The 57671-nt window shown below is 45.5% G+C and carries 48 protein-coding genes (1 of these 48 only partly in view); 27 read left to right on the plus strand and 21 right to left on the minus strand.

All coding sequences use genetic code 11. From position 1 onward, the window contains the following. Positions 1–546: 546 nt before the first annotated feature. Both GJS45_RS08550 and GJS45_RS08555 read right to left on the minus strand, forming a co-directional pair. On the minus strand, positions 547–1281 hold the full coding sequence (locus GJS45_RS08550; protein WP_162341055.1) for a ZIP family metal transporter: 735 nt from the start codon (positions 1279–1281) through the stop codon (positions 547–549). A gap of 13 nt (positions 1282–1294) precedes the next feature. Then, positions 1295–2362 carry an FAD:protein FMN transferase gene (locus tag GJS45_RS08555; RefSeq protein WP_162341056.1) on the minus strand — a complete coding sequence of 356 codons (1068 nt, stop codon included), beginning with the start codon at positions 2360–2362 and terminating at the stop codon, positions 1295–1297. A gap of 157 nt (positions 2363–2519) precedes the next feature. On the opposite strand from GJS45_RS08555, the gene ruvB reads away from it, so the two are divergent. The 4 genes from ruvB to GJS45_RS08575 all read left to right on the plus strand — a co-directional run bounded on the left by ruvB (position 2520) and on the right by GJS45_RS08575 (position 9181). Beyond that, complete coding sequence (gene ruvB, locus GJS45_RS08560; protein WP_162341057.1) at positions 2520–3557, plus strand: Holliday junction branch migration DNA helicase RuvB; 1038 nt, start codon at positions 2520–2522, stop codon at positions 3555–3557. A gap of 35 nt (positions 3558–3592) precedes the next feature. Further along, on the plus strand, positions 3593–4525 hold the full coding sequence (queG, locus tag GJS45_RS08565) for a tRNA epoxyqueuosine(34) reductase QueG (protein WP_162341058.1): 933 nt from the start codon (positions 3593–3595) through the stop codon (positions 4523–4525). Between the two features lie 287 nt (positions 4526–4812). Next, a complete protein-coding gene (locus GJS45_RS08570; RefSeq protein ID WP_162341059.1) occupies positions 4813–7782 on the plus strand; it encodes a SusC/RagA family TonB-linked outer membrane protein in 2970 nt (989 codons plus the stop codon). Between the two features lie 19 nt (positions 7783–7801). After that, complete coding sequence (locus GJS45_RS08575) at positions 7802–9181, plus strand: RagB/SusD family nutrient uptake outer membrane protein (RefSeq protein ID WP_162341060.1); 1380 nt, start codon at positions 7802–7804, stop codon at positions 9179–9181. Between the two features lie 278 nt (positions 9182–9459). Here GJS45_RS08575 and GJS45_RS08580 read toward each other — a convergent pair whose 3' ends face one another. Genes GJS45_RS08580 through gltX form a run of 3 tightly spaced genes read right to left on the minus strand, consistent with a single transcriptional unit; the run spans position 9460 to position 11919 of the window. Further along, positions 9460–10098: a porin family protein gene (locus GJS45_RS08580; protein WP_162341061.1), complete on the minus strand. Its 639-nt coding sequence runs from the start codon at positions 10096–10098 to the stop codon at positions 9460–9462. A 33-nt stretch (positions 10099–10131) separates the two neighbouring features. Continuing rightward, positions 10132–10335, minus strand: coding sequence for a hypothetical protein (locus GJS45_RS08585; RefSeq protein ID WP_162341062.1), 204 nt, complete (start codon positions 10333–10335; stop codon positions 10132–10134). A gap of 48 nt (positions 10336–10383) precedes the next feature. After that, positions 10384–11919: a glutamate--tRNA ligase gene (gene gltX / locus GJS45_RS08590; protein ID WP_162341063.1), complete on the minus strand. Its 1536-nt coding sequence runs from the start codon at positions 11917–11919 to the stop codon at positions 10384–10386. A 132-nt stretch (positions 11920–12051) separates the two neighbouring features. Between gltX and GJS45_RS08595 the strand changes: the two genes are divergently transcribed. The 3 genes from GJS45_RS08595 (at position 12052) to GJS45_RS08605 (ending at position 13772) form a co-directional block, all read left to right on the plus strand. Continuing rightward, positions 12052–12654, plus strand: a complete 603-nt coding sequence (locus tag GJS45_RS08595; RefSeq protein WP_162341064.1) for a hypothetical protein — start codon at positions 12052–12054, stop codon at positions 12652–12654. 158 nt (positions 12655–12812) lie between these two features. Further along, positions 12813–13268 carry a hypothetical protein gene (locus GJS45_RS08600; protein ID WP_162341065.1) on the plus strand — a complete coding sequence of 152 codons (456 nt, stop codon included), beginning with the start codon at positions 12813–12815 and terminating at the stop codon, positions 13266–13268. 60 nt (positions 13269–13328) lie between these two features. Beyond that, complete coding sequence (locus GJS45_RS08605) at positions 13329–13772, plus strand: hypothetical protein (protein WP_162341066.1); 444 nt, start codon at positions 13329–13331, stop codon at positions 13770–13772. Positions 13773–13868: 96 nt separating this feature from the next. Here the strand turns inward: GJS45_RS08605 and GJS45_RS08610 are convergent, their stop codons facing one another. Continuing rightward, positions 13869–14177: a hypothetical protein gene (locus GJS45_RS08610; protein ID WP_162341067.1), complete on the minus strand. Its 309-nt coding sequence runs from the start codon at positions 14175–14177 to the stop codon at positions 13869–13871. 314 nt (positions 14178–14491) lie between these two features. Between GJS45_RS08610 and polA the strand changes: the two genes are divergently transcribed. Then, positions 14492–17296, plus strand: coding sequence for a DNA polymerase I (gene polA, locus GJS45_RS08615; protein ID WP_162341068.1), 2805 nt, complete (start codon positions 14492–14494; stop codon positions 17294–17296). Between the two features lie 40 nt (positions 17297–17336). Beyond that, positions 17337–18713: a DNA repair protein RadA gene (radA, locus tag GJS45_RS08620; RefSeq protein WP_162341069.1), complete on the plus strand. Its 1377-nt coding sequence runs from the start codon at positions 17337–17339 to the stop codon at positions 18711–18713. 6 nt (positions 18714–18719) lie between these two features. Here the strand turns inward: radA and GJS45_RS08625 are convergent, their stop codons facing one another. Together GJS45_RS08625 and GJS45_RS08630 are read right to left on the minus strand one after the other, a co-directional pair. Further along, positions 18720–19451 carry a class I SAM-dependent methyltransferase gene (locus tag GJS45_RS08625; RefSeq protein WP_162341070.1) on the minus strand — a complete coding sequence of 244 codons (732 nt, stop codon included), beginning with the start codon at positions 19449–19451 and terminating at the stop codon, positions 18720–18722. Between the two features lie 136 nt (positions 19452–19587). Beyond that, positions 19588–21066 carry a M14 family metallopeptidase gene (locus GJS45_RS08630; protein ID WP_162341071.1) on the minus strand — a complete coding sequence of 493 codons (1479 nt, stop codon included), beginning with the start codon at positions 21064–21066 and terminating at the stop codon, positions 19588–19590. A gap of 118 nt (positions 21067–21184) precedes the next feature. On the opposite strand from GJS45_RS08630, the gene GJS45_RS08635 reads away from it, so the two are divergent. From GJS45_RS08635 to GJS45_RS08645, 3 genes are all read left to right on the plus strand, one after another. Beyond that, on the plus strand, positions 21185–22201 hold the full coding sequence (locus GJS45_RS08635; RefSeq protein WP_162341072.1) for a dipeptide epimerase: 1017 nt from the start codon (positions 21185–21187) through the stop codon (positions 22199–22201). A gap of 14 nt (positions 22202–22215) precedes the next feature. Beyond that, positions 22216–23274, plus strand: coding sequence for an aminotransferase class I/II-fold pyridoxal phosphate-dependent enzyme (locus GJS45_RS08640; RefSeq protein WP_162341073.1), 1059 nt, complete (start codon positions 22216–22218; stop codon positions 23272–23274). 204 nt (positions 23275–23478) lie between these two features. Next, positions 23479–24225, plus strand: coding sequence for a hypothetical protein (locus tag GJS45_RS08645; RefSeq protein WP_162341074.1), 747 nt, complete (start codon positions 23479–23481; stop codon positions 24223–24225). Positions 24226–24240: 15 nt separating this feature from the next. Here GJS45_RS08645 and GJS45_RS08650 read toward each other — a convergent pair whose 3' ends face one another. After that, entirely contained in the window at positions 24241–26034 is a 1794-nt protein-coding gene (locus GJS45_RS08650) for an ABC transporter ATP-binding protein (RefSeq protein WP_162341075.1), read from the minus strand. A gap of 375 nt (positions 26035–26409) precedes the next feature. Between GJS45_RS08650 and nusB the strand changes: the two genes are divergently transcribed. The 6 genes from nusB to coaE are packed head-to-tail and all read left to right on the plus strand — an operon-like array spanning position 26410 to position 30369. Then, entirely contained in the window at positions 26410–27594 is a 1185-nt protein-coding gene (gene nusB, locus GJS45_RS08655) for a transcription antitermination factor NusB (protein WP_162341076.1), read from the plus strand. Positions 27595–27602: 8 nt separating this feature from the next. Beyond that, positions 27603–27911 carry a YtxH domain-containing protein gene (locus GJS45_RS08660; RefSeq protein WP_162341077.1) on the plus strand — a complete coding sequence of 103 codons (309 nt, stop codon included), beginning with the start codon at positions 27603–27605 and terminating at the stop codon, positions 27909–27911. 13 nt (positions 27912–27924) lie between these two features. Continuing rightward, positions 27925–28473, plus strand: coding sequence for a DUF1573 domain-containing protein (locus GJS45_RS08665; protein ID WP_162341078.1), 549 nt, complete (start codon positions 27925–27927; stop codon positions 28471–28473). 2 nt (positions 28474–28475) lie between these two features. Further along, positions 28476–28796 (plus strand): preprotein translocase subunit YajC, encoded by a 321-nt coding sequence (gene yajC / locus GJS45_RS08670; protein WP_162341079.1) that lies wholly within the window; start codon positions 28476–28478, stop codon positions 28794–28796. Between the two features lie 12 nt (positions 28797–28808). Then, a complete protein-coding gene (locus GJS45_RS08675; RefSeq protein WP_162341080.1) occupies positions 28809–29774 on the plus strand; it encodes a YbbR-like domain-containing protein in 966 nt (321 codons plus the stop codon). After that, positions 29767–30369 (plus strand): dephospho-CoA kinase, encoded by a 603-nt coding sequence (coaE, locus tag GJS45_RS08680; RefSeq protein ID WP_162341081.1) that lies wholly within the window; start codon positions 29767–29769, stop codon positions 30367–30369. Before GJS45_RS08675 ends, coaE begins: the two co-directional genes overlap by 8 nt. Positions 30370–30387: 18 nt before the next feature. Here coaE and GJS45_RS08685 read toward each other — a convergent pair whose 3' ends face one another. Next, positions 30388–30633: a hypothetical protein gene (locus GJS45_RS08685; RefSeq protein WP_162341082.1), complete on the minus strand. Its 246-nt coding sequence runs from the start codon at positions 30631–30633 to the stop codon at positions 30388–30390. Positions 30634–30842: 209 nt separating this feature from the next. On the opposite strand from GJS45_RS08685, the gene GJS45_RS08690 reads away from it, so the two are divergent. The 3 genes from GJS45_RS08690 to atpC all read left to right on the plus strand — a co-directional run bounded on the left by GJS45_RS08690 (position 30843) and on the right by atpC (position 33314). Further along, positions 30843–31325 carry a C40 family peptidase gene (locus GJS45_RS08690; RefSeq protein WP_162341083.1) on the plus strand — a complete coding sequence of 161 codons (483 nt, stop codon included), beginning with the start codon at positions 30843–30845 and terminating at the stop codon, positions 31323–31325. Positions 31326–31509: 184 nt separating this feature from the next. Then, on the plus strand, positions 31510–33012 hold the full coding sequence (gene atpD / locus GJS45_RS08695) for a F0F1 ATP synthase subunit beta (protein WP_162341084.1): 1503 nt from the start codon (positions 31510–31512) through the stop codon (positions 33010–33012). Between the two features lie 56 nt (positions 33013–33068). Next, on the plus strand, positions 33069–33314 hold the full coding sequence (atpC, locus tag GJS45_RS08700; RefSeq protein ID WP_162341085.1) for an ATP synthase F1 subunit epsilon: 246 nt from the start codon (positions 33069–33071) through the stop codon (positions 33312–33314). Positions 33315–33368: 54 nt separating this feature from the next. Here atpC and GJS45_RS08705 read toward each other — a convergent pair whose 3' ends face one another. The 6 genes from GJS45_RS08705 to GJS45_RS08730 all read right to left on the minus strand — a co-directional run bounded on the left by GJS45_RS08705 (position 33369) and on the right by GJS45_RS08730 (position 41948). Then, on the minus strand, positions 33369–34178 hold the full coding sequence (locus tag GJS45_RS08705) for an N-acetylmuramic acid 6-phosphate etherase (protein ID WP_162341086.1): 810 nt from the start codon (positions 34176–34178) through the stop codon (positions 33369–33371). 289 nt (positions 34179–34467) lie between these two features. Beyond that, positions 34468–36711 (minus strand): hypothetical protein, encoded by a 2244-nt coding sequence (locus GJS45_RS08710; RefSeq protein ID WP_162341087.1) that lies wholly within the window; start codon positions 36709–36711, stop codon positions 34468–34470. 302 nt (positions 36712–37013) lie between these two features. Continuing rightward, positions 37014–38201, minus strand: coding sequence for a sialidase family protein (locus GJS45_RS08715; RefSeq protein ID WP_162341088.1), 1188 nt, complete (start codon positions 38199–38201; stop codon positions 37014–37016). After that, complete coding sequence (locus GJS45_RS08720) at positions 38198–39247, minus strand: polysaccharide deacetylase family protein (RefSeq protein WP_162341089.1); 1050 nt, start codon at positions 39245–39247, stop codon at positions 38198–38200. The genes GJS45_RS08715 and GJS45_RS08720 overlap by 4 nt, the downstream gene beginning before the upstream one ends. A gap of 10 nt (positions 39248–39257) precedes the next feature. Continuing rightward, positions 39258–40364, minus strand: coding sequence for a sialidase family protein (locus GJS45_RS08725; RefSeq protein WP_235954685.1), 1107 nt, complete (start codon positions 40362–40364; stop codon positions 39258–39260). A 183-nt stretch (positions 40365–40547) separates the two neighbouring features. After that, on the minus strand, positions 40548–41948 hold the full coding sequence (locus GJS45_RS08730) for an alkaline phosphatase (protein ID WP_162341090.1): 1401 nt from the start codon (positions 41946–41948) through the stop codon (positions 40548–40550). Between the two features lie 380 nt (positions 41949–42328). Here GJS45_RS08730 and GJS45_RS08735 point away from each other — a divergent pair, with 380 nt between their 5' ends. The 4 genes from GJS45_RS08735 to GJS45_RS08750 all read left to right on the plus strand — a co-directional run bounded on the left by GJS45_RS08735 (position 42329) and on the right by GJS45_RS08750 (position 47231). After that, positions 42329–43186: an ROK family protein gene (locus GJS45_RS08735; protein ID WP_162341091.1), complete on the plus strand. Its 858-nt coding sequence runs from the start codon at positions 42329–42331 to the stop codon at positions 43184–43186. A 146-nt stretch (positions 43187–43332) separates the two neighbouring features. Continuing rightward, entirely contained in the window at positions 43333–44580 is a 1248-nt protein-coding gene (locus tag GJS45_RS08740; RefSeq protein WP_162341092.1) for an MFS transporter, read from the plus strand. Between the two features lie 3 nt (positions 44581–44583). Next, positions 44584–45747 carry a DNA-binding transcriptional regulator gene (locus GJS45_RS08745; protein ID WP_162341093.1) on the plus strand — a complete coding sequence of 388 codons (1164 nt, stop codon included), beginning with the start codon at positions 44584–44586 and terminating at the stop codon, positions 45745–45747. Between the two features lie 188 nt (positions 45748–45935). Further along, entirely contained in the window at positions 45936–47231 is a 1296-nt protein-coding gene (locus GJS45_RS08750; protein WP_162341094.1) for a hypothetical protein, read from the plus strand. Between the two features lie 70 nt (positions 47232–47301). Here GJS45_RS08750 and GJS45_RS08755 read toward each other — a convergent pair whose 3' ends face one another. The 5 genes from GJS45_RS08755 to GJS45_RS08775 all read right to left on the minus strand — a co-directional run bounded on the left by GJS45_RS08755 (position 47302) and on the right by GJS45_RS08775 (position 53545). Further along, positions 47302–47568 carry a hypothetical protein gene (locus GJS45_RS08755; RefSeq protein WP_162341095.1) on the minus strand — a complete coding sequence of 89 codons (267 nt, stop codon included), beginning with the start codon at positions 47566–47568 and terminating at the stop codon, positions 47302–47304. Further along, positions 47565–47828 carry a hypothetical protein gene (locus tag GJS45_RS08760; RefSeq protein ID WP_162341096.1) on the minus strand — a complete coding sequence of 88 codons (264 nt, stop codon included), beginning with the start codon at positions 47826–47828 and terminating at the stop codon, positions 47565–47567. The genes GJS45_RS08755 and GJS45_RS08760 overlap by 4 nt, the downstream gene beginning before the upstream one ends. Positions 47829–48009: 181 nt before the next feature. Then, positions 48010–49704 (minus strand): SusD/RagB family nutrient-binding outer membrane lipoprotein, encoded by a 1695-nt coding sequence (locus GJS45_RS08765; protein WP_162341097.1) that lies wholly within the window; start codon positions 49702–49704, stop codon positions 48010–48012. A 20-nt stretch (positions 49705–49724) separates the two neighbouring features. After that, entirely contained in the window at positions 49725–53108 is a 3384-nt protein-coding gene (locus GJS45_RS08770; protein ID WP_235954686.1) for a SusC/RagA family TonB-linked outer membrane protein, read from the minus strand. 149 nt (positions 53109–53257) lie between these two features. After that, positions 53258–53545 carry a hypothetical protein gene (locus GJS45_RS08775; protein ID WP_162341099.1) on the minus strand — a complete coding sequence of 96 codons (288 nt, stop codon included), beginning with the start codon at positions 53543–53545 and terminating at the stop codon, positions 53258–53260. Between the two features lie 132 nt (positions 53546–53677). Between GJS45_RS08775 and GJS45_RS08780 the strand changes: the two genes are divergently transcribed. Beyond that, entirely contained in the window at positions 53678–55453 is a 1776-nt protein-coding gene (locus tag GJS45_RS08780) for a purple acid phosphatase family protein (RefSeq protein WP_162341100.1), read from the plus strand. A gap of 281 nt (positions 55454–55734) precedes the next feature. Continuing rightward, a protein-coding gene (dnaE, locus tag GJS45_RS08785; RefSeq protein WP_162341101.1) for a DNA polymerase III subunit alpha crosses the window boundary here: on the plus strand, positions 55735–57671 show its 5' end (the start). Its footprint extends 2350 nt past the window's final position; the window shows 1937 of its 4287 coding nt (coding positions 1–1937); its start codon is at positions 55735–55737; its stop codon lies beyond the right edge, outside the window.

Raw genomic sequence — 57671 nt, forward strand, 5'->3', positions numbered from 1 at the left:
ACAATGTTTTTTCAAGATTTTTTGGATATTTTTAATGCATTTAATTGACAGCCAATCGCTTACTTTTTTTGAACGCATTTTTTAACAGGACAAAAGACAAATATACCTATATTAAAATTTTCGATATATATTTTAATGTATTTCAAAATAAAGAAAAAATTTTGTACACTTTTTCAGTAATTTATATGTTTAATCATTCGGATTATTCCTTTTCCGTTGCTAAGTTTCGGATGTTAAAGAAATGGGAAACGGATCAGCGAGGAAAGAGGAAGTTGGAAATCCGTCGTGTTAGTTGGTTATTTTTTAATGTAGGGTTTGTCCGGGGTCTTATGGAAACATAAGGCTCCGGCATTTTTTTTTCAGTAAAGGTATTTGACCGACTGATAGTAAGTTTGGGGGCGGATTCAGTTATTCCGTTAGACATCTCTCAATCAAAGATACTATTGGAATGAAACCACTTCTCCTTATTTACCTGCTGTCAGGACTGCACTTCATATTTTTACCCCACGAAATACTTACTCAGGAAATCGCAGCGGGTCGCGTATATCAAATAATAAACTCCGTCAAAATAGCCAATCCGGAAGCCATTAAGATAATCAGCAGCTTGTGCAGCTGAAAGCGGTGTTGTGGAGAGCTTTCAAAAAAGATGATCGTCGAAATATGCAGGAACCCGCCAGCTACCAGGCCGAATAAAATGTTTAAGGTTCCCCTCCCGATAAGCTCTTGGTCGTATAGCAAATCGGTGGAAATCATTCCCAGTGGGGAAGCCAGGGAAAAGAGCACCAATAGCAGCAAAACTCCCGGTTTATTCATCCGGGTCATCAATACAGCCACCAATGCAAACGCTTCCGGCATCTTGTGAAGGATGATCCCAATCAACAAGGTCTCGCTGCCGTGATGATGCCCTGCCAGCATGGGTTGCTTGGAAAGAAGGGTCCCTTCCAGAAAGGCGTGTAAAAACAAGCCGATCATCAAGGTCCAAACGCTGTTACTCCCACTTTGACCCCCATGGTCGTGGATGTGGCCGTGCTCAATTCCCGAAGACATAAAGTCCAACACCTGCTGAAGCAGAAATCCCAGAAGAATATACAAGCCCATGTAATAGGCAGAATCCTGATCTGCAAAAAGTTCGGGAAGGATATGTAGAATGGTAATGGCAAAAAGATAGGCCCCGGCAAAAATCAACCCCAGTTTGAAACTCTTTTCCTTCCATCCCGGGATAAGTAAGGCTAGCAATCCCGCACCAAATGCAGCGATAAATAGAAAAAGAAAATGAAGCATAATAAATACCGGGTTATTTGGATTCTTCTTCCTGGACAGTGGTAAGAAAAGGAACCAGTCCCTTGCTCACATAGGATTGCACCTGTCCCTGCTCATCGTTAAAGATAAGAAAGATTTCCAGGCCTTCCTCTGATTCCTGAATTTCCTTGGCCCTCTCCAATCCTAGAACCATAAATGCCGTGGCAAATGCATCAGCGGTCATGCAATCCGCTGCGAGCACCGTGGCACTTAACAAGCGATGTTCTACCGGATAGCCGGTAAAAGGACTAATGGTATGCGAATATTTCACGGTATCTTTGATATAAAAATTACGGTAATTTCCCGAGGTAGCCATACCCTTATTATCCAATGCAATGATGGAATACAAATCATTGGCAAGACCCTCTTCGGTAGGTCTCGTGACGCCCACTTTCCACAGTTCTCCGTTTTCGTTTACCCCCCTGCTTACCAATTCTCCTCCTATTTCTACCAGGTAATTATGGATTCCCCGGCTTTCAAGAAATTTTCCCACCAGGTCCACCCCATAGCCTTTGGCGATGGCACTCAGGTCCAGGTAGCTGTCCGGATTGGATTTCTTAATTCCACTTTGATCAAACAGCAATTGATCAAAGCCTACCCGTTCTAAAAGCTGTCGGACTTCCACACTGTCTTTCAAGGAGGCTCCTTCCGGACCAAATCCCCAAACATTAACCAAAGGTCCGATGGTCGGGTCAAAAGCCCCAGAAGTGGCTTCATACACCTGCCCACTGGCCGCTAACACCGGGTACAGGTAAGGGGATTCGAATTCCAACGAATCATTCCGGTTAAACCTGCTTAATTCCGAATCGGGAATATAGGTAGACAGGGATTGATTGATATCAACCAGTAACGAATCGATTTCCTCCTGAAGATCCCTTCTGCCCGGGTCCAGGTAAACCACCCGGTAGCTGGTACCCATGGTAGGGCCTGTGAGTACCAATTTTTGATCATCCGATTCTTCAATGGCCGGTGCATTTTGGTTTTGCCTGTAGAGATACACCATAAATACCACCAACAATAACAAAATGCTGTAAATGATATTTTTCTTGGCAGATTTTCGCATAAAACGATGTCTGTTTTAATTTTCCGAAAGTTAATTTTTATTTTCCAAATGCCCTTCGTTTTTACCTATTATCCTTTGGTTGGGGAGGCAGGTAAAGCCAAATGGTAACTGAAAACCGGACCAATTTTTTTATATTTGTAATTCTTAGCTAGTGAATATGAGAGAAGATTATCTGCGTGGTGACGAAGAAAGCCTGGGATCGGGAGACAAAGAAATAGAAAAGGCTTTAAGACCACTGAGTTTTGAGGATTTTACCGGTCAGAAAAAAACCGTTGAAAATATAAAGGTTTTCGTTTTGGCCGCCAAAAGACGGGGAGAATCCCTCGATCACGTGCTGCTTCACGGGCCTCCCGGTCTGGGGAAAACGACCTTGAGTCATATCATTGCCAATGAGCTGGAATCCAGCCTAAAAATCACCTCCGGTCCGGTGCTGGACAAGCCATCTGACCTGGCAGGTCTTTTAACAAATCTAGAAGAAGGAGATGTCCTCTTTATTGATGAAATTCACCGGCTCAATCCCGTTGTAGAAGAATACCTGTATTCCGCCATGGAGGATTTCCGGATTGATATCATGCTGGACTCCGGGCCCAACGCCCGCTCCGTACAAATTAGCTTGAATCCCTTCACGCTGGTCGGAGCCACCACCCGCTCCGGCCTGCTTACCTCTCCCTTACGGGCCCGGTTTGGGATCAACGCAAGGTTGGAGTATTACGATGCAGAATTGCTTCGAACCATCGTCAAGCGTTCTGCCTCCATCCTGGGCACTCCATTGGATGAAGAAGCTGCTTTTGAGATTGCCAGGCGAAGCAGAGGCACGCCGAGAATTGCCAACAACCTGTTGCGCCGAACCCGGGATTTCGCAGAAATAAAAGGGGATGGAAGGATCAGCCTGGACATCGCAAAAATGGCACTCAACGCACTGGATGTAGATGTAAACGGACTGGATGAAATGGATAACCGCATCCTGATGACCATCATTAAAAAGTTTAATGGTGGACCGGTAGGCATCTCTACCATTGCCACCGCTTGTGGAGAGGAGGCCGAAACGATAGAGGAAGTTTACGAACCATTTTTGATTCAGGAAGGGTACCTTAAAAGAACCAGCCGGGGAAGGATGGCCACTGAACTGGCCTACGGACATTTAAAAATCAAGCCTGATTTTGGTGGTCAATCCGGTAGTCTTTTTGATTTGTAGTCGTTACCCTGCTCCTCATTCGATACCCATAATTTATGGATGCCAGAGAAAAAAACAGTCAGTTAATCAAAGAAACAGCCCAAAAGCTGGGATTCGACTTTTGTGGTATCGCCAGGTCCGCCTTTTTAGAAGAGGAAGCAGCAAAATTAGAATCCTGGTTAGACAACAACTACCAGGGCAAAATGGCCTATATGGCCAATCATTTTGACAAAAGACTGGATCCGGGCAAACTTGTGGATAACGCCAAGTCGGTCATCAGTCTGATATACAATTATTACCCCCCAAAGAAGCTGCCGGAAGGAACAGAAGACATCAAAATCGCCAAATATGCTTATGGAAAAGATTACCACTTTGTCATTAAAGACAAACTCAAAAGGTTTCTTCAAATCCTAAAGGAAGAAATCGGAGACATCAATGGCAGGGCTTTTGTCGATAGTGCGCCGGTCATGGAAAGGCAGTGGGCTCAAAAGGCAGGATTAGGCTGGACCGGAAAAAACAGTTTACTTTTAAATCAGCACATGGGCAGTTTCTTTTTTCTGGCAGAGCTGATCATTGACCTACCCCTTCACTACGACGCACCCATTGCCCACGATTATTGTGGCACTTGTACGCGCTGCATTGATGCCTGCCCTACGGATGCCATCCTGCAGGCCAACCTGGTGGATGCCTCCAAATGCATCTCCTACCTGACCATCGAGCTCAAGGAAGAAATTCCGGAGGAATTCAAGGGAAAAATGGAAAACTGGGCCTTTGGCTGCGATATCTGTCAGGACGTGTGCCCCTGGAATCGTTTTTCAAAACCGCATCAAGAACCCGAATTTTTACCCCAGCCGGAGTTGGAATCGCTGGATTGGGAAGAAATGACCAAAGAAACGTTTGATCGGGTTTTTAAAAAGTCGGCGTTGAAACGCAGCAAATGGGAAGGACTGCGCAGAAATATCAAGTTTATTCAGGTAAATCAGGAATGATGGGTCAGCTCCTCGGTTTTGGTAGGTACTGCTATTTATCAGCCCAACTTCCGCTAAGAATAGTTAACTTTTAAAATTTCTGGCTAATTTCCCACCATTTTTTTCAAAAAAGCAAAACATTTTAAGTTTGCCGGTGCTTTTATTATATTAAAAACTATCTAACTAATTAATTCCAAAATAAAATCAATATTTTTGCCTCATTGTGATTTATTACTAACTATCATTTCGATTATTTAGTTAATTTATCACCATTAATTGTTAATTAACCTCAATCTAAATTTAGTTCTATGTCAAACCTTTACCGATTTTCATTGGTCATGTTTTTGTCCCTACTCAGTATGGGATGGACGCATGCACAGTACAGCGTATCGGGTATCATTACCGACGAACGCACTGGAGACCCCATGATAGGGGCAAGTATACTGGTTCGCAACACCACAAAGGGAACCGTAACCGACCTGGATGGCAGGTTTAATCTGAATTTCGATGACAATGCATCGGCTACCCTCGTTATCTCCTCCTTGGGATACCTTAGCCAAAACATTGATGTTGGGCCCAATACCAACACTACCCTTAGCGTAGCCCTTCAGGAAGATGCTACCAATCTGGAAGAAGTAGTGGTGACAGGATTGGCCTCTTCCGTCAAGCGGTCCAACCTGGCCAATGCGGTGTCATCCGTTTCTTCCCGGGAGTTAACCGGAACGACTACTATACAAACCACCGATGGGGCTCTTTATGGTAAAATTGCCGGAGCAAACATCCGTTCCAATGGAGGGGCTCCGGGAGGAGGTTTATCCATTCAGTTACGTGGAATTTCAAGCCTTACCGGCGCGTCACAACCACTTATTATACTGGATGGTGTCTATATCAATAACTCCTTCCAACGAACCGGGCGTGCTACCGTCACCGGTGCAGGCAATGAGAGTCAGGATGATGGATCCAACAGACTTGCTGATCTCAACCCGGCAGATATTGAAACCATTGAAGTCCTTAAAGGACCGTCCGCTGCCGCTATTTATGGTACCCGTGCCAATGCAGGGGTGATCATCATCACCACCAAGCGTGGAGCTGAGGGCAAAACCAAAGTATCCCTTTCCCAGGATATCGGTTTTGCACAACCATTACGCCTTTTGGGAACAGACGACTGGAGTGAAGAAAAAATCAATGCCTTTTTCCCGGAAGACAGAAGGCCTCTAGAATTACAGCGCTTCAGAGAAGGAACCAGGATTGATTATGAAGATTATTTCTATAACAACACGGCCTTACTCAGTAATACCCGGCTGACGGTGTCCGGCGGTAGTGAGAAAACGAAGTTTTATGTTTCCGGAAATATTAATTCAGAAGACGGAACAGTGAAAAATACCGGTTTTGATCGCTTTTCGCTGAGAGCCAACCTGGACCATAATATCACGGATAAGATCAAATTGGGCATATCCTCCAACTATATCAAATCCACATCAGATAGGGGATTTACAGGTAACCAAAACAATTCCGGCGCAAGTATAGGATATAGCATGGCTTATATTCCAAACTACTTTGACATCAGGCCTGACGAAAACGGTGTCTACCCCACCAATCCTTACTTTAGCGAAAATCCTGCGGCGGTTACCGATCATGCGGAGAACACATCCGACGTACAGCGTTTTGTTCAGGCTTTTACCCTGGACATTGACTTGTTCAGCAATAGCAATAGCTTCCTGAAAGCCAATGTGGCCGGGGGGTTAGATTTTCTTCAAAACTCCACATTGATTTACCTGCCGGAATTTCTTCAATACCAACGCGGGCAGGCCAATCCTGGAGACGTGTTTTGGGGAAAGCAAGAAAGCTTTAATACCAATTTCCAGGCGGCATTGGTCTATAACTTTAATCTGGGGAAAGTTAACATGAACTCACAGGCTGGTATGGTTAGACTGGACTTTAGCAACAGTTCCTTATTTAACAGGGGACGGGGTCTGGTACCGGGCCAAACCAACCTGCAGCAAGCCTCTGTACAGGAAATTGCCGAACAATATACTAGTGAGGTTCAGGAAGCGGGTATTTTCCTCCAGCAAGAAGCAAATTTTGAAGATAAAATCATCGGTACGGTGGGTGTTCGTTGGGATAAGTCTACGCTGAATGGAGATCCCAATCAATATTATAGCTTTCCGAGGGCTTCCTTAGCGTTAAATCTAGCAAATTTTGATTTTTGGAATTCCGGTTTTATGAATCAATTGAAACCCAGGATCGCCTACGGTGAAACGGCGGGACCGGTTGAATTCGGAAATACCTTTTCCAGGCTTGAAGGAGCCAATATTGGGGGTTTATTAGGTTCTGTGGTGGGACTTCAGATAGGTAACACACAGATTCGGCCGGAAACAGCTACTGAACTAGAGTTTGGGGTAGATTTTGGATTCCTAAACAACCGATTTGCCTTAGAGGCAACCTATTACATTAAAAATACCCAAAACAATATCCAGGACCTAAACCTGGCACCCTCCACCGGCGTAAATACCGTCCCCAGCAACGAAGCGGAGTTGCAAAACAAAGGATTGGAATTAAGTCTCTCAGGGACGGTAGTCGACCAGGCAAACTTCAACTGGTTTACGCGAATTATGTATTGGCAAAACCGGGTGAATATGACCCGCCTCGGTATTCCGCAGTATAACCTGGGAGCCTTTGGTACCGGTTTGGGCACCTTCTATTATGCAGAGGATTTTGCACCAACCACCATTATTGGTACGCCTGCCGATTCGGATCACCCAAGTGGATTTACGGTTTGGGGAAATGCCCAGCCCAAATTCAACACTTCCTTTTATAATACCATGCGCATCTACAACAACCTGGAATTGTCATTCCTGGTAGAATGGCGGCAAGGCGGGGATAATATCAACCTGACATCTTTCCTTTCCGATTCCGGAGGAACTACCAACGGATGGTTTGAAGATGATAACAATGACGGTGTACCAAACGGAAGGCAACGCCCACCTGCCCCTTACAACAATGCGGGAAGATGGGTACAGGATGCCTCTTTTGTAAAAGTTCGAGAGATAGGATTGTTTTACACCCTTCCCAAAGCCTCTGTAAGCAATGCCTTTGGTAATGCACTGGAAGGCGTTCGTTTAGGTATGTCCGTAAACAATGCCTTTCTATTCAGCGATTACGATGGCTACGATCCCGAAACGTCCACTTTTGGTGCACGATCGGTAGATAATAATGTCGATATCGCCCCCTACCCAACACCGAGAAGGATTTTCTTTCACGTAAATCTTGATTTTTAATCCTAAACCAATGAAGACAATGAGCACACTAAAGAAATATATAGGATTAAGCGTGATTGCAGGACTACTCATGGTTAGCTGCAACCCGTTGGAACTGGATCAAATAGATGATCCCAACAATCCCTCTGTGGGAAGTGTCAGTGAAAATGCCTCTCGTTCCCAAATTCAGTTTTTGATCACAGGATTGGAGTCCAGGCACAGGGATTACGTCGAAAATGTATCCCGGGCATGGAACACCTTTGGGAGAGAAATCTGGTATCTGAACGGATCAGACCCTCGTTTCCAGACGGATTGGCTCGGCCAGGCAGGTAGGGAACCCGACCGGGTTTATTTTGGATTTGGCTCCACCGGTGGAGGTTCATGGGCCGATCCCTACCAGGCAATCCGCCAGGCCAACGTGCTGATCTCCGCCGCTGAAAACACCGGCAACCTGAGTGCGGAGGAGCAAGCGGCAATCTCCGGTTTCGCCCGCATGATTCAGGGGTATCAGTTTATGATTCCAGCGAATTTTGTCTACGAAAACGGCATCCGGATTGACGTGGAAGACCCGCTTAATCCAGGTCCTTACGTTTCCTACGAAGCCGGAATGGAGCACTCCCGTTCCTTGCTCGAAACCGCAGACGAATTACTGCAGACAGCCGGTTCCGGTGATTTTCCTTTTACCTTAACCCCGGGATTTGCCGGATTTACATCGTTGGAGAGAATCCGGGAAATTAATAATGCCATCTTAGCCAGAACCAATACCTACCTGGAAGACTGGGAAGGTGTATTAACTGCCTTGGATAATTCATTTATGGATTTGGAGGGGGACCTGCAGGCAGGTCCTGCTCATCCGTATACTGGTGCTCCGGACTTATTTAACCCCTTGTTTTACATTCGGGATGCCGCCATAAATACCATCGTGGTGGTGCATCCTTCCGTTTTGGAAGATGCTACCGAAGGGGATGCAAGGGTGGCTGAGAAATTTTTTGAACGGGAAGAACCGGTAATCATTACAACCGATGCGACCCCACTGGTGGGTACCCACCAGGACAACCGATGGCCAAGTAACACCACCCCCATTCCCTTTATCCGGAATGAAGAGTTGATTTTGCTAAAGGCAGAGGCACATGCACAGTTAGGTGAGACAGATCTTGCGGTGCAAGCAATCAATGTAATCCGGAATGCAGCAGAAATTGGAGATTACACCGGAGCTACTGATCAGGCCAGCCTTATCGACGAGATTTTGTACCAGCGGAGGTACTCCTTATGGGCTGAACCCTGGGGACACCGTTGGATCGATGCCCGCCGGTACGGGCGCCTGGATGAAATCGATACTTCATTTGACCAGGGATCTATTTTTCTTCAATTTCCTCATCCACAAGCGGAAGTAAACTGGGATATCTATGCGGAAGATTGATCTGTTTTAGATTTCATTATATAAAAAAGTCATTCCCGAGTCAGGGAATGACTTTTTTAATTTACGGGACCCGGATAATAATATGAATAGCTGCTGTCTAGAAATCTTTCGGTTGGGTTAGCCAAACGCATGGAAAGTAGGTTATTTATTGATCCGTTCAAGACGAATTCCCCAAATACCAAAAGGAAAAATTATTGAATTTATAGGCAAACCTGTTTTTCGGATGGTTGATGTAAAAAAGTAATTTCAGGCGAGAGGTGGCAGATTTAACAAATAACTTATTCGAGTACCCTGAAAAGGTAGGAAATAGTGAATTCCAATTGGGTAAAATTGATGTCAAATATCCGTTCCTGGGATTCAGGCCTACCAAATTCATACGAATAGCGCGCCTCTCCCTGAAGGGTATGCTTTCCAAACAACTTTGAAATTCCCACACCAGCCGTCAAGCCATACATCAATTTTCGAGGTTCGTCAGTCGGCTGACCATAGGTTGGAATAACGAGTTCTCCTTCCACGACCCGTTTCACATCCCTCACATCCAGGAGGTATCCCACATGCGGGCCGAGTTTGATATGAAACCTTCCCGAATTGCCCAGGTAAAAATTAGATAGTATCGGAATTTTAATATAATCAAACTGGGTTTCATTTCCCGTGTTGATCGTATCTGTTGCTGCATAACCGGTAGTTAGAAACTGAAACTCTATCTGTGCTCCTGCATTTTTCTCAAAAAATTGTTCAATCACCAGGGAATAAGTTGGCGCAGCCAAGCCCGTGACGCTGCGGGGAAAACTTCCCAGGGTAACCCGGTAGGACGCACTCGACTCCGTAAATCCCCCACGGATCCCCACACTGGTCTGCGCTAAAAGATCACTGGAAGCCAAAAAAATAATTACCAAAAGAGGCCAACCGATTTTCATATGAAAAAAGAAGAAGTTATGAATTATCCGCGATTATTTGTCATCCTTTTTCTTGGGCTTTTTACCTTCTTCCCGGTCTCTTAATTTCTTATCATCTACGTTTTTATTAAGAAACTCGTTGATCTTATCGATGGAGAAAGAACTGGAAATTTCTCCAAATGAATTTATATTCATGTTAAAGCCTTCCAACTCCTCGTTTACTTTTGGTATGTCCTTTTTTTTCGTCTTCTTAGCCATGGCTGTTTCTTCTTTAAAATACGACCGCTGTTCCTACCGTTGGCACAGTCACTGGTTCCCTAGGGTATGTAACGCAAAATCAATTCTTTTGATCAATTCCTCCCTGCCCAATATCTCAAAAATCTGCATCAAATCCGGTCCTGCTCCGACTCCAGTGACCGCAAGCCTTACAGCTTGCATCACCTTGCCCAATTTAATATCTTCCGATGCCGCCGCCGCTGCCAGCATGGATTTCGCTGATTCTGCGGACAAGGGTTCTGTTTCATCCTGCAAATGATTTCTGAATGCCTTTAAAACGGCAATGGCATCCTGATTCCATCTTTTTTCGGCCACCTGCTGATCAAACGTATCAGGGGCCACTAACATGAACTTCCCTTCATTCCATAAATCGGAAGGAAAAGTGGCCCTTTCCTTCATCACTGATGCGATTTTTTCGGCCTTTTCGGTAGACAGCGTCATACGTTCCTTTTCAAGATCTGCCAGCAGATAAGCTGCCAACTCCCGATCGGATTTATGCCTGAGATACTGCTCATTATACCACTTGGCTTTATTTATATCAAATTTAGTGCCTGACTTGCCGATTCGTTCGATGGAGAAGGCCGCTATCAATTCTTCCAGGGTAAAAAGCTCCCGCTGGTCTCCCGGGTTCCAACCCAAAAACGCGATAAAATTCAGAAAGGCCTCCGGCAAGTAACCCGCTTCTTTGAAGCCTGCCACCATATCACCAGATTGCGGATCTTTCCATTCAAGTGGAAAAATGGGGAATCCATGCTTTTCGGCATCTCTTTTGGACAATTTCCCGTTGCCATCCGGCTTCAGCAATAGCGGCAAATGGGCAAATTCGGGCATACTGTCTTCCCAGCCCAAATACCGGTACAACAAAACATGTAACGGTGCCGAGGGTAACCATTCTTCCCCGCGGATCACATGGGTAATGCCCATCAAGTGATCGTCTACAATATTGGCTAAGTGGTAAGTGGGCATGCCGTCAGATTTCATCAAAACCTTATCATCCAGCGAATTGGAATGCACCAATACCCATCCCCTAACCATGTCATTTAACCTTACTTCTTCTTTTCGGGGTATTTTAATTCGTATGACGTAGGGCTCTCCGGAGTCAAGACGTGCCTTCACTTCGTCTGCAGGTAAAGTGAGGGAGTTCTTCATCTGCGTACGGGTGATGGAATTATACTGAGGAGACACCACCCTCGCGGCCGTTAGCCTTTGTCGCATGGCTTCGAGCTCCTCGGAGGTATCAAAAGCATAATAGGCATGTCCTTTTTCAAGCAGGTACTGCGCGTATTCCATGTACATGGTCTTGCGCTCGGATTGTCGGTAGGGTCCGCAATCCCCGGGAGTCCAGGGGCTTTCATCCGGACTGATACCGATCCAGTCCAGGGAATTTTTTATGTAATCCTCTGCGCCAGGTACGTATCGGTTTTGGTCTGTATCCTCAATTCGTAACAAGAACTTTCCACCATTTTTACGGGCAAAAAGGTAGTTATACAAAGCAGTTCTCACACCTCCAATATGCAATGCTCCGGTAGGGGATGGAGCAAATCTTACGCGTACTTCTTTACTCATAGACAGCCTTCAATTTCTTTTAAGAGGGCAAAGATAGGCAATTAATAAAGAATTTAGGCCCAAATCCACGGAAGACTTAGCCCTTTTTCAGATAAACCATCCCGCTAAAAATTTGGTTACCTTTAATACCAGATGCCAACACCTACATCAAATAAAGATCAATTGAGCCAGGAAATGTACCGCCTCCTGAAAATATTCGGAACCGCCTCCCTGGGACTGGTTTTGCTCCTCTCTTTTTTTAATGAGTACCGGGCCAGCAACTCCGGAGAAGATCCTGAGTTTGCCATCACTGATGCAGGATTACTTTTCTTTAAGAATATTCGAAGAATCGATTATGAGGTGAAACAACTTCCAACCGTGGATCGCTATATTCATGAGGACTTTGATTCGGACAGCCTTAAATCAGGTCTGCAAATAGAAATTATTGTTCAGAAAAACCGGAATACGGCAGTCCCATTTCTGATTCTAAAAGGTAGCCTGGCCGGAAAATCCCCCCTCCTGCTACAAAACCTGGACGAGCATGAAGAGCCGAAAGACTCGCTCGAATTGCGGCAAGGAAACCGATATACCCATTTGGAAAACGCAACGAAATTGAGAGACTGGCTACGTACGGATCTAAACAGCATCCGGGCAAAAGCGGAGGAAGGATGGGTGAAACTATTTGAAGACGAAAAGGAGCGAAAAGCATTTCTGCAAACTTTCCAGGATTTCGAAAAGATTACTTCCCACAACTAAGCACTCATTGCGGCTCCTTTTTACAAGGAGAAGCAAGGAACACCGGGAAGCTGCTCCAAGTACAAAATTATTGAAAATATCAAAATTAACCTTAAATTGACTGCTACAGGACCGTCCCATTCCTTTATAAACGTAGGGAAAACCCAAAAAACCTTGTTATGGAACTAAAGAGAATTGATACGATTTGGCACTTTTTTGCTACTCAAAATCAGTTGTTTCTGAAAAAAGAAGTTAACCATGAAGTTTGTTATTCCTTTATAAAAAACAAAATCAAGCTCAGGCATGCCTTTAACCCCCGGTTTACCAGTCAGTCAAGGCTTACATTGGGGCCGGATTCCTTTGAAATGGCAGTAGAAAGCCAATCCGCCGTCAAAAAAAAGTTTGGGTTTCATCGTCCTCCTGTAAAGGTGCATCAACAACTTTTCTTCCCAAAGGAGTTACTTAAACTTACCGGGAGTTTCAGCATTACCGTCGAAAAGGATCGTTTTCGAAATATCCGGGTCACACTGGAACCTTTCGTGCCAAAGACCATAAAAAAAACATTCCATCCCGTCAATTTCATTAGTGAAATGCTTTGGGGATTTCGGTATTTTTCCGAAACCATAAAAAATTAATAACGGTGGGAAAACGCCGTAAAAATCTGTTACCTTTTAAACGATTACTAACGATCATTTATGAAGACCGCTTCCAGTCAACCAGAATTTCCCATGTTTACCATGCCCCACCGGGGATTGCTCTTGCTCTCCGGCATTTACGCGATCCTTTGGGGTGCTTTTTTCAGATGGTTTGGCCCCACCGTATTGAACTGGCTGGCCATGGACAACAGCCTGGACGGCTGGTCCGGAACCCTTTTCTATGGCAGCTTGGGAATGGTGGCAGGCTTACTGATATTTTTATCCGCTTTTTACCCCATTAGCTGGATCTACCTGATGGGGCTGGGGATACTGGGAAAGTTCATTTCCCTGATAAGTTTTCTCCTGCTTTATATGGGTAATATGGAATGGAACAAACGCCTTGGTTTTCACCTGCTCTTCAACGAGGCACTTTGGCTGGTTCCCCTGGCATTTATTTTCTGGCGGGCGTTACAAGTTAAAAAATATTTAAAGTCTCAACCCTAGGCTTCAGGTTTGAGAAGGGGATTTAAGTGAGAGTTAAATGTTAATAAAATAAGTAAACACCCCCCATTTCTTTTCAGAAACCGGAGGTATTGCTGATCAGGTTAAAAGGATCAGTAAAAGGAGAATGACGATCAGTGCGCCTGCAGAGATATAAACCCCACCGCCCAGTGCTTTGGCTTCTTTATTGATATCTCTGAGTTCGTTTCGGATTTCCTTACGTTCTTCCTTGTCCATGGCCCTGAGGTCCATGTCCTTAATTTCCTGCACCCGCTCGTCCAATTGTTCTAAACGAGCCTGCTCTTCCGGACTGGGTTCTTTATCTGCCGACCCATCGTTTGCCATGGCTGCAGGTGCTATGGCAGTCAACAACATCAGCATGGATAAAAAGTATGCGATCTTTTTCATAAGGATTACTATTTACGGTGAAACATTAGATTTATTAATGATGTCAAAAAGGCACGTTTCATTCGAAACTTGATTTTTTATACTATATCAATAACCTTACCAAAAAAATGGAAAGGGAACCAGTGGCTTGAACTTTCCGTTTTTCATAGCGGCTCACCTGATTCGGTTTCAGGTATATTCATAGCGAGCACTAGTTGGGTAAATTCTTATTTTTTTCCATCCGAAGCATTGCCCAAAATTCACTAACTTGTGCTGAATTTGATTAAAATTATCTCCGAATCAATCCTGTAAAAACCTCAATAATCGGACAACAAATGGCTAAAGGCAACAAAAAGCTTTTTCTTCTGGATGCAATGGCACTGATCTACCGGGCGCATTTTGCTTTCAGCAAAAACCCCAGAATCAATAGCAAAGGACTAAATACCGGTGTCATGCTGGGTTTTACCAACACCCTGCTGGAAGTTCTGGAAAAAGAAAAACCCAGCCACATTGCCGTGGTTTTCGACACCCATGCGCCCACTTTCCGGCACCAGCAGTTTGAGGCGTATAAAGCCAACCGGCAGGAACAACCGGAAGACATTGCCGTAGCGATTCCCTGGGTCAAACAAATCGTTCAGGCCTTCAATATCCCCACCTTGGAATTGGACGGGTTCGAGGCAGATGACATTATCGGCACCCTGGCCAAAAAAGCTGAAAGGACCAGCTTTACGGTCTATATGATGACTCCTGATAAAGATTACGGTCAACTGGTAGAGGACCATATTTACCTGTATAAACCCGCTTTTATGGGGAATGCCGTAGATATCATGGGCCCGAAAGAAATCTGCGAAAAATGGGACATCGAAAATGTGGACCAGGTGCGGGATATCCTGGGGCTGATGGGAGATGCGGTGGATAACATCCCCGGTATTCCCGGAATCGGGGCCAAAACCGCCGTCAAACTGTTAAAACAATTTGGTTCGGTAGAGGAGCTGATCAAAAACACGGATCAATTGAAAGGAAAGCAAAAGGAAAACGTCGAAAACTTTGCGGAACAGGGGCTGTTATCCAAGGAATTAGCTACGATTATCCAGGATGTCCCTGTGGAATTCGATGAGAAAGCCCTTACCTATGAACCTCCCAATGAGGAAAAACTCAAAGCCCTTTTTGCTGAAATGGAGTTCAGGACGTTGACCAAGCGCGTTTTCGGAGAAGCGATCAAAAAACCAAGTATTAAAGTAAACGAACAATTAGGCTTGTTTACCGGAAAAGAAGCCGTTGAAAGCGAGGTGGATTCCGAACCGCCATTAGCCATTCCGGAACACCTGCAGACCATTTTCACACGCAGCCATAATTACCATCAGGTATCGGGAGAGGAGGCCGTTGGCGAACTGGTTCGGTACCTGCTCCTGCAAAAGGAGATCTGTTTTGATACCGAAACCACCTCCATCAATCCCAATGAGGCAGCGTTGGTAGGGATCTCTTTTGCCTACCTTCCCGGAGAGGCATATTACATCCCCTTTCCCGAGGATGAAAATACGGTAACGAACTACCTGAACCTATTGAAGCCGGTCTTTTCATCCGAAGACATTCTCAAAATCGGTCAAAATATCAAGTACGATATACTGGTACTGATGAATTACGGTGTCAGCGTAGCCGGTAAACTATACGACACCATGCTGGCCCATTACCTGATCGAGCCGGAGGGTAAGCACTCCATGGATTGGATGGCCGAGCAATACCTTCGCTACAAGCCGGTTTCTATCGAAAGTTTAATCGGCAAAAAGGGTAAAAACCAGGGCAATATGCGGGATGTTGATCCCGAAGTAGTAGTGGATTATGCCGCCGAGGATGCAGACATCACCTTATTACTGAAAAAAGAACTGGACCCGATTATCAAGGAAAATAAATTGGAAAAACTGCTCCATGAAGTAGAAAGCCCTCTGATCGAAGTGCTGGCAGCCATGGAATTTGAAGGGGTAAAAATCGATACAGAAAGCCTCAGGGAAATGTCAGGCGAGCTGGAAACGGAAAGCAAGGTCATCGAAAAAAAGGTATACGAGCTGGCTGGCGAGCAATTTAACCTCAGCTCTCCCAAGCAACTGGGGGAAATTTTATTTGTGAAATTGCAACTAGACCCCAAAGCCAAAAAGACGAAAACGGGGCAATATGCCACCGGAGAAGAAGTGCTCAGTAAGTTGGCCATAGAACACGAAATCGCACAGGCCATTCTGGACTTTCGGCAGCTGGTCAAACTCAAGTCTACCTATGTAGATGCCCTTCCCAGCCTGATAAATCCCAAAACCGGCCGAATCCATACCACCTACAATCAGTTTGTAGCGGCAACAGGCAGGCTCTCTTCTATTAACCCAAACCTGCAAAATATCCCCATCCGAACGGAAAGGGGAAGGGAAATCCGGAAGGCATTTGTGCCCAGGGATAAGGACCACCTGATCCTGGCGGCGGATTACAGCCAGATTGAGTTGCGAATCATGGCTGCTTTTTCCGAAGACGAATCCATGATTGGCGCTTTTAAGGAGGGCAGGGATATCCATGCCACTACTGCGGCTAAGATTTTCCAGGTGCCACTGGATCAGGTGACCGGAGACATGCGAAGGAAAGCCAAAACAGCGAATTTTGGAATCATCTATGGCATTTCTCCCTTCGGCTTATCGCAGCGGCTAAAAATCCCCCGGTCAGAAGCAAAGGAAATTATTGATGCCTACTTTAAAGAGTTCCCGGCCGTAAAAGCCTATATGGATCAAAGTATCGAAAAAGCCCGAAAAAATGAATTTGTAGAAACCATATTGGGCAGAAGGCGCTATTTACGCGACATCAACAGCCGAAATGCCACCATGCGAGGCTTTGCCGAACGAAACGCGATCAATGCCCCTATTCAGGGGTCTGCTGCTGACATGATCAAAGTGGCCATGATTCAGGTGTACGAATGGATGATCAGCCAAAACCTTAAATCCAAAATGATCCTTCAGGTCCACGATGAATTGGTTTTTGATGCCCATAAGGACGAGGTCACACTTCTGGAAAATGAGATACCAAAACTTATGTCCGGTGCGATACCATTAGCCGTTCCATTGGAAGTAGAAGTAGGAAAGGGTACCCATTGGCTGGAAGCCCATTGAACCATTCATTCACAATTAACTATTTCCAAACCAAGACCGCATGGCCAAAATAAAAACCGCCTTTTTTTGTCAAAATTGTGGAGTAGAAAGCTCCAAATGGGTAGGAAAATGTCCTTCCTGTGGGGAATGGAATACCTATGTGGAAGAGGTGATCCAAAAGGAGGTAAATCAAAAAGGGAGCTGGCAATCCGGCAAAACTTCACCCAAAAAAAGCAATCAGCCCAAACGTCTAACTGAAATTGACTACGAAGCCCAAACCCGCCTGGTCACCCGGGATCCTGAATTGGACAGGGTGCTGGGGGGAGGCATTGTACCGGGTTCGCTCGTACTAATAGGTGGCGAACCGGGCATAGGCAAATCCACCCTGATGCTTCAGATAGCACTAATGCTGGCCTCAACGAAAGTACTGTATGTATCCGGAGAAGAGAGTGATAACCAAATCAAAATGCGCAGCGAACGCATGGCGTATCAGTCCGACAATTGTTTCGTCCTTTCGGAAACCAATACCCAGCAAATATTTCAGCAGGTAGAACTATTAAAACCCGAGCTGCTGATCATCGATTCCATCCAGACACTGCACAGTCAATACGTGGAATCCGCCGCAGGATCGGTCAGCCAGGTCCGGGAATGCACAGCAGAACTCATGAAATTTGCCAAACAAACCGGAGTACCGGTTTTTCTGATCGGCCATATTACCAAAGACGGAGCCATCGCCGGACCAAAAATTCTGGAACACATGGTGGATACGGTTTTGCAGTTTGAAGGGGACCGGCACCTGAGTTACCGTATCTTGCGAACCTCCAAAAACCGTTTCGGTTCTACCAACGAGTTGGGAATTTACGAGATGCATGCTTCCGGACTCAAAGCAGTGACTAACCCTTCAGAAATTCTGATGACCCAGCGGGAAGAGCAGCTCAACGGAGTCGCCATCGGGGCCATGCTGGAAGGAAACCGACCGCTTTTGATCGAGATTCAATCCCTTGTCAGTCCGGCTACCTACGGCACCCCACAGCGAAGCAGTACCGGCCACGATGCCAAAAGGCTGAACATGCTCCTGGCTGTCCTTGAGAAAAGAGGGGGAATGCGATTGGGACAACAGGACGTGTTTCTCAATGTGGCCGGTGGCTTGCGAGTAGATGACCCGGGCCTGGACCTCTCTGTATGCGCCTCGCTGATTTCCTCATACGAAGACACTCCCGTTGACCCAGGAATTTGTTTTGCGGGTGAAATTGGCCTTGGAGGCGAAATACGTGCGGTCAACCGTATCGAAAGCCGCATAGCCGAAGCGGAAAAAATGGGCTTCAAAAAGATCATGTTGTCCCGATACGGACTCAAATCCCTGGATACCGATAAATTTAACCTGGAACTAGTGCCGGTCACCCGACTGGAAGAAATGTACCGCCACCTCTTTGTGTGACAGAAATTAACCGGCCAAATTATCCAGCGGCTTTTTACCCCCAAAGGCAGCAAAACAGCAGTTTTTATGCAACACCTCCAGGTGCGAGAAACCCACTTTTTTCATCAGGTCCAATTGAAAAGGCAATGACCGGGGACTGTCCTCTTTTTCAATGTAGTCAAATACCTTCTTCCTGTATCCCAGTCCTCCTATAGACTCCAGGTACCGGGCATACCTGTTCCACATCATTTCCTGTACGGCGGGATCGTCATGAGACACCAGATCAGAAACCCAAAATGATCCTCCCGGTGCCAGCAGTTTGAAAATCTTTTCAAATACATGTTCCCAGTCGGAGACCTCCCTGAGATGATGTAAAACGGCAGCTGCTACGATGATGTCGTACTTATTTTCAGTCAGTTGGGCATCCCGGATATCCGATTGAATGGTATCGACTGTCCCGGTGGTGGCCCAGCTTACCCGGTCGTAAGCTTTAGCCAGCATGGGCTGGCTTAAATCCAGCAAATCACAATCCACCTGGGGAAGGAATTGGAGGATTTTTAGGGACAAATTTCCTGCCCCGGAACCAATATCCAACATGGCCTTTGCCTGCGGGTTGGAAACCACCACCGCATTGGCGATCAATTCCATAGACAAAGGCGCATCCATGGTGGCTTCCTGGCCGGTATCCAGATTGGAAAAACGGTCCACATCCTTATCAAATCTTTTTCGTATGTCTTCAATGGAAGATTTATTCTGCATGGGGTTTAGGGTGTTTTACAGTAAAATAAATTTGATTTTAATCATTTTTCCGTACAATTACAATAAACATCCATTGATACCTATCAAGATCCAATCTGTAACCTCCCCAATAAAAGGTAGACGACAAGCGGATCCGCTATTGCACACGTTGCTTAAATGATTTATTTCCTGGACCTTGCAAATCTATCAGGTTTCCATTCACCACTGCATACAAATATTCCCCGTCTTTTTCAAGAAGGAAATTGGGAGCATTGGACAGCGATGGTTCCAGGTCCGGTAGCTGCTTCCCAGTCACTATCAGAATGGGCAAATCATGCACCATTCCTTTGTTCGTTTCCGAAGTCTTAATCGCCAAATACCCTTCCCGGAGCAAATCCAGAACCTCTTCCCTGCTTAAATCAGCTAATGCTGTTTCCTGCTCCCAAATCTTTCCTTTCGTTACGGTCATTCCCTCAGCATACAGCTCTTCATAACCATAATATATCGACAAATCACCCCAATCCGCTACTTCTCCTTGCTCGTACCTTATTCCCTCCTGATAGCGTACACGCCTGCGAATCCCGATATCGGTCACATAACGATACCCATTGATTTCCGAACGAACGTTTTTAATAAGCAAATCCATCAAACGGGAAGCATTGTCGGGAATGGCTTGGTAAGCAGATGCTTCCAACTCACCATAAATCCCGGTCGCAATTTCATATAATGCGTTCAGGATAATCATAAAATTCAGCTTTCGGATGTACTGCTTTTCCGGATCATTGGGATAGGCTCCGGATTCAATCAATATGGTACTGGTTCCCCACTTTTGAAAATTGTCTCCAAAAGCTCTGGGTTCAAAGGTGTCGTTGTATTTTCCTACATTACCAGGTATTTCTTCCTGCAATATCCGATTCATACCGACGATTACTTTCATCGCTTTTTCCCTACCTTCATTTACCTCGCGTGCTTCATTATAAGCAGGAGCCAGGACCGAGATCGTCGCCGGATTGGAAGTTCCGGAGGCGTTGTAGTAAGCATTTTGATCGTGCAGGTTAAAGCCAAATTCGGGTTCGAAATCATCCCGTGCCGCTTTCAAAATGATGGCCTCCGGGCTACTTTGCCGGATGGCATCCCGGTTCAGGTCGATGTGCAGGGCATTTCTTCGCTGAAAGCGTTCCGCTCCATCCGGGTTGACCATGGGAATAAAACGAATGGTCAATTTTTCCTGAAGGATCTTCCGAATAGCCACAAAGTCATCTTCCCCGGAGCCTTCCAAAAAATTAAACAAATCAAATAGGGCCATGGTAGCCGTGCTCTCGTCTCCATGCATTTGAGACCAAAGCAGGACCCGGGTTGGGCCAGTTCCGTAGGTAAGCGCATTGAGAGGTCTTCCCTCCACCGATTTTCCAAGTACCTGCTGCTCAAAAACAGTGGACCTGGATTCGATCAAGGGGGCAATCTTATCGTAGCCAAAACGACGTTCCGTAAGTTGAGATTCTTTGAAGTGCGTATATGCCTTTTCCAGTAAAGAAGTCTCCAAAGGTTCCGGGTTCTGGGCATTCGCATGGGTATGGCACCATACCAATGCGCCGAAAAGAAATCCCCTCAGAAGGGAGGTAGTGGTTAATTTCATATTCAAAGGTAGTTTTGATGTAAATATGGCTATTTTTAATTAAAATATAAGGGAAGTATTTACAAGGATGCCGTCGATATCCTACCTTTAGCCTTTGAAAAAACCTCATGCCATTTTTATGAAGCTCGAACTACTTCCACATAAGTTACCATTAAAGCACACCTTCACGATCGCCCATCAAAGCCGGGACGTTCAGGACACCCTGATTGTAAAGCTACAGGGAGCGGATGGGCTTTATGGCCTGGGAGAATCTACTACCAATCCCTATTACGGGGTAACCCTTGAAAACATGCAGGCTTGCTTGACCAAAGTAGCGGATGAGGTATTATCGGGATTAGCGCCTATGCACCCGGAAAAGCTGTGGTTCATCACCCAGCCGTATTTTAAAGACAATCCCTTTGCCCAATGCGCCTTGGATATCGCCGCCTGGGACCTGTATGCTAAAATGCAGGATAAAAAATTATACGAGCTACTGGATTTAAACCCGGCAAGCATTCCGGTCACCAACTTCACCATTGGCATCGCCCCCATCCCCAAGATGATCGAAAAAATGAAAGAAGTGGACTGGCCCATATACAAGATAAAATTGGGGACGGATCATGACCTGGACATCATCAAAACCCTGCGCGAACACACCGACGCGGTGTTCCGGATTGATGCCAATTGTGCCTGGACCGCCGATCAGGCCATTGCTTATTCCGGGGAACTGGCCAAACTCAATGTAGAATTTATGGAACAACCCCTGGCAAGAGAGGACGATGAAGGCATGAAAAAAGTCTTTCAATTCAGCGAACTACCGGTCATCGCAGATGAAAGTTGTATTTCGGAGCAAGACGTAGAAAGGTGCCATGGCCTTTTCCATGGGATTAATGTAAAGCTCGTCAAGGCAGGGGGCATCACGCCTGGCCTGCGTATGATTCGGCAAGCCAAGTCCCTGGGCATGAAAACCATGGTGGGCTGCATGACCGAATCTTCGGTGGGAATCGCAGCCATCGCCCACATAGCTCCCTTGCTGGACTACGTGGACATGGACGGAGCCATGCTTCTGTCCCAAGATATCGCTGATGGCGTGAAGATCTGCCCCGATAAGGTGCATTTTCCAGACCGGCCGGGAACAGGTGCGATCCTGATATAAAGTTCGTTGTCAAAATGAGTCATACTTATCCTACTTCTCAACTTGGAAGAACCGTTACCCATCAGGGCAAAGACTACCTGCATTTTAGTGGTACCTCCTATTTGGGAATGGGGACCCTACCTGAGTTTAAGGAGCTTCTGATCCAGGGTATCCTTAAATATGGCCCCAATCACGGTTCCAGCCGGAACAGCAATGTGCAATTGTCCCTATATGAGGCATTTGAAGCCCAATTTGCGGCAGGTTCCGGTGCCGCTGAAGCGGCAGTCCTGAGTAGCGGATACATGGCAGGGCAACTTGCCGTTAACACCCTTAGACCACTTGCAGACCTAACCTGGACGGCTCCCGATACCCATCCGGCCATCACCTTAGAAAGCCAGCAGCCTATTGGCCTTACTCACAAACAATGGCAAAAAAAGTGCATTGCCAAGTCTCATGAACTAATGGGTCAAAAAATCCTTCTACTTTCCAATGCCGTTAACCCCCTTATTCCTGAAATTCATGATTTCGAATGGACCAAAAAGCTATCTCCTGCCAACAAATACTACCTGCTAATTGATGACAGCCATGCGTTTGGCCTGTTGGGAAAAGGTATTTTTGGTACCTATACGCAATGGAAGTGCCTTCCGGTCGAAGTAATGGTCGCAGGCTCGCTAGGCAAGGCACTGGCACTTCCGGCGGGCATCATCCTTGGAAACCCTTCGCTGATTCGTCGGGTCCGGGAAAACCCCATTTACCGCACCTCCTCTCCTCCTGCACCCGCATTTTTAAGTGCATTTTTGGACGGGCAGGATTATTACCTCAAGCAGCAGCAAAAGCTGAAGGATAATTTGCAGTACATCGCATCCGCACTAGAGGGAGTGGAGCGGTTTAAATTTCTGCCTCCCTATCCGGTTATTTCCTTTGAACCGGAGTCCTGGGTGGAACAATTACACCAAAAAGGGTTTATTCTATCTTCCTTTCCTTACCCACTGCCAGATAGCCCAGCAGTAAACCGAATTGTACTTTCTGCCTGGCACGAGCGGAAAGACCTGGAAGCATTGATTCAGACGTTAAAAATGCTTTCTGATAGCTGAAGCTGAATAAGTAGTTTCCAGCCTACTTAGCCGGATTTTTCTACCGTTTTGGTTACCCTTCCTACACAACAGGATTGTTTTTCCAGGTATTGGCTGGGCCTTGGGATAGAATGAAATTCTGCCTCGTAAAAATGTACCCCGATCTTGGATAGGCACAATACTTGTTCCTACTTCATTAAGTAAAATCCTAAAAAACACCTATTAATGGTTCGATTATTCGTTTTACCCTTGACCATGGTTCTATTTTTAATGGGCAGCCATTCCCGGGCTCAGGTCACAATAGATGTCGAGTCCGGACTGGCCTTTCCCGGATATAACGATGTACGAATTCCCAATAAAATGGGAACTTTATTTAGTTTTCAGGAAGATTTCGAAACGGAAGGGCCCGTCATCCCATTAAGAATACGATTGGGCTATCGCTTCAATGAAAAGAACCATCTGTTTGCCCTTTATGCCCCTCTTGGGATCAATTATAATGGGAATGCCGCCAATGATATCAACTTCCAATCCAGTGTTTTTAGACAGGGGGAGGCTTTGGATGGCTATTATCAATTCAACAGCTACAGACTGACCTACCGGAGAGAAATTATTAGTTCAGGAAATTGGCTTGTTGGCGTTGGTTTTACAGCCAAAATCCGGGATGCGCGGGTCCGTCTCGCCAATGATCAGGGATTACGTGACAAAAAAGACGACCTCGGCTTTGTACCCCTGTTGCATCTGTATACCTCCTATGATTTTGGAGGAGAAAAGTTAATTTACTTCGAAGGAGACGGACTGGCAGGAGGGCCGGGAAGAGCATTTGACCTGTTTCTAGGGACCCGATTACCTGTTACGGATCGGATGGACATTAAAGCCGGTTATCGTTTTCTGGAAGGAGGGGCCAATGTGAATGAAGTGTATAACTTTACGTTGGTTCAATTTGCTGTAGCTGGTCTTTATATTCAATTATAGCCATTTTAAAGGCGCTCATTCCACCTCTCCCGCCTGTTGGGTTTGCTTCTCGTAGAGCTCGGCATAGGTGCCTTTGGCCAGCATCAGGTCCTCATGGGTTCCTTTTTCTACCATCTTTCCATCGTTTAGCACGATGATCTGGTCGGCCAGTTTTGCGGAGGAGACCCGGTGGGAGATGATGATAGAGGTCCTGCCTTTCATGATTTTTTCGAGGGCATTCAGGATGGCATTTTCCGTTTTGGTGTCCACCGCAGACAAGCAATCGTCCAGCAATAAAATTCTCGGTGACTTGGCAATGGCCCTTGCGATGGAGACCCGTTGCTTTTGCCCACCGGAAAGGGTGATTCCTCTTTCCCCCAGCCGGGTATCAAAGCCTTTTGGAAAGTCTACAATGTTTTGGTAGACGTCCGCATCTTTGGCTGCCTTTTCGATCTGTTCGACATTCAATTCTTTTCCGAGCCCAAAACCAATATTGTTGGTGATGCTATCACTGAAAAGAAACACGTCCTGAGGCACATAACCAATTTGTTCTCGAAGGTTGGCGATGTCGTAGGAGCGAATATCCAGGTCATCAATTAATATGCGACCTTCCGAGGCATCATACATCCGCATCAATAGGTTGGCGATGGTAGATTTTCCGGAACCGGTAGTCCCGATAATGGCCAGAGACTGCCCGGAGCCAATTTCAAAGCTCACCTTATCAAGTGCCCGTATTCCTGAATCCGGATAGACAAAGGAAAGGTTTTCCACCTTGATGCTTCCTTCTATGTCCCGAACGATATTTTCGGTACTGAGGATATCGTTTTTCTGGTCCAGAAATTCATTGATACGGGCCTGGGAAGCCGCTGCCCGCTGTACGATGCTGGTCACCCAGCCCAGGGAAGTGACCGGCCAGGTAAGCATATTGACATATAAAATAAACTCTGCAATGACACCATAGCCTATGCCACCTTCAATTACCTGAATTCCTCCCACATAGACGGTAATAATGGTACTCATGCCGATCAGTGCTAAAATCAGCGGAAAGAACAAGGATTGCACCCGGGTGAGGGAGATCGATTTTTCTTTGTAATGCTCGCTGGCCTTATCAAATTGCCGGGCACTGTCTGTTTCCCGGACAAAGGATTTGATCACCCGAATGCCGGAGAAAGCTTCCTGCACAAAAGTACTCAGGCCCGAAAGGCTCCGCTGAATTTTTTCCGATCGTTCATTGATCATGTTATTGACCAAATAAATACTAACCGACAGAATGGGAAGGGGAATCAGCGAGTACAGCGTCAGGGGGACGTTGACGGTTAACATGTAGCCGATAACCAGTGGAAATAAAATCAACAAGTTAATTCCGTACATCAGGGCAGGCCCCAGATACATCCTGACTTTGGAGACATCTTCGGTAATTCGGGCCATCAGATCCCCGGTACTGTTTTGCCGAAAAAAAGCCAGCGGCAATTGCTGATAGTGCTGGTAGATTTCGTTTTTCAGATCGTATTCGATCAGCCGGGACATGGCAATAATCGTCTGCCGGATTAAAAATAGAAACAAACCACGCAACAGCGCCATTGCCAGGATCAACAGTCCGAAAATGAGTATGTACTTTAAAAAAACCGTTCGGGCCAATTCCGTGACAACCGATCCCTCTTCATACACCTGATAATAAGAAAAACTTTCCACCACATAATCGATGGCGATTCGAACCAGTTGGGCGGGAATAATTACAAAAATATTGGAAATAAGCGTAAAAACTATTCCTAGAAAAAGGTACAGCTTGTATTTGTATAAATATTTATTTAATCTCCAAAGAGGTTTCACAAAATAAAAAGCGTTAGATTTCGTATTTTCTTTTATAATACATCTTAAATTGCAAAGGCAAAGCGGTCAACCCCTAAGAAAGGTTTGTTTCCAATCGGCACTGCCAGCGCGGACCCAAATATAACACAATCCAAACGGCAAAGTTCAATGGGAGGGATCAAAACATAAGAAAAGGGGTTCTATCTGTCCTTTAGACGCAGATAAACCAAAATAGGTCCCTGTAAGCAGAAAAACTATTTCTATCATTGAAAAAATCGATATATTTGCCCTTTGCAGGGACATTTACTAATTTGCAGAAATTTTCGCCTAAGCAGGTAAACCTGTATTTTCGGTAAATTTCCGGGTTTCACCCATCACGTTCTTTAATTTTAATAAATGTTAAACAGAAGGATCCTTAGAGTAAAAGCATTTCAAACCTTATATGCCTACCAACAGTGCAAGTTTAGCAATGCTAATCTGGCACAAGATTACATCAGGGAGGCGTTCCTTCCGGATCTCAACACCATGGAGGTTCAGGACAAGGGGCAACTCAAAAGAGATGCGGAACGGTGTGTGCAGCTTTTTCTATCTCATCTGCAAAAAGACACGCCATTGGGATCAGGGGAATCGGATGAAAAAATAAGGCATACCGCAATCAAAGCGGTGGATCTTTACCATAAATACAATCAAAAAGACAAGGAATTTTTGAAAAGTAACATGCTGACAGCAGTGGAAAACATCCCCGGATTGTATATCTATGCCATCCATATTTTGTTGGAGTTTGGAGCGCATGTAACCAATGAGAAGACTAAAAAAAGAAAATACGATGCCCAGCCGGCATTACAGCCAGCATCATTTTATAATTTGGGTGCCAATAAGGCCTTGCAACTAATCGACTCCAACCATTCCTTCCGTCGTGAATGTAGTCGATTTCAGGTGGATAGTAGGGAGCTGGAACTGGAAATTAAAGAATGGTTTAGGGAATTGGTTAAGCCAAATGAGGACTATCAAATGTACATTACCATTGATAATCCCAGTTTTGAACAAGACAAAGAAATCCTCCAATCCCTGTTGAAAAAAGTACTGTTCAAAAGTGAGGCTGTCATTAGTTTTTTTCAGGAGAAGGACATCAATTGGGCGGAGAATAAATCCATTGTCAGAAGTCTGGCATCAAAAGTGATAAAGAACTTATCCGGAGCAGAAGAGCGTACGGATGAGATTCTTCCGGAGCTGGCTTTAAACTGGGAGGAGGACAAGGAATTCTTCCAAAATATATTTAACTTGACCATAGCTTCGGAAGACGAGTTTAGTGGTATGATAGCCAAAAAAACTAAAAATTGGGATGTAGAAAGGATCGCCTTAACGGACCGGGTTATCCTGATAATGGCATTGACGGAAATGGTTAATTTTCCAAGTATTCCGACGAAAGTTTCGATAAATGAATACATCGATATTTCCAAAACCTACAGCACGCCCAAAAGCAAGCAATTTGTTAACGGTTTGTTGGATACTTTATCAAAAGAATTAACCGAAAGTGGAAAAATCCGTAAAAGTGGTAGAGGACTTATTGATAATAAATAACACAAATAATGAGTAAGAAAAGTAATTCACTATTCGTTTTTGCTTTAGGAGCAGGGCTGGGAGCAGTTCTAGGAGTGCTATTTGCACCTGATTCTGGCAATAACACCCGAGATAAGCTCTCCTATCGTCTGGGAAAGTACAGCAATGAATTGGAGGATCTGATCGAGGATTTGATGGAAGGCAAAAATTTACCTGACAATCTGGCCAAATCAGAAGGAGATAAAGTGATCACAGAAGCCAAATCCAAAGCAGAGAACCTACTCAGTGATGTGAACAAGCTTATTGATCAGATTAACAAGGAAAACAACAATAATTAAATTAGTTAATTTTATGAACTATTCAAAAATCACGGTTTGGATGCTGGGAGTTTCCCTGGTGCTGACCGGCGCGTGCAGTCAGGGAGGTGAAGATAAGGATGACCGGATCGAAGCACTGGAGCAAAAAATTTCTCAATTGGAGCAAAATCAGGTGGTCACGCCTAATAATGCACAAAATGTACAGGCGGCCGACCCATCTTCCATCGGAGCTTTTGCATTTGAGGAGGAAGTATTTGATTTCGGAACCATTCAGGAAGGGGAAGTAATAGAGCACCTGTTTACATTTGAAAATTCCGGACAAGCACCATTAGTCATTTCAAACATCCAGGCTTCCTGCGGTTGCACCAGCCCGGAATGGACCAAAACACCAATCAAACCCGGAGAAGAGGGTTTTGTAAAGGTCGTTTTCAATTCTACCGGAAAGTCAGGCGTTCAAAGCCCCACCGTAACCATTCAGGCGAATACCTCTCCTAACGTAACCCGGTTGCGTTTAAAGGGTAGCGTCAATAGAAAATCTGCATCTGCATCACCCGGGCCTTCAGCAGGTCCTGTTAAACGTTAAAAATGTATCACTCGCTATTGCTTCAAGTAGACGGTGGTGCCGGAAGCGGCATCATGGGCCAGGTATTTCTCTTCGGAAGTATCATTCTGATCATGTATTTTTTCATGATCCGTCCCCAACAGAAAAAACAAAAAGAAACCACCAAATTTATCTCCGAAATTAAAAAAGGAGATCTTGTGGTCACCGTGGGTGGGATTCATGGCAAGGTCTTTTCAGTAGAAGGGGATTTGGTATTCGTGGAATTAGACAAGGGAATGAAACTAAAGGTGGAAAAATCCGCCCTTTCGCTCGATTACACCAAAAAATTAAATAATGCCAAATAATTCACTCTACAATTGAGTACACTTGGTAACTATTTTAGGAAACTTAAACCTGAAAAAACATCAAATCTGAAAGTGGTAGTCCTCTGTGTGTTCACGGCTACCACCTTTTGGCTTTTGAATGCCCTGAACAAGGACAACTACACGACCTCAGTAAACCAGCCATTGCAGCTAAACTACGACCAGGAGGAATTCATGGCTGTCGGTAACGTGCCGGGAGAGGTGCGCATTCAAATCAATGGAAACGGCTGGGATTTACTTAAAAGACATTTTAAGATCAGTGTCACGCCCCTGGAGGTATTCGTAGAAGATCCTTCTCAAAAACCTTTTCTCCTAACCTCCGATATAGAGCGACAAATGGCCGAGCACCTGGCATCCTCCAACCTGGTGGACATCGTGCAGGACACCCTCTTCTTTTCAATCGACCGGATTGTATCTAAAAAAATTCAAATCGTACCGGATACAACCTCCACTACGCTAGCGGAAAATCATGACTATGCGGCTGGTATCACACTGGACCCAGAAATGGTCACTGTTACAGGCCCTATCTCAGTGATCGAACAACTGGACGGCAAGCTGTATCTGGATATACCTGACGATAATATCCGGGAGGATTATTCCAAACTCCTTCCTTTAAAATTGGATAAAGAAAAACAAGAATACCTTAGCCTTGATGAAGAAACATCTCAGGTTACTTTTGAGGTCATAGCCTTCATAGAAAATACGGTCAATCTGGATATACAGAAGCTTTACTTTCCAGGTAATGTGACCATTGATAGCACTATTACCGAAATTCAAGCTCAATTTTTAGTTCAGGAAGATAAAATGGAAACGTTGCAAAATCTGGAACTTACCGCCATTTTAAACTACAACAACCGCAACCGTGAGGACAGCACTATAGCAGCTTCCTTGAACAAATCTCCGGCATACATTAAAGAAGTCACCTTCGAACCCGAAAACTTCAAGTTAATTTATGAGTAGGAAACAGCCCATGTTACTCGGCATCACCGGGGGAATAGGTGCTGGAAAATCACTAATTTCAAAGCTTTTTGCCTTGCTCAAGGTACCTGTCTACAATGCAGACGACCGCGCAAAGTGGCTCATGGAACACGAAAGTGATTTAAAAGAGAAAATCATGGCCGAATTTGGCAAGGATGCCTACCTGCCGGATGGCAAGCCAAACAGAGCTTACCTGGCGGAAAAGGTTTTTTCAAACGCCAACGAAACCCAAAAAATCAACCGCATCGTCCATCCTGCCGTGAATCGGGATTTTAAAACCTGGGTCGATTTCCAGCATTCTCCCTATGTTTTAAAGGAAGCAGCATTACTGTTTGAAACCGGTTCTTACCGGGAGTTGGACTACACGATCCATGTAAGTGCCCCCAGGGAATTGCGCATTTCCAGGATCCGTAAGCGAGACCCCCACAGAAGTACTGAGCAAATCAAAGCCATAATGGAAAAACAATGGGAGGACGATAAAAAAAACAAACTGGCAACCTTCCTACTCTCCAACGACGAAAAAGAAATGCTGATCCCGAAGGTACTTGAAATTCATCACCGCCTTACTGCCCGCTAAAGCCGTTTACCGGTAGGGTCAAATCTCCTGAAGCCGGATTTGATCCAGGTAAAATTTCATCCGTGTATGGCTTTGGTTCAAAAATTCAACCTTATCTATGCGATCGTATTTGTGGTTGTAAAAAACCTCCACATACTCTCTCCCTAGCAAATACAGGTTTACCTTATAGGCATAGTAGCGGATAGCCACGACAAAGGTGCCCTCGGTATATAGCTTTTGTATTTTCTTTGGAAGGGGAAGCCTTCTGAAATCTTCTTTACTCATGGTACGCATTATAGGGCTCCTGTTTTTAGGCAGTAAATACCCTGTGTATTTAGGTTGTTGTGATCGCTTTGAAAGATTAAAAGTAACCAATTATTGCAGAAATCACATGGGTATCCAAACTAATTTCGCCCTCGTTTACCATCAAATGATGCCTGGTTTTTGCTTGTTCGGGACAGATTTTATATCATTGAGCAAATTTTGATTCTTTTATGCAACAGCGAATGAATAGTGCCGGGTGGAGTTTTTTTGTACTGGGGCTGTTTTTACTTCTTTCCAGTGCTTGTTCTTCCTCCCGAAAAATCCGTCAGCAGCACATTGACCAAGTGGTAGCAACAGCAAAATCATTCCAGGGCACTCCCTATCGTTATGGAGGAATCAGCCGAACCGGGATGGATTGTTCTGCCCTGGTGTACCTGTCGTTCCGCAGCGTTGGGCTCAATTTGCCCAGGATATCCGAGGATCAAAGCAGAGTAGGAAAACGCGTATCCAAACGAAAGCTACGAAAAGGAGATGTGGTCTTTTTTGCTACTGGCAGAATGCGACGAAAAGTAACCCATGCGGGTATTATTACTGAAAAAAGACGGGGAACCACGTATTTTATTCATGCCTCCACCTCACTTGGCGTTACGGAAGACAATATTCAGTCCCGGTATTGGTCCAGGCGCTGGGTTCGAGCCAGAAGAATGTTTTAATTAGCCGCTCAAAAAACGGGTACGCCCAAAATGACAGGATTTTTTTGTATTAAAAATCTAGTACCATAAAAATGAAGGGCAAAGTGGATTAATTTTTAAAACATCCTTTGGTATTCAGCAATATTAACTAATTTTGCACTCGAATTAAAAAAAGTATTGTTCCTATTCATCTTAAAATATAACAATGGCGAATACTGGTAAGATAACTCAGGTAATTGGTCCTGTTGTGGATGTTTCCTTTGAGGGAAGTAAACTGCCAAATATCCTTGATGCACTTGAAATCACAAAAGAAAACGGCCAAACGGTAATTCTCGAGGTACAACAGCACCTTGGGGAAGATCGGGTACGAACCATCGCCATGGATTCTTCGGAAGGTATGGTGAGGGGAATGGAGGTAAGAGACCTTGGTGCTCCCATCTCTGTACCCATCGGAGACAGCATCAAAGGAAGGTTATTTAATGTGGTGGGAGAAGCCATTGACGGATTAACTCAACCCGAACACACCAAACGTCTACCCATACATCGGTCAGCACCGAAATTTGAAGATTTGACCACCTCTGCAGAGGTTCTTTATACAGGAATAAAGGTAATCGACCTGATCGAGCCCTATGCCAAAGGAGGGAAAATCGGGCTTTTTGGAGGAGCTGGTGTTGGAAAAACAGTATTGATCCAGGAGTTGATCAACAATATCGCCAAAGCCTATTCAGGCCTTTCCGTATTTGCAGGAGTCGGTGAGCGTACCCGTGAAGGAAACGATCTGCTGCGTGAAATGATTGAATCCGGGATTGTGACCTATGGAGATGATTTTGTTAAATCCCTGGAAGAAGAAGGAGGTTGGGACCTGGCGAAAGTGGACCTCGAAAAACTTAAGGAATCAAAAGCTACCTTTGTGTTTGGTCAGATGAACGAACCTCCAGGTGCTCGGGCGAGAGTAGCCTTAACAGGACTGACCCTTGCAGAATATTACCGGGATGGTGAAGGTGAAGGTGCCGGAAAAGACATCCTATTCTTTATCGATAATATATTCCGTTTTACCCAGGCTGGATCCGAAGTTTCGGCCCTTTTGGGAAGGATGCCTTCCGCTGTAGGTTACCAGCCCACCTTGGCGACCGAAATGGGAGCCATGCAGGAACGAATTACCTCTACTAAGAACGGTTCCATTACTTCTGTACAGGCGGTTTATGTACCTGCGGATGACTTGACTGACCCCGCGCCAGCTACGACCTTCGCTCACCTGGATGCAACCACGGTACTTTCCAGAAAAATCGCAGAATTAGGAATTTATCCTGCGGTTGATCCTCTGGATTCCACTTCCCGAATTTTGGAACCTGGTGTTCTGGGAGATGAGCATTACGACTGTGCTACCCGCGTTAAAGAGATACTTCAGCGCTATAAAGAACTCCAGGATATCATTGCCATCTTGGGTATGGAAGAACTTTCAGAAGAGGACAAGTTGGTCGTGCACCGTGCAAGAAGGGTGCAACGTTTCCTTTCTCAGCCTTTCCACGTAGCCGAACAGTTTACCGGCCTAAAAGGTGTATTGGTAGATATCAAGGATACCATCAAAGGATTTAACATGATCATGGATGGAGAACTGGATCATTTACCGGAAGCAGCTTTTAACCTGGTAGGAAGCATTGAAGATGCCATCGCCAAAGGCGAAAAAATGTTGGCGGAAGTTAAATAATTCATTGCCGTTCTGAAACGTAAAACTTCTTGTTTTACTTCACCTTATCTTTAAGCATGCATTTAGAAATCATTACCCCGGATAAAAAAATATTTGAAGGAGAAGTTTCGGAAGCTACCTTTCCAGGAGCGAATGGTTCTTTTCAAATATTGAAAAACCACGCCGCCATCGTTTCTGCCTTGGAAAAGGGAGCCGTGTCCTATACCAGCAATGAAGGCAAAAAATCCCTGATTGTGGACGGAGGAGTGGTGGAAGTAAATGACAATAAAATAATTGTTTTAGCGGAAAAAGTGATCTCCTGATCCTTCCCTATAAAAATTACAGAGGGAGCCTTATTTGATTATGGCTCCCTTTTTTTATGTATTTAATGTATCCAAGGCTTTTTTCACCGATCCTTTCTCCATCAATAAGGCTTTAGCCTCTTCGTAATCTTCCAATCCCGCTCGCTCCATAAGCATTTTCACTGCCCGGTCGGTTATTTTATCATTGATGAGCTGAACATTGACCATTTTGTTATCCTCTACTCTTCCGAGCCGTATCATGCAGGTGGTAGAGATCATGTCAAACACCATTTTTTGCATGGTACCGCACTTCATTCGCGTACTGCCGGACACAAATTCCGGCCCGGTGATGACTTCTACCGGAAAGTCGGCCGCTCCGGCGATTGGTGATTCCGGATTGCTGACCAGGCAGCCGGTGGTGATCCCCTTGGATTGACAGGCTTGTAGGGCTGCCAATACGAACGGCGTGGTGCCACTGGCTGAAATACCCAGCACCAGGTCCTTCTCGGAAACATCATGGCTTTCAAGAGCTTTCCAGCCAGCTTCACGGTTATCCTCTTCTTCCTCCCGGGCTTCTACCAAGTGAGCCACTCCTCCGGCGAGTATTACATTTACCACTCCTTTGGGAATCCCGTAGGTAGTCGGCAATTCGATGGCATCCAACACCGATAATCTTCCACCACTTCCGGCACCCAGGTAAAATAGCCTTCCCCCCTGCTCCAGCTTTTCCACAATTCCTTCAATCAGTTGATTGATCTGAGGAAGTGCCGCCTCTATGGCCAATGCGACTTTCTTATCTTCTTTATTAATGTTGGCCGTTAGTTCCGTGACGGACATCTTTTCCAGATGTCGGTACAGGGAAGGCTGCTCCGTTATTTTTGTCATGCTGCTTAAATTTCGCAAATAATTGATAAAACATTAAACTAAATAATTGGACGATCCCCGCTGTTTTTCTTCCTCTTGGGTCCCGATTCTGGTTTCAAGAGGGCAAAATCCGTTTCCAGGCGCTGCTTGAAAAGGGCTAAATCAGAGCTGTGAACTACCAGATTTACCCCTTCTTTCATCCAAAACTGCTGCCGTTGAGCAGTCGAAGAGAAATGAATACCAACGGCCAAGCTGTATTGTTTACAACGGTTTCTCCTGACTGGATTTTGGTAAGAAAACTCATGCGTGATTAAGGTAATAAGGGTTCGCTAATTACATCCAGGTATCTTCCCATCCAGTAAGGAAGCAGCCAGATATCTCCCGCACTGTTTTCCTGCCTTCCGTCTCTTCCACCATCTAATCCAAAACGGTTGGCATTATGCTTGCGAATCTGCAATTCGTCCGGAGGCAGCACCTCCTGGGTCGTTTGCCTGCGGAAGTTTTCCTCCAGAAGGACGATATCGTTTCTATGGCTATTTTTTATGGTCCAATTGATCAGGTCCAGGGGATATTCCTGCAGGTACCAAATGGCCTCTTCCAGATCGAAGTTTTCCGGCGAAACCAGTGCCGTGAAGATATTCCAAAGGCCATCTCTTTCCGGCCGCTCGGCTTCCCAATGGTCCACAATGGCTTTTTGGTACATGTCCTTTAACTCATCTGTAAACGCATACCGGTACAAGCCCCAATATCCCAGGAAATACATTTCATCGTCTGAGTGGTTCCAGGATTCGGAAAGCATGGCTGCCCACTCATCGCTGCCTTCTTTCGCTCGGCCTATTTCCTCCATGGGGCGCATCAGATTTTCCAGATACCCGTGGTTTTCCATAAGGTCATAGGCTCTTTCTTTGTAAATATCCCTTCCGGTAAAGTGGTAGGCTGTCTGCAACATGGCCACTATATTGGATGAATTCAATTTTCGATCTCCTACCATCGTTGGAAAACCATTGACATATTCCGGATTCCACCTTCCCCAGGTAGTGGGTTCTCCATCATAATCAATCAGGTACCAATCGTTTTCAACGATATGCTGCATTAATTCGTCCAGTAGACGAATCGCCTTGGCCCGAACGGCTTCATTATCTACCAACTCCGCAATTACCCCAAATACAAATACGTGTCCGATGGCTTCATCACTGCTGGTCGTGGCTTTCCAGTCCCATTCCGGATCGGAAGCATGTTGCCAGCGCTCAGGGTCTGACAGCTGCTCGATGTAGCCGCTTCTCTCGAAAGATCGGGAAGGAAAACCCGGTACCGGATTAATCGTATAGAGCCGCTCCATGGCATCCAGAGACTCGCGCACATTTTGCAAGGCTTCGGCATCTCCTGTCACCGCATACCGGAACGCTTCACCACCCAAATACATGGAGGTCCACAGACCGTCGTTATCCGAGTCGCCTAATCTGCCTGTATCTACATTGCCCTTTTCCATCCCTACCAGTGTGGCATTGAAACCATGACGAATATGCCGGTCTCTTACCTGATGATCGAAGTATGCAGCCTTTTCTGCGAGCGTCTGATAGGTAAATACCAATTTGCCCAGGCCCTGTTCGGTTAACAACAAAACTTCGTTTTCACCTTTTTGACTGACGTGGATGACCTCCTCACCCGGAACCCACCGTTCGCCGTAATAATAGTTGAACCCTCCATCTTCTTTCTGCATGAAGGCTCCCCTATCAGAACCAAACCAAAGCAACCCGTTAATTTCCGAAATGCTGGTCAATTTGGGAGAAGGTAAGGCTTCATTTTTGGTACCCCACATTTGGTCTTTCCCCAGGTCCCATTCAAAAAACCCATTGTCTGTGCCGATAGCCAGCCGGTCCTTTCCCTGACGAAATGCAAAGCAGGTAAAGCCCTCTCCGGTGGTAAGGGTTGATCGTTTCTGTTCCGATGGTGAGAATACACTTACCGAATTTGTGCTCAAAACGTAAAAAACGTTTCTTTCTGAGTCAAATGTAATATCCAACACAGGAGAACTAGTGGCCTTGGCCTTCCAGATTACTCCCTTAGGGCTTACTAAATGAAGGTCGCTACCATCGGAAACCAGGAAAGTAAACCCTTTACCGGACTCAAAAAGAGTTGCCCCGGGGAGCTCGTGAGGCAAATAAACACTTCCTGCCCAGGCATTGCTAAAAACAGCTTCATCATCCAAATAAACGAATTGTCCTTCCAGGCTGAGCATATCGCGGATAATTTTATCTTCCATGGGGAGGTAACTCCTGTCGGAAATCAGTGTGCCCGGATATAGGAAAGCACCGGCATGGGTTCTCACTAATCCTGATGCCTCCAACACTTGAATGGTTCCATTTCTATCCGCAAATGCTTTCTTTAAAACCATGTCCTCGCTTGCAGCATATTTGACACTGTATTCTTGCACAAAAGGCTTATCCAGATGAACTTTCTTACTGGAAGCTGGTAAATTCTGGGCCTTTATTCCTAACGTGCTGGTTAATGTCAGTACTAATAGTACGAAGTATCTTAATGGGAAATATCTCATTGGTAATGTATCATTTATTTGATTGATTTTTTGTCGGATCTATAGCGCGTTTTAGGGGAATATCAACATCAGCCTGTGCAATCGAGCGGCTCTTCCAATTGTTCTAATTCCCAACAACCGTTAGTAATCAGAAAAGGTGTTTTTGGGTTAATCCGTTTAAAAATAAATTTGTCCGCCCTACCCAATGGGCAGGAGCGGACAAAACTTACCTAACCTAACTACTAAAGTCAAACCAATTTCAACCTTTTCAGGTAATCGATCTGCTCATCTGTAATACAAGCAAACGCACAGGAAGTACTACCTTAAAAAAAATTATTTGGATCAATTTTTACATATTTTATGGATTTCCCTCCATCTGCCAAATGGTAAGAATACGTTACATGCACCATACCATCCGTATCTTGAATCAAAGAAGGGTAAGAAAAGCCACCGAAGTCTTTTTTCTCATCTTCCAGGTACATTTTACCCCGCCAGGTTCTCCCTTCATCATCAGAAACGTACATAGACAGTTTGTACCTGCCATCATCCACATCATTTCCTAAAAAGAGCCAAAGGCCGTTATCCAATGCCAATAATTCCACACTGGCGGTATTGGGAATGGTGGACTTTTCACTGGCGGTCCAGGTCAGCCCTTCGTCAGTAGAATAACTGCGGTGCAACCTATTGGGAGCATCCCCACTATCCCGCATGATAGCCATAATTTCACCGTTTTCCCGCTGCGCTAAAGCGGGCTGAATAGGACCCCTTCCTACAATGGGATTACTGGCAACCCAGGTCTTTCCATCGTCATCCGATAGGGCTACCAATGAAAAGTTAAACCCGTCTGAATAAAGCGGTAACAACAACCTGCCCGACTGCAGAACCAGGGGCTTGATTCGGGTCATCCATCCGATACTGGTTTTTTTGCTATCCTTGCTCGCCTCAATAATCATCTCATCGTACAAAGGCGCATATTCCGCCCAGCCAGAAGTATTGGGAGGCAACTCTTTAAATTTTTGAACTACTTCCTGATGAAATTCTTCGCCTGGCTTGAGAAGTATATTGTCCTGCCAATCCCACATCGGGGCACCGGCATTATCAAATGCCGTACTGGTTCGTAGCCTTAGGATGCTCTGCTCCCAACGATTGGCTTGTACGGCTATCCACACTAAAAATAGCTTTCCCTCCTGATTTAGAAACAATACCGGGTTGCAATCGGGCAAACCGGGAGTATCTGCCATCAAAAAAGGAGCTCCCCATTCCGAATCCCGCTTTCTTAAGCGGGCACCCATAATCCGCACATCATCTGCTGTTCGCTCCCCGGAGCCTTCAAACCAGGCGGTAAGCAGGTCACCATTCGGAAGCGCCACAATGCTGCTTCCATGCACATGTTGTCCTTGTAGAGGAAAAATCAACTGTTCCTGTTCGACAACTTTTTCTTTTGGAATGTATTGGCCATAACCAGAAATACCCAAAAGCATCGCTACCAGACCCGTTAAGAGTATTTTCATTCTGCTCGTTTTCTTCGTTGCATTACTTCTTGCCAGGTAGTAAGGATAATTCCTTCTTCTTCAATAAATTGTTGTAAATCCGGATCCGTCATGGCCAACATGTCTGCATACCGGGACCCGCCGGAGGAGCTAATCCGGTCAAAAACTTTACGGTCTCCGTTGCTGTGGACAATGATCATCATCAACCCTGGTTCCATTTGGGTTAATACCGATTTAAATTGGGCTACCTTGTAATCTCCCCAAGCCTCATCACCAGGCTCACCATCAGGCTTCCAGTTACCACTTACCGTATGCAAATCATCCAATACCGGTAAACCAGAATTCCAGATTTGCTTACCCACTTCCGGAGCTTGATCCGCTAATGGGTTTTTCGGCAATTCCATTCCTTCTTTATAGCTCCCCTCTTTTTTCAGCTGTTTGATCAGGTTATTGTTCATGGAACGCATTAGAAGTTTGTTGTTTCCACCCGGAAACATGACGGGAATTCCGTAATCAACCCCAACTTTAATGTACCGCTCCAAAAAAGGTTGGTGGTAGAAAAGTGTTCCCATGTGGCTGTCCAAATGAGTTGGTTTTAGTCCCATATCCAGTGCCCGGTCTATCTGGGCTCGGATTTCCCGTTCCACTTCGTCGGGACTTGCATTCCGTATTACCTCTTCCACAGAGGGCCAAAGCGCCCCTTCTTCATCCACCAGGCCGGGAACAGCCTCTTTTCCCGAGAGGGGGTGCCAGCGATAATCCTTCCACTCGGAGGTCAAGGTCAGGTGAATACCGGCGTCCATGGGCTCCTGGAGCGCATGCTTCACAAAACTTGCTGCCCAGGGACAAGGCATCATAATACTACAGGAGGTAGCCACCCCCGACTCGATGGACTTGATCGTCCCTTCATTGGACTCATAGGACATGCCTGCATCGTCCACATGGAAAATTACCACTTTTTTTCCGGCAGGAAACCCCAGCTTTTCAGCATAAGTGGCTTCTTCCTGTCCTTTTACCATTTGGGCCGCTAGCACTACCAGGCAGCCTATAATCCAAAATACCTTCATATCCATTCCGTTAAATTCCTTCCAATTTCCCTTTCCAAAAAGCCACTCGCTGCCGGTTCCAGGTATAACAAGCAACTAAATGACCCTCTTCGTAAAACATCGCCGGGTAGGACAACTCATCCTCATCCCCTTCTCCCTTTTCAATATCAAATTTCGGGCCCCATGTATACCCGTTGTCCAGAGATACCGATACGGATATCGGATATCGCGCTCCCCAGTTCTCTGAAACCGGATTATAGATAACTGCGATTTTCTCGCCGCCCAAATGAGCGACATCAATACCACTATTATTGTTTGGCAGTGAGATTTCTTCTACAGGCGACCAGGTCTTGCCGTAATCTTCTGAATCCGCCCGGCAGATATTTCCAGAACTACTCCGCATCAGCATGTGTACATGTCCCGGTTTCGATTCCCATAAAGCTGGTTGAATCACGCCTTCGCCATTTATCTCGTTCCGATCCATTTCCAATTTATCCGTCGCCTCCCAGGTCTTTCCCTCGTCCGCTGACCGGTCCACAAATACTGTCCAAACTTTGTTCTTCTCATCAGAAGCTGGGGCCAGCCAGGTTCCATCTGAAAGTACCAGCATGTGGTTTCTTACCGGGCCCCGTCCCCCTTTATCCCCAGGAACTAATTCTCTGGCTTCTGACCAACTGTCTCCACCATCTTCCGAAACCTGCACCCAGGTTTCCCAGTAATCAATCTCTTTTCCAACTTTAAAAAACAAATATACCTTCCCGTCCGGAGCCTGAAAGAGTACGGGGTTCCAGTGGGGGTCATTACGAACTTTTACCAGCAACTCGGGTTCCGACCAGTTTCCCGGTTTCCCCTTGGCCGTCCAGATGCCCACATCGTCATTTTTTTCATGAGAACCCGCAAACCAAGCTACCAAATATTCTTCTCCATCCAAAGGGATCATGGTAGAGGCATGGCTCTGCGCAAATGGTCTGTCATCACCAAACACATGTTCGTATTGAACGGTATTCACGGTTATTTCTTGATCGGCTTGCATCTCGGGTTCAGCTTCTTGTGAGGTATCCGAGACGGAACCCCCACAGGAAAAAGCAGTAAATAGGGCTACAAAGGTGCCAATTATCAAACTACTATTTTTCATCATTTTCTTAGAATTATTTATTTGTGGATAGACAAGATGGCAAATGTGGATCTGTGCTGGATTCTAGTCGTTTCTATTGATACTGGAAAATCGATTTTTAAACATTAGCATCTATGCTGGTTTCAAAGGGGGGGTATTTCCTGGCCACAAACCGTCCATCAATGACGTTTTTGTAACGTACATTATTTATCCCAAATAGGCCATGGCCGGTAGCTGAGCAGCATTGAGCATAAAGTTGTGAAGCTTGTAGTTTTCTATATAAGCTGGTAGATTTTCACTTCCCGGCCCGTACATGGCCAGTTCCACATGATCAGAGGAATGCCCCGTTCCTGCCCAACCGATGCCGGTATGGTTAGTTTGAATTTGAGCAAAAAGATGATTGGGTACCTTAGTAGAACCGTAAATCCCATCATCATTGAGTTCCTCATAGCTTTTCAACAGGACTTCTGCCTCCTCCTTCTTCAGCTTTAAACCCTGATAGGTTTCAATAAAATCCGTCACTTGCCCAGGCGTATTGGCAGCCGATAACTGGCTCAAGACCCATTCGTTGGAGTGCGAGGTGGTATAGAGTTTACCAAATTTACTCCCATTGAATAAACCGGGATTGGCATTCCCATGGTCTGTAGTCATGATGACCAATGTTTCCCCATCCTTAGCTGCAAAATCCAGTGCAATGCCTACTGCCGCATCAAAATCCAATTGATCGTAGAGTAATCCGGGTGCGTCGTTGGCATGTGCTGCCCAATCTACTTTACCGCCTTCTATTTGCATGGCAAACCCAGATGGATTCTGGGCGAGCAGGGCAATGGCCTTCTTAGACATTTCTGCCAGGGAAGGAACCTTATTTTTTATTTCCGGGTCATTTTCTCTGTCGACGGAATAAGGCATCCCTCCTTCACTAAATACTCCTAAAACAGGATTTTCCCCGTTTAAGGCCATCATTTCAGCTCGATCCAGCGCCACTGAAAATCCCGCGTTTCTAAAATCTCCAAGTAAATCTCGTTTATCCTCTCTTGACTTGCTGTCAAAAAGTGCCTTGCCTCCGCCCATCATCACATCAAATTCCATCTCCAGGTATTTTACCGCTATATCAAACATGGCACTTCTACTCTCTTCATTTACGCAAAACGAAGCCGGAGTAGCGTGGGTAATGGGAACCGTGGTCACACAACCCACCGATTTCCCGGCATTTTTGAACTTCTGCAGGATAGGAACGGGCAGCTCTCCATTTGGACCCACGTTTAGGGATCCGTTCGGCACCCGCATGCCACAACCCCAGGAGCTACCGGCAGCGGCTGAATCCGTAACCAGGGAGTTCGAGGATGCGGTATCCATGAGTGCCCGCTTGGCAAAGCCTCCCTGATAATAACTCACCCACCTGCTTTTCCTGCCTTCCTTCTCCCTGAGTAGTAAATCGGCCATGTTCAGGGTTCCGGTGCTCATGCCATCACTAACCAGAAAAATGATGTTTTTTGCAGCGCTTTTGAAGGACCCGGGCCGGGTGTTTCCATAACCTACTCCCGTGCCCAACGCTCCTAATCCCAACGAGGCCAAAATACTTCTATTAAAGAAATCCCTTCTTTTCATGGTTTTTTATTTTTTATGATTAATCGTTAAAATCTACGCCTGTGTCAAAATCACCTAATCCAAAATTCCTGCTTTTTAGCTGAAATACCAATTTAATAGTACCGCTAAACCTGGTAAAATACCTTGATTTTAACAGTAATAATACCCGATTTCCAGGATTTGTACTATCAAAAAAGATCTTTCTCTAAATAGTACATACCCCTACTTTCAAGTATAGTAGTTAGATCAAGCGACCTTATCAACCTCCTTACTACCTGAAAACCAAATAAATAATATCCGGTAACGGGGGGAGTATGTGGTACGGATTGGTTTGTATAATATGTAAATTAAGATATATTTGTTGTTTCATTTTTTTTTTAAAACTCACCTGTATTAGCGCAATGAACATAGGAATAGATTTAGGAGGAACCAAAATCCAAGTCGGCATTGAGAAGGAAGGTAAGATCATCCATAAAACCAAGGCCTTGTTGAAAGAAAAAGATGACCTTCATTCGACCTTAAATCAGGTGAAACAGTTTATCGAACCTCTTACCCGTCATAAGGTGGAAGGAATCGGAATAGGCGTTCCCTCGGTAGTGGATGTAGAAAAAGGGATCGTTTATAATGTCACAAATATACCTTCCTGGAAGAAAGTTAGCCTAAAAGCCATTTTGGAAGAGGAGTTTAACCTACCGGTATTTGTAAATAACGATGTGAATTGTTTTACGATTGGAGAACATAAATTCGGAATGGGTAAAGAATATTCCTGCCTGGTGGGTATGTCTATTGGCACCGGTCTGGGGTCTGGAATCATTATTGGAAATAAATTGTATGCCGGCACCAATTGTGGTGCAGGAGAAATTGGTCTGCTCCCTTATAAGGATCAGAACATTGAATATTACGCCAGTGGAAATTTTTTCAGTGCCTTTTACCATACCACGGCACTAGATGCCTACAATCAGGCTGAAAAAGGAGACCCCGAGGCCTTATCCCAATGGAATGATTTTGGGCATCATTTTGGGGCAGCGGTACAGGCGGTCATGTACACCTATGACCCGCAAGCCATCGTTATTGGAGGTTCTGTGGCCAATGCCTACCCCTATTTTGAAGCTACCATGAAGGAAAGCTTCAACGATTTTATCTATCCGGAGTCCATCAAAAAATTGAAAATCCACCAGACTAAAAACGAAGATATTGCCCTTTTAGGAGCAGCAGCTTTGGTAGACCTGTCTTTGGAGCATGCAAAGGGAGTCCTCTAGCGAAATTTTGAACTTCATCATCCTTGGAATATCACGAAGACTTTCTCTCAACCACCCGATCCCCAATCCTGTCATGATTTCTTCGCCGATTAAACCTATGATTTCCGTTAGTATTGGTTATCTTCATCACCTGAAAAACAAATGATATGAAAAAAAATAACCTTATCGTAGCCCTTATTCTGTTAATCTTTTTTGTCATTTCTTTTCTAACCAATATTCTAGGTCCAATCATCCCGGATATCATTGACAGTTTTACCCTTAGTATCGGGTTGGCAGGGTTTTTACCTTTTTCTTTTTTTGTAGCCTATGCGGTTATGTCCATTCCCTCGGGTATCCTGGTGGAAAAGTATAAAGAAAAGAAAATGCTAGTCGCGGCCTTTTCACTTGCTTTTGCCGGAGCGCTTGTGTTTGCCCTGATTCCCAGCTTTGGAATTGCCCTTACCTCGCTGTTCATTATAGGTATTGGAATGGCCATTCTGCAGGTCGTTATTAACCCCTTGCTTCGGACTGCTGGAGGAGAAGCCCATTTTGCCTTTAATTCGGTATTAGGGCAATTGGCCTTTGGTGCAGCCTCCTTTCTGAGTCCCATGCTTTACAGCTACCTGGTCACCAATATCCATACGGGCGATCTGGGCTTCTTATTTTCCTTTTTGGATGGAATGGTGCCTGAAAATCTCAAATGGGTGTCCCTTTACTGGGTATTCGCAGGTATCGCCTTTCTGATGGTCATCGTGGTCTACTTCGCCAAATTCCCAAAAGTAGAACTAAAGGAAGACGAAAAAATTGACGTTGGGGTGGCCTTTAAGGAATTATTAGCTAATAAATACGTGGTTTTATATTTCCTGGGAATCTTCTCCTACGTAGGTACGGAACAAGGTATTGCCAATTGGATATCCAAGTTTCTGCAAACCTATCACGGGGTGGACCCGGCCACTACCGGGGCTTCGGTCATTTCCTATTTTTGGGGTTTGCTTACCATCGGTTGTTTGCTGGGCTTATTGCTTTTGAAGTTTATGGATAGTCGTTCCGTCTTGATCCTCTTTACCTCAGGGGCTATTATAGCACTTCTGCTTGCCCTTTTCGGTCCGGTTTCATGGGCACTGATAGCTTTTCCCATGACAGGTTTTTTTGCTTCAGTGATGTGGTCAGTCATATTCTCCCTTGCACTGAATTCTGTCCCTCATCATCACGGTACCTTTTCCGGGATACTTTGCACCGGAATAGCCGGAGGAGCGGTAGTACCCCTGATTGTTGGCGGGCTTGCCGAATTGGTTGGCCTCAAGTTGGCCATGTTATTCCTTTTCATTACGTTGGGCTACATCCTGAGCATTGGCATTTGGGCGAAACCGCTTGTGAGTAACGCCACCAAAAATATCAAGGACATCTTCAAGTAAGGCATGTACAAGATTATTCTGTTGCTGGACTTTGCCGAGGAATACAGTAAAAGTCTACTAAAAGGTATCTCTAAATATTCCGCGGAACATGGCCCCTGGACCTATTGCCGGATGCCCCTATACTACCGGGAAACCATCGGTATTAAAGGGATCCTGGACTGGGCCAAAGACTGGGGTGCTCATGGAATCATCGGACAGCTTTACAATGAAATGGATCTTAAATTGATCATTAACTCCAAAATACCCGTCATTGCCCAAGATTTTAAAGAACGCTTCAGCGAGCTTCCCAATATCACCGGCGCTTACCACGAGGCCGGCGAAATGGGTGCTGAATATTTTCTGAAAAAAGGATTTAAAAACTTTGCCTTTTACGGTTTCAATGATATTGTTTGGTCCCGTGAGCGAGCCGAGGGGTTCGAGAAAAAAATCAATTCGGTCGGGTATAAAGTCAATTACTTTGAACACCGAAAATCGCGTTCCACCGACCTTTGGTATTATAAAAGTAACTCCCTGAGCAAATGGCTGATCTCCCTGCCTAAGCCAATCGCCCTGATGACCTGTGATGATAATCAGGGCCTGCACATCACAGAGGCCTGCAAACAAAACAAAATCAGAATTCCTGAGGAGGTAGCCGTATTGGGGGTAGATAACGATGAAATGCTCTGCGATCTGTCTGATCCTCCCCTTTCCAGCATTGGCCTGGATATAGAAAAAGGAGGTTACGACACGGCCAGGTTGATGGAACATATGATCCAAAACGGGGCTGAGCAGTACTACGACATTCATGTGAAACCTACTCAAATAATCACCCGGCAATCCACGGATATTTATGCCACTAATGACGATTACATTGCCTCCACACTTAAATACATCCACAAAAACATCGAAAAAAACCTTCAGGTAGACGAGGTAGTCCGGCAGGTTCCGCTTTCCAGAAGAAGCCTTGAAAAGCGGTTTCACCAAATTACCGGTTACCCCATTTACAAATACATCTTCAACCTGCGTATTGAAAAGTTCACCCAAAAACTATTGGAGACAGATCAGACCGTGTTTGAAATTGCACTCGATTTGGGGTTGAATGATAGTAAAAACATCGCCAGACAATTCAAACAGGTAAAAGGTTGTAATCCCATTGAATACCGAAAGCGGTACCTGGCTGGTAAATAATCCCATACCGCCTACCCTACCTGAGGGCTGCCAGGCGGCCACTTTAAAAGACAAAAAGCCATCAGTTCAATAGTACAAATCAGCGGCTTAGGGTATTACCTTCAAAAGAATCTATCCTATTCCCGGACCCGGGAATGGGTATGTTTGGGCATAGTTAACTTCCTTCGTATTCAACCGTAGCGTACAACATGAAAAATGTAACTAAAAACACGGTCATTTCCCTGCTGCTGGCCGGCATGGCCTTGGGTACTGCCTGGGCCATTAGAGGACAATTTGGCCACGAACAGGGAGCTGCCTGGGCAGGAGGCATTGGTAGCCTCTGTATTATTTTATTGTCCAAAAAGAAGTCCTGGTACAATAAGGCAATGAAAGCCGCTTTTGCAGGGGCCGTTGGCTGGGGATTGGGAGGCATGATGAGCTACGGTGCCGTGGTAGGGTATGGAAGAGGAGTAGACTTTGTCAACGTCTATTATGGACTGACCATGCTTTTCATCATTGGAGGGCTTTATGGGCTGATCGGTGGGGGGCTTTTTGGCTTGGTGTTGGCAGATCACCCGGAAAAAAAGGTGAAGTGGCACCAGGTCATTACCGAAATGACCGTAGGAGGTGTTATTTTCTATTACTTCATTATTGAACAATTGGGCATTGCCATGACGCCACCCAGATCGGAAGCCTGGGGTGTCTGTGCCGGTATTGGCATTGCCATGATGTACTACCTGGCCCGCAAAAAACAGTATAGTGCCATGCGGGTAGCGGTATTTGCCGGATTAGGAGGCGGGTTTGGCTTTGCATTCGGTAATTTCCTTCAAGTCCTGGGAAATGTCGCCGAAGTGTCATTCAATATGTGGAACGTGATGGAATATTCGCTCGGGTTTTTTGGCGGATTGGGCATGGCCTATGGTGCCTTTACCGGTTCCTGGCCAAAAGAGGAGGATAATTATCGGTATTCGTATCGCAACCTAACCCTTCCCATGATAGGTTTTATCTTACTTATACCCTTCATCGTTTGGCAGCAATCATTCGTCATGAAGGATCTGGAAACCACCCTCGGCAGGCTTATCGACGATCCCGCACTTTGGGTTCGAATGGTCCAATGGGTGGCACTCATGGCCTTCCTGATCCCTGCTATTACCTGGATCAGCCTTTTTTCCAATAAAAAGGGAAACGTCGGTCAAGGAATGAGCTATAAAGAGGTTATGGGTGTTTTCATTACCTCTTTTGCCGTGTATATCATTTTTACCATTTTGATTACCGGCTCCTTTTTAAGTTTCTACCGAATCGAGCAATTTCTATACATTATTAACTTTATAGTAATTATATTCTTAATCCAAAAATTTCAGCCCCAAATCAGGATAAAAAAAGCACATCCGAAAAAATGGAGCTATATGGTTTTGGGAATCCTGTTGTTGCTGGCCGTTCTAAGCCTGATTGCGATCAGCATTCACGGTGAAATGCCGGGGATGAACAAACGCTTTGAATGGTAACTAGCTATTAAGCAAATTAACAGGGGATTAGCTGCTTTCCGATCCCCTGTCTTAATAGATTCCAGTAACGTTAATATTCAGGAATATCCGGAATTTTATGGATCAGCTTATTTGCACCTGTTTCATCTTTAATCAAGTCGAATGCATCATAAAGCTTCCCCGTCACGGTATAAGCTTCATATTCCAATCGATCGCTTTCTACATGGATAAGCTGATACATTTGGGTGTTGGATGCTTTTCGATGCATCCAGGGATAATCTTCGGCTTCATACATCTTTAATCCGGCCATGGATACCACGTAAACCGTCCCCGTCTCCTCGGCCAGCACCTCCGTCATACGACCATTTTGGCTCCATCACTTGCTTCTGCCCATTCGATTTCACCCTTGGAAACATCCGCTGAAGTTCTCCAATTTACGGCTATCGAGTGAGTTGGGTTTTCAGTCAGGTTTAAAATGATCCGATCAGGATAGGCCCCCGGCATCCAGTAAGCATCCTTTTCGGACAGACTGGCTTCCTGCCCCGATAGAGTGCCATAAAAACCGCTAAAAAGCAAAATGAGTAGGTTGATTTTATAAAAAGCAATAAGCTTTTTCATGTTTGTAAGTGAAAATTTAATTTTGGGTATGAAAATAGGCACCGGAAATACCCCATTTGAGGTGTCCGTTACCTGGCCATCAGGCGGCTCAGGTCTGCCAGCGTTGGTGGAAAAGAAAAAAGTCCCCCCCTACCGGAGTAGAGGAGAACTTTTCATTAAGTATTGGTATCAACCAAAAATATTAGAAAGGGACATTGGTGCCCTGATACAACCATGGTTTAGACCATGGACTATCCTCACCGAAGTTTCCGGAAAAAGGGGTCACTTCAAGCCCATCCAAAGCGGCTTCTATGTTAGATGAATTGTTATTGTATTCATCGTTGCCATATTGAAACCTGATGGCAACCTCTGGCTGTGGAGAAAGGGGACCGGCCTCCAGAGCAGGATATCCTGTTCTTCGGAAATCAGCAAAAGATTCAGCAGCAGCTGTCCAGCTGGCCACCCATTTTTGTTCCATTATTTGCTCTAGTGAATTGTTAAAACTGATTTCTGGCTGACTGATGAAGGAATTGTACTCATCAGCCCTGTTCCAGGTTTCCAGCGACTGCTCTATGGCTTTATTGTAATGGGTTTCGGCATCTCCCACATTCCAGCCTTTCAAGGCAGCTTCGGCAAAGATAAAGCTCACTTCTGCTGCGGATATGATCCTGGCCTTCAAGATATCACCGGGGGATCCCTCGGTGCTATAAATGGGCGCTAGCTGAGAAACATGCTGGTTTTGCGTTCCCTGACCTGGAGAAGGATTTCCATTATAGGATTCTGGAACCGTTATTCCAGGAGGAAGTCCTACATAAAGGTCCTCATTGTAATCTTCTTCTGCCAGATTCGGATTGTACCGCCGGGTAAATTTCACGTCTGAATATAGCTCAACAAAGTCATCGTAGGGGTATGTTTCCACTCCCAAAGGTTCTCCATTTGCCCGAATAAATTCTTCTGAAGCCACCTCTAGGGATTCATCAGCTACCCATTGCACCCGCACCGAATCAAACCATACCGTTAAACGGGGGTCGTTGGTACCCGTCAACTGGTCGATAAAAGTCTGACAAGCCTGGTACCGCTGAAAATCGTCGGGGTTTAAACGAACGTGCCTGGAAAGCCACTGGTCGTTAGCTCCTCCGGTGTAATCCAGGGTAGCATCCTGCGAAGGATCCTGAATATAGATTCCGCTACTAAAAATGGCCTCTACTCCTGCCCTGGCCACATCTGGTTTTTTCTCAGATAAGCGCATGTAATACCTTAAAAGAAGGGAGTTGGCAAAGCGCTGCCAGCTTTGGGTATCGCCATTGTAATACAGGTCATTACCGCTGGTAACCCCTTCTCCGGAAGCAGATCCCAACACTTGTACCGCTTCTTGCAGGTCCGCAATGATGCCATCATAAATGACTTCTTGGCTATCAAACGAAGGGTATTGAAGGTCCTCTCCTCCCTGGTCACCTTTCAGTGCATTCGTATAAGGAGCATCGCCCCATAAGTCCGCTATATTACCAAATACAAATGACTTCATGGTAAGGCCTACTCCCTGAAAGAAATGGTTATCCAGTTCCTCTCCCCTTTCAATCATCAACTCGTTGGTACGTAATATATCGTACCAGCCAGTCCAGTTGCGGTTGCTCCATTCATAATGGTTGTGACCACCGTACCAGCCATTCTTCTGTGTATGCTGAACAGCACCTGCCAGGTCATTATAACCAAGGTTTACATAATCCTGGGCTGCGGAAGACAATACCGTTGGCATCAACAAATTCGGATTGGCATTGGTAGGCTCTATTCCATAAGGATTGATGTTCATCTCATCTAGTTTCTCGTCACAACCCGAGAATAGAACCAATCCGAATACGAATAAAGCTATTTTTCGAAAATCAAATAAATGCTTCATGATTTGTATATTAAAGGAATTTACAAATTAAAATTAAGTTTGAACCCTACCGGAACACTCCAGGGCATTACATTCTGCCTTTCGATTCCCTGGCGGAATTGAGAAGCTGTATCTCCCTGGCTTCCCCCTCCTGACCAGAAGGCTCTTTCAGGATCAATGCCTATGTCTGCCTTGGTCCACAACATGATGTTTCTTGTGTAGACGGCAAAAGTGACGTTACGGAAAGCACCGAAATCGGGAATTCGGTAACCCAGAGACAGTTCTCTCAATTTAATGAAAGAGGCGTCAAAGGTAACCTGCTCATTAAATCTCCAGGCATAAGTATTTGTAATCGGGTAGATATTAGTCTCAGGTCCACCCAAATGCTCCTCATACTCGTCATCGCTGTAATCGTCAGGAGTATCTGCCCCCGCAGTCTGAATCACCCCGGGTATAAAGGCTCCGTCAGTTCCATTAGCATCCACAGGAAAACCACCTGTCTCTGCAGTATGCCCTCCTACTCTTGGGAAATTACCTGGCTGTGGAATGATATACTTATCCGGGTTTGATTTCAATAGCTCCACCAATTCGGCATCTGAATACAAACCACCTGGGATCAGGTTATCCAACTGCCGCTGGGATTTCCAGTCAGACTCCCCATATCGGTACGTAAAGGACATAAACTCTCCACCAGATCTCCAGTCAAGACTGGCATTCAAGACAAATCGCTTGTAGCTCAGACTGGTTTGCGCTCCAAGAATGAAATCAGGATTAAAATTCCCTACTTTGCGAAGCTCCTCATCAACTCCACGGAAGGCTTGCCAGGATCCCGTACTAGTCAAAATGGGCCATTGATAGTAAGGAGAATTAGGATCTTCTACTTGAGCAAAACCCGAGCTATACATATCTCCGATATTTTCTCCAAGGAAGGTAATCGCTCCAGCATCATTTTCACCCCAAAGGATGATTCGGTCCAGGTTTTCGCTCAGTTCCACCACTCTGGTTCGGTTTCTGCTCCAGTTTAGGTTGATATCCCAGTTCCAGCCATTCCTGCTCAATGGTGTACCTCCCAAGGTAAATTCCAAACCTCGGCTTTGGATCAACCCGGCATTGATCAATCTGCTGCTGAATCCAGAAGAACGGGGAAGGTTTACAGCAAAGATCTGGTTTCGGTTATCTACTGTATAATAGGTACCGGTAAAACGCAATCTGTTTTGAAACATGTTCAAATCAATACCTGCTTCGATTGAGGTTGCTTCCTCAGGCTTAAGATCTGGGTTTAACAAACCCGAGGGCATGGCAGCAGTATTGATATTGTTGTACAATCCGGTACTTAGATTCTGAACCAGGCGATAAGGATCAGTGTCGTTACCTACCTGCGCCCATCCGATTCGAGCCTTAAGCATATCGATGTTTTCTGGCAAATTAAAGGTATAATTGGCCAACCAGCTCAAAGACGCGGATGGATAAAAATACGACCGATTTTCAGCGGGCAAGGTAGATGACCAGTCATTCCTCGCTGTTAGATCCAAATACAATTGATCGGCATATCCAAAAGATGCCAAACCATACACACTGTAAATGGCTCGTTTGAAATAACCACTTCCTACAGAGCGGTTATCGGCAGGAATGTTCTGCACATTATAAATGCCTGGTACCACTAGCCCGTTGTTTCGGTTTCCGCCTACTCCAACGCTATTATTAGAGCCAAATCGGGTCATGATATTCCCCCCGGCAGAGGCATTGAAATCCAATTCACCTAAATCCTGCTTGAAGCTGGCCAAAATGTCCGCATTGGATTCTTGCGTCAGCAGGTCGGTGGTGTAATAGCCGCCTCTGGCCATGCGGCTATAGCTAAATGGAATTTTGGTTTCCCTATTCTCGTTAGACCTGTCCAGTGAATACCGGGCGGTGATATTAAAATTATCATTGAATTGGTAATCTAGCGAAGCATTCCCAAATATGCGGTCCCTTCTGAAAGCATTTTCTATACCGTAGGCGATGAAATAAGGATTGTCTCCTGCAGTGGTCCTGATTTGTTGTATTCCTTCCTGGCCTTCTACCCATATGTTTCGCATCTCATTGTAATTTACATAAGATGAGTTGTAGACGGCTTCCAGTGGATTTGCCCGTCGGTCTCCCGTACTTGGACGGTCATTGGACATGCTATTACTGTAGTTGAAATTCGAACTGAAAGTCAACTTCTCCAGTATGTTGTAGGTAACCGAAGTGGAAATGTTGTTTCGGAATAGGTCGGAATTCGGGATCATGCCCTTGTGCAACATATTGGAATAGGAAACCCGGTATGTGGCATCGTCATTTCCGCCGCTCACGGCCAAATTGTTTGTTGACGTCACTCCCGTTTGCATGAAATCCTTCATCGCATTTGGATAGGATCGCAACTCGGTAGGAATGGGGTTGCCGTTTTCATCTACCGGGCTGTTCCACTGAATAGCGGTATTTCCGGCATCCAGTTCAGGACCTCCCCAATAAGCTGAACCTTCATTAAATACACCTTCCCGATTACCATTGGCATAGCGGTAATGGAAATCCAGCAGACGGGTAGGTCTTTCGAATACATTACTGGTCGAAAAGGATACCCCCATGTCTTTTCGCTTACTGCCAGACTTTGTGGTGATCAACACGACCCCGTTACCGGCCCTGGTTCCGTACAGGGCTGCTGCACTAGGGCCTTTCAATACACTGATATTGGCAATGTCATCCGGATTAATATCCGAAATGGCGTTACCATAATCCACCTGGTTACCATCTCCATTTTGAGAAATGTTATTCAGGGAATTGGACATGGGCACTCCATCAACGACAAATAGGGGCTGATTATCGGTAGTCAGAGAGGTTGCCCCCCGGATCACCATGCTCATGGAAGAGCCCGGCCCACTGGTTTGGTTAATGGTAACTCCAGGCATTCTGCCTGCTAGTGAACTCAATACGTTTTCCTGAGACACCTGCGTGACATCCTCCGCATTTACTGTGGACACATCGTAGCCGAGGGATCGTTGGTCTCGCTCAATACCCAGGGCGGTTACCACCACTTCATTCATGGCAGCCATGGATTCCTGCAGGGTCACATCTACATTAGTGCGGTTCCCTACGGTTACTTCCTGATTCTCAAAACCTACATAGGAGAATACCAAAACGGAATTCGGACCGGCCACATCAATGGTATAGGCCCCGTCAATGTCGGTAACGGTTCCGTTATTCGTTCCTTTTTCCAAAATAGTCACCCCTGGTAGACCGGCATTATCCTCCTCAGAGGTAACGGTTCCCCGAATCGTAACAGCAATGGCATCATCCATCGTGCTGGAAGCATGTATCGGATTACCTGCACTGGTGGCCGGAAAGCTAGTTGCCTCCGCCAGCAGGCTGCCGGTGGAAACCAGCCCAACCGATAAAAGTGGTACCATCCACTTTAACATTTTTTTAGTACGGCGTTTTTTCATAACTCATTAAATTGATTTGCAGTTTTAATTTAGTTTTCATTCAATTCTATCGGAATATTCTTTTCCAAACCTTGTCTCTAATGGGACCTCCTATCTCTATTAATGGTATCTAATTAATTTGCACTATTTATTGCGTTCGTCATTGGAATTTTTTTTTCTATGTTCGGTCTGTTCTCCGCTTCATAATCATCCATTATTTTATCGAAATAGGCTTTCATGCTTTCTTCCAGATAACCAACTGTTTCCTGATCTTCCATTCCATTAAGCAACTCCTCAAACTCCTCCCGGGAAATCCTATTTTGTACAAGCCGTTGAAGCAAAGCGGCCGTTTCTTTCTTTTTCATATGTTTGCCCTCCACCGTATATACCATCCGGGTCAAAAAAAAGACTATCTCCTTCATTTCTTTTTTGTTATGAAAAAAATGTGAAGGCATTTAACAATTACTTAAATAGCCTGATTTCAATGGATCATGTAGTATTATCTAGTGATACACTATTTCTTTATTAGAAAACATTTTAAAATCAATGTCTATATGAAAAAACCGAGCTTGTTAGTTTACTGGATTTGGATCCTGCCCTTTTCCTGTGGTCCCCATCAAAGTACTGACGTAGAATTGCTTTCCGTTTCTGAAACCATGGACAAGGTCGTTACCAGAATGTATGAAGAATGGGATAGTGAAACCCTGGATACGGTTTCCCACGAATTCGTAGAACACTACCTAAGCGAAGAAGAAAAAGCGTCACTCGCCACCCAGTATTGGAAATTTCAGATCAATGTGCCCGCCACCGTATCCCTGATGCGGGACAAAGCGCAGGAAAAAATCCCTTTCTGGCTTGAAACCTCAGGATTTGAACCAACGGGAATGGAAGTAGAAAATGAAATTTATACGTACGAGGTATGGCAGAAAGATTTTGACGCGGGCGAGGTTCGTCTGGGTATCAATGGTTTTGGAAAACACCGACCTGTTTACTTTCCAGCGCTTGCCCCCCAAGATCCAAATGACAGCTTGACCATCACTCCGGTATTTCCGGAAGAGCAACACATTGAACTATTGAAACCAGGTGCCTTTACTTACCATGACTGGGATGGATTGACCATTACAGAAGTTCCGAAACCCCTTCTTGGACAACAGCTGCTAACCACCATCCGGGGAAGGGCCAGGGAAGCACATCTGGTAAATGCCTTTCGAACCACGGAGTTTCCAAGCAGTGAAAAACCAGACCATTTATTGTTGACCTGGAGTGAGGACCCCACCACTTCGATGGACATTCAATGGAGAACATCCGACGAGGTTTCCGAAGGAAGCGTTCGCTATTGGGAAAAAGGAACAGCTGACACCTCCGAAATTTCAGCCGAACGGTACGTAATGGAGGACAGACTCCTGCAGAATGACCGGTACATCCATCGTTTTACGGCAAAACTCCGCACTTTAAATCCGGGAACGGAGTACGGCTACCAGGCAGGGACTGATACGGGGGGCTGGTCGGAGACGCAGTCTTTTTCAACCACGGCTAGTGAGGAAAAGCCTTTCTCCTTCATTTGGTTTGGAGATGTGCACAATTCAGAAATCTGGGGAAATTTGATTCAAAAATCAGAAACCCAACATCCCGAAAATGAATTTTATATCATCGCAGGAGACCTGGTAAATACCGGACTTTACCGAAATGACTGGGATGAACTGTTCGAATATGCCGGGGAAACCGTCTCCCGAAAACCCCTGATGGCAGTCCCGGGAAATCACGACAGCCAGGATGGTCTGGGAGCTTGGATGTACGAGCAGATGCTGAGTTTGCCCGCCGACAGTCCTCCAGAGATGGAAGGCAGAACCTATGCTTTTGACTACCAAAATGTGCTCTTTCTGATGATTGACGTTACCTTACCCCTGAAAGACCAAACGGACTGGATTGAAGCTAAATTAAAAGAATCAGAGGCAACCTGGAAAATTGCTGTGTTTCATTTTCCACCCTATAACGGCGTGGAACCCTACGAGGATATTCAGGAGCTCTGGGGACCTCTCTTTGATCAATACCATGTAGACCTGGTCATGGGTGGCCACTTTCACTACTACATGCGCTCCAAGCCGATGCAAAATGGCGAAGTACAGGCCTCACCAGCCGACGGCACCATTTACTGGATCTCCATTGGCACCACGGGTAAAAATGAGGGCATTCCCAGGGAACCCTATGCGGAAGTGCAGTTTCCAGCGTCTCATCTGTATCAATACATTACCATAGACGGTATGGAACTCCGGGCAGAAACCATCAATTTGGAGGGCGAGCAAGTCGATCAATTTTCCATTAGCAAATAGCCTTTACTGCATTTCCAAACTCCTAATCTGCCCACCCAAAAAAGGTGGGCAGATTTTTTTTATCTGGAATAGATATCAGGAAAATTACCAATTTCCCCGGTATCACGGTTTGAGAATTACGGAGTTAAACAAAGTAGCTGTCCCTGAAACCTTTGAAATAAAGTAGGCTGATGATTTTATTTATTTTCGGATATAAATTGGAAGATCCACTGGATTCCATGTATTTTTAAATGTGAATCCGGAAACGGGAATTTACTTCGAAATTCAATAATCCAAGCCAGATGTACTTAATATTTGATACCGAAACCACCGGGCTTCCCAGAGACTACAATGCTCCTATTTCAGATCTGGCCAACTGGCCACGGCTGGTCCAGTTGGCCTGGCAGTTACATGATGAAAAGGGCGGATTAGTTTCCCAGCAGAATTTTATAGTTAAGCCAGAGGGCTTTACCATTCCCTACAATGCCGAAAAAATTCACGGGATTTCTACCCAACGAGCGCTAAAAGATGGTCACGAACTGGAGCAGGTATTGGAGGCGTTTGAAAAGGACCTTGAAAAGTGCCGCTTCCTGGTGGGGCATAACATTGGATTTGATATCAATGTGGTAGGTGCTGAAATGTTGCGGGCAAAAAGGCCCGGTAACTTATTGGAAAAAGAAAGCCTGGATACCAAGGACCTTTCCACCGATTTCTGCGCCATACCTGGTGGGAAAGGCGGCAAATACAAATGGCCTACCTTGCTGGAACTGCATACCAAATTGTTTGGGCAGGGTTTTGGAGATGCCCACGATGCTGCTTATGATGTGGACGCTACCGCCAAATGTTTTTTTGGCCTGATTAAGGAAAGGGTGTTGCCTCCTGCAGAAGGGTTCTCACTGGAAGAAGTCCTGTATGAGGCTCCTGATCTGGACGAGGCCAACTTTGCCGCAGCCAAAGACGATGAAAAAACCGCGGCCAAAAAAGTATTAAAGGCAGCTGACGGGGCAGATATTTCGGACCTGGAAGGCGTTCCTTTCAGCCACTTGCATGTCCATACCCAGTTTTCCATCTTACAGGCCACTTCCGAAATACCCGTGGCCATACAGCGGGCCAAACAACTGGGCATGCCCGCACTGGCCATGACCGACCATGGCAACATGATGGGTGCTTTTCACTTTGTAAGGGAGGCTTACAATCAGGGAATCACTCCCATAATTGGCTGTGAATTTAACCTCTGCCGGGATCGGAAAAATAAGACCAACAAAGACGATGGATTCCAAACGGTACTGTTGGCTAAAAACAAAAAAGGCTATCACAATCTGGCCAAACTCTCTTCCTACGCAAATATTGAAGGGTTTTACTATTTGCCCCGAATCGACCGGGAACTGCTCGTCGAATACAAGGAAGACATCATTGCTACCACCGGGGGACTGTGGGGAGAAATTCCGTACCTCATCCTTAACGTAGGAGAAACCCAGGCAGAGGAGGCATTTGTCTGGTGGCTGGACCAATTTGGCGAGGATTTTTACATCGAGCTAAACCGCCATGGCATTCCCGAAGAAGAAAAGGTCAATGAGGTATTATTGCAATGGGCAGCTAAGTACCAGGTTCCCTACTTTGCCGCGAATAATAGCTACTACAATACCAAAACAGACGCAAAAGCGCACGATATTTTACTTTGTGTAAAGGATGGCGAATTGGTAGCAAAACCCAAAAAATACGTTGGCAAAAGGGGGCGGGAATACCGTTATGGCTTTCCGAATGAAGAATTTTACCTCAAAAGTCCGGAGGAGATGAAAAAACTCTTTGCAGACCTTCCGGAAGCCATTGCCTGTACCAATGAGATTGTAAAAAAAATAGAACCCTTCCAATTAGCCCGGGAGGTATTGCTGCCAAAGTTTGACATTCCTGAAGAATTTATTGCTCCCCAAGATAAGGTGGATGGAGGAAACCGGGGTGAAAATGCTTACCTAAGGCATCTTACCTACGAAGGAGCCAAAAAGCGATACAAAACCCTCAGCGATGAAATCAAGGAGCGGCTTGATTTCGAATTGGAAACCATAGAAAGGACAGGATATCCCGGTTATTTTTTGATCGTTCAAGACTTTACCAGGGCCGCCAGGGATATGGGTGTCTCGGTAGGACCGGGCCGGGGCTCGGCGGCTGGATCGGCGGTGGCTTTTTGTGTGGGCATTACCAATGTAGACCCCATCGCCTATGATCTCCTGTTCGAGCGTTT

Origin of the sequence: Cyclobacterium salsum, from assembly GCF_010119245.1 — a bacterium.
Taxonomy (GTDB): Bacteria; Bacteroidota; Bacteroidia; order Cytophagales; family Cyclobacteriaceae; genus Cyclobacterium; species Cyclobacterium salsum.

Excerpts from the sequence above, each read along its gene's own strand:
- GJS45_RS08775 (WP_162341099.1), bottom strand. The coding sequence starts at position 53,545 with ATGAAGGAGATAGTCTTTTTTTTGACCCGGATGGTATATACGGTGGAG.
- GJS45_RS08710 (WP_162341087.1), bottom strand. The coding sequence starts at position 36,711 with ATGAGATATTTCCCATTAAGATACTTCGTACTATTAGTACTGACATTA.
- GJS45_RS08715 (WP_162341088.1), bottom strand. The coding sequence starts at position 38,201 with ATGAAAATACTCTTAACGGGTCTGGTAGCGATGCTTTTGGGTATTTCT.
- GJS45_RS08640 (WP_162341073.1), top strand. The coding sequence starts at position 22,216 with ATGAGTCATACTTATCCTACTTCTCAACTTGGAAGAACCGTTACCCAT.
- GJS45_RS08570 (WP_162341059.1), top strand. The coding sequence starts at position 4,813 with ATGTCAAACCTTTACCGATTTTCATTGGTCATGTTTTTGTCCCTACTC.
- GJS45_RS08745 (WP_162341093.1), top strand. The coding sequence starts at position 44,584 with ATGTACAAGATTATTCTGTTGCTGGACTTTGCCGAGGAATACAGTAAA.
- GJS45_RS08610 (WP_162341067.1), bottom strand. The coding sequence starts at position 14,177 with ATGAAAAAGATCGCATACTTTTTATCCATGCTGATGTTGTTGACTGCC.
- GJS45_RS08630 (WP_162341071.1), bottom strand. The coding sequence starts at position 21,066 with ATGAAATTAACCACTACCTCCCTTCTGAGGGGATTTCTTTTCGGCGCA.
- GJS45_RS08735 (WP_162341091.1), top strand. The coding sequence starts at position 42,329 with ATGAACATAGGAATAGATTTAGGAGGAACCAAAATCCAAGTCGGCATT.
- GJS45_RS08750 (WP_162341094.1), top strand. The coding sequence starts at position 45,936 with ATGAAAAATGTAACTAAAAACACGGTCATTTCCCTGCTGCTGGCCGGC.
- GJS45_RS08580 (WP_162341061.1), bottom strand. The coding sequence starts at position 10,098 with ATGAAAATCGGTTGGCCTCTTTTGGTAATTATTTTTTTGGCTTCCAGT.
- GJS45_RS08690 (WP_162341083.1), top strand. The coding sequence starts at position 30,843 with ATGCAACAGCGAATGAATAGTGCCGGGTGGAGTTTTTTTGTACTGGGG.
- GJS45_RS08660 (WP_162341077.1), top strand. The coding sequence starts at position 27,603 with ATGAGTAAGAAAAGTAATTCACTATTCGTTTTTGCTTTAGGAGCAGGG.
- GJS45_RS08575 (WP_162341060.1), top strand. The coding sequence starts at position 7,802 with ATGAGCACACTAAAGAAATATATAGGATTAAGCGTGATTGCAGGACTA.
- GJS45_RS08625 (WP_162341070.1), bottom strand. The coding sequence starts at position 19,451 with ATGCAGAATAAATCTTCCATTGAAGACATACGAAAAAGATTTGATAAG.
- radA (WP_162341069.1), top strand. The coding sequence starts at position 17,337 with ATGGCCAAAATAAAAACCGCCTTTTTTTGTCAAAATTGTGGAGTAGAA.
- queG (WP_162341058.1), top strand. The coding sequence starts at position 3,593 with ATGGATGCCAGAGAAAAAAACAGTCAGTTAATCAAAGAAACAGCCCAA.
- GJS45_RS08705 (WP_162341086.1), bottom strand. The coding sequence starts at position 34,178 with ATGACAAAAATAACGGAGCAGCCTTCCCTGTACCGACATCTGGAAAAG.
- GJS45_RS08595 (WP_162341064.1), top strand. The coding sequence starts at position 12,052 with ATGCCAACACCTACATCAAATAAAGATCAATTGAGCCAGGAAATGTAC.
- GJS45_RS08645 (WP_162341074.1), top strand. The coding sequence starts at position 23,479 with ATGGTTCGATTATTCGTTTTACCCTTGACCATGGTTCTATTTTTAATG.
- GJS45_RS08725 (WP_235954685.1), bottom strand. The coding sequence starts at position 40,364 with ATGATGAAAAATAGTAGTTTGATAATTGGCACCTTTGTAGCCCTATTT.
- polA (WP_162341068.1), top strand. The coding sequence starts at position 14,492 with ATGGCTAAAGGCAACAAAAAGCTTTTTCTTCTGGATGCAATGGCACTG.
- GJS45_RS08555 (WP_162341056.1), bottom strand. The coding sequence starts at position 2,362 with ATGCGAAAATCTGCCAAGAAAAATATCATTTACAGCATTTTGTTATTG.
- GJS45_RS08665 (WP_162341078.1), top strand. The coding sequence starts at position 27,925 with ATGAACTATTCAAAAATCACGGTTTGGATGCTGGGAGTTTCCCTGGTG.
- GJS45_RS08755 (WP_162341095.1), bottom strand. The coding sequence starts at position 47,568 with ATGACGGAGGTGCTGGCCGAGGAGACGGGGACGGTTTACGTGGTATCC.
- GJS45_RS08760 (WP_162341096.1), bottom strand. The coding sequence starts at position 47,828 with ATGAAAAAGCTTATTGCTTTTTATAAAATCAACCTACTCATTTTGCTT.
- GJS45_RS08635 (WP_162341072.1), top strand. The coding sequence starts at position 21,185 with ATGAAGCTCGAACTACTTCCACATAAGTTACCATTAAAGCACACCTTC.
- yajC (WP_162341079.1), top strand. The coding sequence starts at position 28,476 with ATGTATCACTCGCTATTGCTTCAAGTAGACGGTGGTGCCGGAAGCGGC.
- GJS45_RS08720 (WP_162341089.1), bottom strand. The coding sequence starts at position 39,247 with ATGAAGGTATTTTGGATTATAGGCTGCCTGGTAGTGCTAGCGGCCCAA.
- gltX (WP_162341063.1), bottom strand. The coding sequence starts at position 11,919 with ATGAGTAAAGAAGTACGCGTAAGATTTGCTCCATCCCCTACCGGAGCA.
- GJS45_RS08730 (WP_162341090.1), bottom strand. The coding sequence starts at position 41,948 with ATGAAAAGAAGGGATTTCTTTAATAGAAGTATTTTGGCCTCGTTGGGA.
- GJS45_RS08685 (WP_162341082.1), bottom strand. The coding sequence starts at position 30,633 with ATGAGTAAAGAAGATTTCAGAAGGCTTCCCCTTCCAAAGAAAATACAA.
- GJS45_RS08740 (WP_162341092.1), top strand. The coding sequence starts at position 43,333 with ATGAAAAAAAATAACCTTATCGTAGCCCTTATTCTGTTAATCTTTTTT.
- GJS45_RS08550 (WP_162341055.1), bottom strand. The coding sequence starts at position 1,281 with ATGCTTCATTTTCTTTTTCTATTTATCGCTGCATTTGGTGCGGGATTG.
- GJS45_RS08605 (WP_162341066.1), top strand. The coding sequence starts at position 13,329 with ATGAAGACCGCTTCCAGTCAACCAGAATTTCCCATGTTTACCATGCCC.
- GJS45_RS08780 (WP_162341100.1), top strand. The coding sequence starts at position 53,678 with ATGAAAAAACCGAGCTTGTTAGTTTACTGGATTTGGATCCTGCCCTTT.
- GJS45_RS08600 (WP_162341065.1), top strand. The coding sequence starts at position 12,813 with ATGGAACTAAAGAGAATTGATACGATTTGGCACTTTTTTGCTACTCAA.
- GJS45_RS08770 (WP_235954686.1), bottom strand. The coding sequence starts at position 53,108 with ATGGTACCACTTTTATCGGTTGGGCTGGTTTCCACCGGCAGCCTGCTG.
- atpC (WP_162341085.1), top strand. The coding sequence starts at position 33,069 with ATGCATTTAGAAATCATTACCCCGGATAAAAAAATATTTGAAGGAGAA.
- GJS45_RS08765 (WP_162341097.1), bottom strand. The coding sequence starts at position 49,704 with ATGAAGCATTTATTTGATTTTCGAAAAATAGCTTTATTCGTATTCGGA.
- ruvB (WP_162341057.1), top strand. The coding sequence starts at position 2,520 with ATGAGAGAAGATTATCTGCGTGGTGACGAAGAAAGCCTGGGATCGGGA.
- coaE (WP_162341081.1), top strand. The coding sequence starts at position 29,767 with ATGAGTAGGAAACAGCCCATGTTACTCGGCATCACCGGGGGAATAGGT.
- GJS45_RS08585 (WP_162341062.1), bottom strand. The coding sequence starts at position 10,335 with ATGGCTAAGAAGACGAAAAAAAAGGACATACCAAAAGTAAACGAGGAG.
- nusB (WP_162341076.1), top strand. The coding sequence starts at position 26,410 with ATGTTAAACAGAAGGATCCTTAGAGTAAAAGCATTTCAAACCTTATAT.
- atpD (WP_162341084.1), top strand. The coding sequence starts at position 31,510 with ATGGCGAATACTGGTAAGATAACTCAGGTAATTGGTCCTGTTGTGGAT.